Here is a 57671-nt window from a genome sequence, read left to right as displayed (position 1 = left end):
TTCAAAATTTGCTTGATCTTGGATATCAGCTAATTCATCTTCAGGCTCTGATTGTACAGCTTCTTCACGACGGCGCAGTTCCGCTTCACGTTGTGAAGGAATATGAATACCATAAAGCTCACGACGAGTAGGCAAACGTACTGGGTTTGGTCGTGGTAGTTCAGGTCCTAAACCTTGTTTAACTTGTGCTCCGTGACTCACTAGGGCACTTGCTACTCCGGCAGTCACCGCTGCGGCTTGTGTTGAGGCATCATCGCTATCTGGCGCCAGTGAAAATGTAGGTTCAGCTCGCCCAACAGGCATAAAGCTATCTAAGTCATCTGTAGGTTGTGCAATAGGATTATTTTCAACTAATGGCATCGCAAAAGATGTGTTCTCTTCTGGTCTTGAACAAACAGAATGTTGAGGAGCGCTGACTTCTGGTTGAATGTCTTTTTTAAGGAAAGCTTCAGGAATATCAAAACGGTAATGTTCAGATACTTCTTCTGTTATTTGGGACGTTTGTTCTACAACAGACTCCGCTATAATAGACGCAACTGGCGTTAATGATTGAACATGATCGTCTGTATCATTTGTTGCACTGAAAGAAGGTAAATCATCTTCTCTTTCCGTTTTAGGCGGTTGTGATGAATCAATATCTTGCTGACGAGCAAGTTCAAGCGCTGAAGGCGCAGAAAATAAAATATCATCACTCTCTTCTGTTGTTAGTTCTGATGATTGTTTTTCTGTTTGATTTGAATGCTCAGTAACATCACCAACAAAATATTGAGTGCTATCATCTTCTTCGTCTTCGTATTCAGCGTCGTGTTGACCTCGATTAGTAATAAAACCCACCGTACCGAGGATAACCGCACCAATTTTTTCTGTGATAGTTAGCCACGACCAGCCTGTAAATAATGTAAAACCAACAGCCCAGACAGATAACAGTGCAAGCGTTGCACCTAATACATTAAACCAAGGTAATAGTGCTTTACTAAATAAACTGCCAATGACACCACCTGAGCTAAAATTGTAGATATCATCAAAATTAAGATCAGCTAATGCACAAGAGGTAAAAACCAGAGCCAAGGCACCAATCGTGCGAAGTGCAAGGGAGAAAAAATCAGTATACTCGCGATTTTTTTGGTAGCGTAGTGAATTCCAACAACCAAAAACAACCACAACAGGAATTGCATAGGCAAGTAAGCCAAATGCTGAAAATAGGATATCCGCTAACCATGCTCCGATACTGCCACCTAAGTTTTGAATAGGTTCATTCCATGTAGTTTGCGACCAACTAGGATCAGAGGGATGAAAGCTAAATAAAGAAACCATCAAAAAGACAGCACCAATCCCGATTAAAATGAGAATAGCTTCCCAAACACGACGACGGTTACTTATCTTTGTTAAACGAACATTTTTGTCTTCTGTATATTCCTGGCTCAAAGAGGGCTCTCCAGGTTTAACTTAGGGTTAAATTAAAACGGAACAACGCTGAGATATCTCAGCGTTGAAACTGTATGCATAAACAGGAGTGTACCTAATTTTTTCCTGTTTTGCACCAACCTATTAAGTTGGCTTAGCGAGTTTTGATTACAAGGCGGTTGCTTTGTTTAACTTCTTCCATAACCACGTAAGTACGTGTGTCATTAACACCCGGAAGACGTAACAGAGTTTCACCCAGTAATTTACGGTAAGCAGACATATCAGGCACACGAGTTTTCAACAGATAGTCAAAATCACCAGAAACTAAATGACATTCTTGGATTTCTTCAAGTTTTTGAACAGCCATATTAAATTGTTCAAAAACATCTGGTGCGCCACGGTTTAGTGTAATTTCCACAAATACCAGTAATGATGCATCGAGGTAATGAGGGTTTAACAGCGCAGTATAACCAGAAATGAATCCTTGGCGCTCTAAACGACGTACACGCTCTAAACAAGGCGTTGGTGATAAACCAACACGTTTAGATAACTCAACGTTTGAAATACGACCATCTTTTTGAAGCTCATTTAGAATATTCCGGTCTATTCTATCAAGATCTTTACCCGGACGTTTTTTATTATCAATCATCTCTATACTCTCTTTCTCTTTTTCTCTTACTTTATTTTCCTATACCCATACCTGTACACCTTCAGCATCAATGTCGAAACTTTGGTATCAAACGGTCAGAGCAAACTACCAATCTATTTTCTTTTAATGCCAGATAAAACATCTGTTTTATCTAAATACTCATTAGCAAATATCGCAAAGTAATTATCTTACACCCTGTCTGTCGAAAAATTGTACCTATAACATCCAAAGATAATTATCTTTAACAATCATGTTTTCGCAAATGTACAGCGGATTGTCAAAGCAAATGAGTAAAAATCAGAACAAGGCGCTATGTTATTCTCTATATACGCAAGATAGTCATCAATTGTAAAGCAAAATGTTTCGTGTTGATTCGATGATGTTAGCCCAATATAACTCTATAATTATTAAACTATATTAGTATTAACTATTGCTAAAATAGCTAAAATATTATGTCTATTTCTCGTCATTGGCTTTTTTTAACGTCTTATTTCTCCTACAATCCCCCAATTCGCATCACGCCTAATCAGAGATGAGGTACACATGAGCACCATCAAACATAGCAAACTTATTATTTTAGGTTCAGGCCCTGCGGGTTATACCGCTGCCGTTTATGCTGCAAGAGCAAACTTAGAACCAGTACTGATTACGGGTGTTGAAAAAGGCGGTCAGCTGACAACAACAACAGAAGTCGAAAACTGGCCCGGTGACCCTGAAGGGTTAACCGGTCCAGGCTTAATGGATCGCATGTTTCAGCACGCTGAAAAATTTAATACAGAGATTATCTCTGACCATATTAATAAAGTCGATCTGAAAAACCGCCCTTTCCGCCTATTTGGTGATGAACAAGAGTACACCTGTGATGCATTAATTATTGCTACAGGTGCTTCCGCACGTTATATCGGCTTACCTTCAGAAGAATCTTTTAAAGGCCGTGGTGTCTCTGCTTGTGCAACCTGTGACGGCTTCTTCTATCGTAACCAAAAAGTTGCGGTCGTTGGTGGCGGTAATACCGCAGTAGAAGAAGCACTGTATTTAGCCAATATTGCATCCGAAGTTCACCTGATCCACCGCCGTGATTCATTCCGTTCTGAAAAAATCTTAATTAATCGTTTAATGGACAAAGTAAACAGTGGCAATATTATTTTGCATACTGATCGTACTTTAGATGAAGTTCTTGGCGACGATATGGGTGTAACCAAAGTTCGTTTAAAAGATACTAAGAGTGATAAAACCGAAGAATTGGATGTAATGGGTGTATTTATTGCCATTGGACATAGCCCTAATACGGCTATTTTTGATGGACAATTAGAATTAGACAACGGTTACATCAAAGTACAATCAGGAACACAGGGTAATGCAACTCAAACCTCAATTGAGGGCGTTTTTGCAGCTGGTGACGTAATGGATCACATTTATCGTCAAGCAATTACCTCTGCAGGAACAGGTTGTATGGCTGCTTTAGATGCAGAACGTTACTTAGACGCACAAAAATCCAACTAAAATCATCACTTCCTTTCAAGGCGCTATTTCAGTAGCGCCTTTTACCATGTAACATACTAGCCTGGTTGCCAAAGCGTATAACTACTTACCTTGGCCTTTCTGATACTTTGTATCTCACCTGCAGATTTGAATCTTTTCTTATGGATAAAACTAAACAAAATGAATTGGTTCGATGGCTGAAACAGCAAAGCGCTCCAGCCCGTCGATGGCTACGGCTATCAATGATTTTAGGTGTTGTAAGCGGTTTATTAATTATTGCTCAAGCATGGTTATTAGCCGTTTTACTTCAAGCATTTATCATGGACAGTATTAACCGTGATACGCATATACCTACCTTTCTCACTCTTATTGGTATTTTTATCTTACGTGCAGCAGTAATGGCAATACGAGAGCGTGTTGGTTATCGCTGTGGTATGGCAGTTAGGCAACAAATTCGTAAAATTGTCCTTGATAGACTTGAAGAATTAGGCCCTGTTTGGGTTAAAGGCAAACCAGCGGGAAGTTGGGCTACGATTATTTTAGAACAAATTGAAGATATGCAAGATTATTATGCACGTTATCTTCCACAGATGTATCTTTCCGCTATTGTGCCTATTCTTATCCTTATCACCTTATTTCCTGTTAACTGGGTTGCGGGGTTAATTTTATTCTTTACTGCCCCACTGATCCCGCTATTTATGGCATTAGTTGGCTTAGGTGCAGCAGATGCTAACCGTAGAAATTTTCTCGCTTTAGGTCGTTTAAGTGGTAACTTCCTCGATAGATTAAGAGGATTAGATACATTACGACTATTTAACCGTGGTAATGCCGAAATAAAACAAATTACTGAAGCTACCGAAGACTTCCGTAAACGCACGATGGAAGTGCTAAGAATGGCGTTCCTGTCTTCTGGCGTATTGGAATTTTTTACCGCTGTTTCTATTGCTGTTGTTGCTGTTTATTTCGGGTTTTCTTATTTAGGTGAACTTAATTTTGGTAGTTATGGTTTGGGTGTTACCCTCTTTTCAGGTTTCTTAGCGCTGATCCTTGCTCCTGAATTTTTTCAACCTTTACGAGATTTAGGTACTTATTATCATGCAAAAGCGCAAGCAGTGGGCGCAGCAGAGTCTCTGGTTGAGTTTTTAGAAGCTGATGGCGAAAAACCACAATTAGCAGGTAATGAGCGTATCAATGCAAACGAACGTATTGAAATAACAGCACATGAACTAGAGATTTTATCGCATCAAGGCGTAAAATTAGCAGGCCCATTAAGTTTTACAATTAATCCTCAGCAACGTATTGCGATTGTAGGCCAAAGTGGTGCAGGAAAAAGCTCATTATTAAACGCCCTTTTAGGTTTTTTACCTTATCGCGGTTCATTAAAAGTTAATGGTATTGAATTAACTCAGCTTTCACCTGAAGCATGGCGTCAATGTTTAAGTTGGGTGGGACAAAATCCAAATTTACCTGAACAAACTTTACTTGATAATGTACGTTTAAGCGCTCCAAATGCCAGTTCAGAACAAATTAATCTGGCTATTGAAAAGGCCTATGTCAGCGATTTTATTAACGATTTACCTGATGGGTTAAATACAGTAATTGGTGATAGTGCTGCACGTCTTTCTGTTGGCCAAGCACAGCGAATTGCCGTAGCCCGTGCTCTATTATCCCCTTGCCAATTATTATTACTAGATGAACCAGCAGCAAGCCTTGATTCTCATAGCGAACAACGTGTGATGCATGCACTCAATAATGCATCATTAAATCAAACTACGTTGCTTGTTACTCATTTATTGGAAGAAACATTAGGTTACGATCAGATTTGGGTAATGGAAAAAGGTCAAATTATTGAAACGGGCACTTATGCATCATTAAGCCAGAAACAAGGGGCTTTTGCTCGTCTTCTTGCTCATCGTAAAGAGGAACTTTAATTATGAAAGTATTGCTTCCTTTTCTCGCACTCTATCGTCGCCACTGGTTTATGTTATTGCTAGGTATTATTCTTGCTATCTTAACTTTACTGGCGAGCATTGGTCTTTTAACACTATCAGGTTGGTTTTTAGCGGGTACTTCTCTAGCCGGTTTTGCGGGGATTTATAGCTTTAACTATATGCTACCTGCTGCAGGTGTTCGTGGTGCGGCGATATTTCGTACTGCGGGCCGTTATTTTGAAAGACTCGTTAGTCATGATGCAACGTTTCGCGTATTATCACATTTACGAGTATTCACCTTTGAAAAGATCTTGCCTCTTTCTCCCGGTGGAATTGCACGTTTTCGTCAAGGTGAGTTACTTAACCGCTTAGTGGCTGATGTTGAAACATTAGATCACCTTTATATTCGTGTTATCTCACCTATTATTGCCGCTTTTGTCGTCATTATGATGATTATGTTTGGCCTTGGCTTAATTGATGCTCGCTTAGCCAATACATTAGGTGGTATTATGCTCACCTTGCTGATTGTTTTACCTTTTGTGTTCTATTATGCAGGTAAACCTATCGGCCGAGACCTGACTGATTTACGTGGACAATACCGCACTGTGCTAACTAGCATGTTACAAGGGCAAGCAGAACTGACTGTTTTTGGTGCGTTACCTCGTTTTAGAGCGAATTTAGCGCAACTTGAAGCCAAATGGTTACACCGACAAGCACAACAAGCAAACTTAACAGGGTTATCGCAATCATTGATGATCCTCGCCTCAGGACTAACTGCAACTCTAATTCTATGGTTGGCAGCAGATGGAATAGACCATAGCTTTATGCCTGAAGCCTTAATTGCATTATTCACGTTCTGTGCATTGGCAGCATTTGAATCTTTAGCCCCTGTTACTGTTGCTTTCCAGCATTTAGGACAAGTAATGACGTCTGCAACACGTATTTCTCATTTAATTGAGCAAAAACCAGATGTCACTTTCCCTAGAAAAGGGGAAGAAAGAAGAAAAAGTGCTTCACTTACCCTGCATAATGTGTGCTTTACTTACCCAGCTCAGCCGATGCAAGTTATTAATCATGTGGATTTAACCATTGAAGCAGGACAACACATTGCATTGCTAGGAAAAACAGGCTGTGGTAAATCAACACTATTGCAATTGATCAACCGCGCTTTTGATCCAACTCACGGCACGATCCGCTTAAATAATTCATCTATTGCCGATTATGATGAAGCGACTTTGCGTTCAATGATGTCTGTTGTTCCTCAACGTGTTCATGTCTTTAGTCATACCCTAAGAGAAAACTTAATTATGGCAAAAGAAGAGGCTACGGATGAAGAGCTAGTCTATGCACTTCAACAAGTTGGCCTTGGACACCTTCTGGAAAATGATGAAGGCTTAAACGCATGGATGGGCGATGGTGGTAGACAGCTCTCAGGCGGCGAACAGCGACGTTTAGGACTGGCAAGAGCCCTACTCCACAATGCACCTCTTGTATTGCTTGATGAGCCAACAGAGGGCCTTGACGCCGATACAGAACAGCAGATCCTTGCTCTCTTACATCAGCATTGTCAGGGTAAAGCAGTATTAATGATCACTCACCGACTCCACGGTTTAGATAAAATGGATAAAATCTGCGTTATGGATAACGGAAAAATCGTTGAAACAGGCACTCATGCTTCATTATTACAACAACAAGGACATTATGCTAAATTTCATCAAAGACAGGCACTATTAACTCCGACGCACGAGGCATAATATGCCATTGTTTCAATTAGACAATAGTGATTTGGATTTCCCAGAGCCTCATTTAGCATTAAAAGAGCCTAATGGATTATTAGCAATAGGGGGAGAAATCTCCCCTTCTCGGTTACGTGTTGCATATCAATCAGGGATCTTTCCTTGGTACTTCCCTTACGAAGAACCATTATGGTGGTCACCTGATCCAAGAGCTGTATTGCCTGCCGGTGATTTACATATTGGGCGTAGTTTGCGTAAATTTATTCGTCATCAACCATATAAAATAACGTTAAATCACGCCTTTGCTTCAGTAATAGAGGCCTGTTCTATACGTGATGAAGGTACATGGATAGGCCCTGATATAAAAGAAGGTTATGAAGCACTGTATCATCAAGGTGAAGCACACTCTGTTGAAGTCTGGGAAGGTGATGAACTCGTGGGTGGATTATATGGGATCAATATCGGTGCGGTTTTTTGTGGTGAATCGATGTTTAGTCGCAGAGATAACGCCTCTAAATGTGCCTTTATTGCTTTTTATAACCATTTTCTTCGTTATGGGGGTCAACTATTTGATTGTCAGGTGCTAAACTCTCATACTGCCTCGTTAGGTGCCAGTGAGATCTCGCGTGACCATTATTTAGATGCATTATCTCGCTGGAAAAAAGTGATTATTGATAAAAAGTGTTGGTATCAGCAATCGTTGGAATTATAATCACTGCTTGTTTTTGTAAAGCCCTTCTTATTTAAAACAGAATTAATAATGTCATTCTGTTATTTATGCAAAAAGGTTTATACAAAAATTTTATCTTACACACCCATTATGTGGTTAGGGTGTGTTGCTATTTTATTGTTATAAATACCACAAAATAAAGAATTACGACTTCTGTTATTACTTTTGCTTTAGCTTAGTAAAACGCAAGTCACGGTAAGGATGTTAAGTGTAATAGCAAGGTGAACACCATTGCTATCCGATAACATTCCTTTACATAGGACAATATTTTCGGCATTATCTTGCCGTTTAAAAAATATGGTTATTAAAACTTAGAGGATTAGATGGCCAAAGAAGACAACATTGAAATGCAAGGCACTGTACTGGATACTCTGCCAAACACGATGTTCCGCGTAGAATTAGAAAACGGACACGTCGTTACCGCTCATATCTCAGGAAAAATGCGTAAAAACTATATTCGTATCCTGACAGGCGACAAGGTTACCGTTGAGCTGACCCCATATGACCTGAGCAAAGGCCGTATCATCTTCCGTAGCCGTTGATCCCAATCTGTTCTCTCCCGTTATTGTCATATAACGGGTGAAAAAAAACACCACAGGCAAGGCATTTATTAATGCTCACCTGTGGTGTATGCGTTTATGGCTTAATAAGTTAACCGCGACCCCTTAGATAACGGTATCTTCATTCTTAGCCAGCTTTTCTTGACTGATAAACTCGTAGTTTAACTTACCTGCTAGTTTATCCAATGTAACAGAAACCGAACCGCCATTAACAAGAGATCCAAATAAAATCTCGTTAGCTAATGGTTTTTTCAGATTTTCTTGGATAACACGTGCCATTGGTCTTGCGCCCATCGCTTTATCATAGCCTTTATCACACAACCATTGGCGTGCTTCTTGACTCACTTCTAACGATACCCCTTTATCATCTAACTGTACTTGTAGCTCGACAATAAATTTATCCACTACCATAGAGATAATTTCAGGTGATAATGCATTAAACCAAATAATATTATCTAAACGGTTACGGAATTCAGGTGAGAATGCCTTTTTAATTTCCGCCATAGCATCTGTGCTATTGTCTTGCTCTGTAAATCCAATCGACTTACGTTGCGTTTCACGCACACCCGCATTGGTAGTCATTACTAAAATAACATTACGGAAATCCGCTTTGCGACCATTGTTATCTGTTAATGTACCGTTATCCATGACTTGTAGCAGAATATTGAACACATCTGGATGTGCTTTTTCAATTTCATCAAGTAACACAACGGAATAAGGGTTTTTGATTACTGCATCAGTTAATAATCCACCTTGGTCAAAACCAACATAACCTGGAGGCGCACCAATTAAACGACTAACAGTATGTCGCTCCATATATTCAGACATGTCAAAGCGTAATAATTTAACATTCAACGCTTTCGCTAATTGCACAGTAACTTCTGTTTTACCTACCCCAGTTGGGCCAGCAAATAAGAATGAACCTACTGGTTTGTTATCTTGGCCTAAGCCTGCTCGACTCATTTTAATGGCCTCAGATAGTGCATGAATTGCAGGATCTTGACCAAATACCAACATTTTTAATTGGTTATCGAGGTTTTTCAGTATCGATTTATCGCTACTAGAAACTGTTTTTTCAGGAATACGCGCAATTTTAGCAACTACTGACTCAATATCAGAAACATTGATCGTCTTTTTGCGTTTACTTGGCGCAATTAAACGTGTTTTTGCACCCGCTTCATCAATAACATCAATAGCTTTATCCGGTAGATGTCTATCTGTAATGTATTTAACTGATAAATCCACCGCAGCCTGAATCGCTTTATTGGTATAACGTACCTCGTGGTGCGCTTCATATTTCTGACGTAACCCTTTGATGATTAAAACAGTTTCATCAGGTGAAGGTTCTGTTACATCAATTTTTTGGAAACGACGTGCAAGCGCTCTGTCTTTTTCAAAAATATTACTAAATTCTTGATAAGTCGTAGAGCCTATAACTCGAATTCGTCCACCTGATAACAGAGGTTTGATTAAGTTCGCTGCGTCTACCTGTCCACCTGATGCAGCTCCAGCACCAATAATGGTATGGATCTCATCAATAAATAAGATGCTTTTCTCATCTTTTTCAAGGGTTTTTAGTAACGCTTTAAACCGTTTTTCGAAATCACCACGATATTTAGTTCCCGCTAATAGCGAACCAATGTCTAGTGAATAAATAGTGTAGCCTTTCATAACGTCAGGAACATCATCTTGTTCAATGCGCCATGCTAGCCCTTCTGCAATTGCCGTTTTACCGACGCCTGATTCACCCACTAATAGCGGATTATTTTTACGGCGACGACATAATACTTGAATAGTTCGTTCTAATTCAGCTTGACGCCCAATCAGGGGGTCTATTTTACCTTGGCGCGCTAACTGATTAAGATTAGTCGTAAAATTATCCATATGATCGTCACCTTGAGGCATCTCTTGTTGAGATTGTGCGTTCATATCATTCATGTCAGAAAGATTTTCGTTTTGCTGATCTTCTTTTGAAATACCATGAGAAATAAAATTTACGACATCAAGGCGACTAACGTCATGTTTACGTAATAAGTAAGCTGCGTGAGATTCTTGTTCACTAAAAATAGCCACCAGCACATTAGCGCCAGAGACTTCATTTTTACCTGATGATTGAACATGAAAAACAGCACGTTGTAATACACGCTGAAAACTCAGCGTTGGCTGTGTTTCTCTGTCTACATTTTCAGGCAAAATAGGGGTTGTTTTACGAATAAAGACTTCAAGTTCTTCGCGTAAGACTGCCAGATCGACTTTACAAGCTTCCAATGCTTCGCGTGCCGATTTATTACTTAATAGCGCCAACAACAGGTGCTCTACAGTCATAAATTCGTGTCTGTTATCACGGGCTTTCGCGAATGCAACATTAAGACTCAGCTCTAATTCGTGATTAAGCATAAGCACCTCCTCCTTAAAAGACTAACCGGATCATGCTTGTTCAAGAGTACATAAAAGTGGGTATTCGTTTTCTCTTGCATACAGATTAACTTGTGCCACTTTTGTTTCAGCAATATCCGCACTATAAACCCCACAAACTCCTTTCCCTTTATGATGAACGTCCAGCATAATTTGTGTTGCTTTTTCTTCACTGAGAAAAAAATACATCGTAAGCACTTCTACAACAAAATCCATGGGGGTGTAATCATCATTATTCAAGATCACCTTATACATTGCTGGTGGCTCGTTTACCTGATGAACATCATCCCTTAGCGTGGTTTCTGTTAAAAAATCAAACTGACCCATTGTTTTGCATTACTCATAGTTTTGTTAAACGTCACTTTCAATTATGACATTTAGTTTACCATCTCACAGGAAAGTCTGCCTATCAACGCTTTTTTATTCCCTCTTTTTACATCCAAAAAAATAACAAAGCGTTAGCTACATCAAAATTTCACCTTATCGAAACACTTTCTATCCCTTCCACCTCTTGACGACTGAAACAATAAAATAGAGTATGTTTTATGAACAGCTCAGTAAATATACTGAAAGTGATGTTAAACAAATAAATATAAGTATATGAGAGAAGCTAAGTATGGAGACAGGTACAGTAAAGTGGTTCAATAATGCTAAGGGCTTTGGTTTCATTACCCCAGCAGAAGGTGGCGAAGATATTTTTGCCCACTACTCAACAATTAGAATGGAAGGCTACCGCACACTTAAAGCGGGGCAGAAAGTTAATTATAGCACGATAAAAGGGCCTAAAGGTGACCATGCTGACCTTATCATTCCTATCATTGAATAGAAGATATGCACAGTATAAATAAACCTGATAATACCTTTTGCCCAATGAGGTTAGGTTTTTTCAGTCAAGAATGATACCTAATTCATTCAAATAAAAGCCCTTTATATACTTAAGGGCTTTTATCTTATTATTTGAATTATTCTCGAGCTAATGCATCAATTGGATTCATTTTTGCCGCACTTCTTGCAGGTAAGAATCCGAAAATAACCCCAATAGCAGTTGAACAAATAAAAGCACTGATTAATGCAATAGGTTGGAATACAAAATGCCAATCCGGTAACATCACACTTGCAATCATTGCGATACTAAACGAAAGAGCAATTCCTAACACGCCCCCAACTAAACAAACTAATACAGACTCAATGAGAAACTGTTGCATCACATCACTCGCTCTCGCACCAACTGCCATTCTAATACCGATCTCTCTCGTTCTTTCAGTCACAGAAACCAGCATAATATTCATAACACCAATGCCACCAACGACTAATGAAATAACCGCAACAAGTGTAAGAAATAATTGCATTGTTTGTGTGGTGCTCTCGGCCGCTTTAATAAAACTATCAAGGTTATAAGTGAAAATATCTTTTTTACCATGTCGGATCGTGAGCAAACGGATCATTTGTTGTTCTGCTACGCTGGCATCATAGCCTTCTATTGCTCTTACCGTAATGCTATCAAGATATGAACGATTTAAAATACGACTATTTAACGTACTATAAGGTACCCAAACACGTAATGACTGCCCATTCCCAAAAGCTGATTTTTTGTCTGCTATAACGCCGACAATCGTAGATGGAATATTGCGAATAATAATTTGCTCACCAATCACATCTTTCTTAGTTGGAAAAAATCGATGGCGAGTATTTTCGTCAATCACAACAACCTGAGCTTGTCGCTGGATCATATCTTGGGTAAATGAGCGCCCTTGCGAAAACTTCATAGCATACACAGTAAAATAATCTTCACTCACCCCCGCAACCGAGGCCGGAGAGTCTTGATTTCCACGACGTAATCGCGTACTAAATTGCACTTGCGGTGTTACAGCTTGCACATAAGACTGCTGTTTTAAGGCGAAAACATCTTGTAGCGTTAATGATTGTCTGTCTTCAGGGGAGTCACTACCAAAATCTTTTCCAGGATAAATATCGATGGTATTTGAACCAATGGCTTTTATATCAGAAAGCACCATACTTTTTGCAGCATCACCAATGACAATAATAGTCACGACAGAAGCGATCCCTATAATAATGCCAAGCATTGTCAATAATGTGCGTACTTTATTGACAACCATGGCACGCCAAGCCATTTCTAGTGCTTGAGTAAAACGCCCTACAACTTGTCCAAAATAAGAGGAAGTTAAAACAGTTGTCGTTTCTTTTTTAACTTTATGTGTTGTTGTTTGATGACGATTATCACTAATAATTTTACCGTCTTTTATTTCGATAATTCGTTCAGCTTGTTCTGCAATTAAAGGATCATGCGTTACGATAATAACTGTATGTCCTTGTTCATTTAATTGCTTCAAAATAGCCATTACTTCTTTACCAGAATGACTATCTAATGCACCAGTAGGCTCATCAGCAAGAATGACTTCGCCTCCATTCATTAACGCTCTCGCAATACTTACACGTTGTTGCTGACCGCCAGAAAGCTGATTAGGTCGATAATCAACACGCTCGCCTAATCCTAAACGAGTTAATAATTCACGCGCTCTTTCTTTACGTTGAGTAGCATTTTTATCTGCATAAATAGCGGGAATTTCGACATTCTGCTCTGCACTTAAGTGCGCCATTAAATGATAGCGTTGAAAAATAAACCCAAAGTGTTCACGACGTAATGCCGCAAGTTGATCACCTTCCATTTGTGCGACACTTTGACCCGCAACTTTATATTCACCGCTACTTGGCTTATCCAAACATCCTAGGATATTCATTAAGGTCGATTTACCAGAGCCGGACGCGCCCATAATAGCGACCATTTCACCCGCATTAATCGTTAATGAGACTTTATTGAGAACAATCGTTTCTTCCTCACCATTGCTATATGCGCGACTAACCTCATTGAGTTCTAATAATGCTGGCATTATGCATCTCCTGAAGTTTCACCCAGAATCACCTCATCGTTCTCTTTTAATCCGCTGAGGACTTCAGCATAAACATCAGTACGCATACCTATTTTTACCGTGCGTTTTTCTGGCTGACCATTAACTAAAACATCAACATAATATTCATTAATACCTGCATCCTCACCTAATACTGAAAGCGGTACCAGGAGCACATCTTTCTTATTTTCGATAAGAATTTTAACTTGTGCAGTCATTTGTAAGCGTAGTAAATGTTGCTCATTAGGCACTTCAAAACGGGCATAGTAGAAAATAGCATCATTAATTTTTTCAGGCGTTGGCAGAATATCTTTTAACTTACCGCTAAAGGCTTTATCAGGCGCGCCTAACACTGTAAAAGAGGCATTAAGATCAGGTTTTAAATAAATAACATCTGCTTCAGATACTTCCGCTTTTACCAGCATCGTATCTAAATCTGCTAAAGTTAAAATCGTTGGTGCTTCTTGCGCCGCAATAACGGTTTGGCCTTCTAGGGTTTTAATAAACGTCACTATGCCATCCATAGGCGCAGTGATACGCGTATATTGAAGGTTAGTCTTGGCTGTATCTAAAGTTGCTTGATTCTTTTTAATTTGCGCTTCATAGGTGATAATGCGCGCTTTTTTAACATCAACATCGGTTTTAGTACGATCAAGTTCATCTTGTGCAATTGCATGCGTACCAATCAGCTTTAACTGACGTTGATATGTAAGTTGCGCTAAACGTAATTCGGCCTGTGCCTGCTGAAGATTTGCTCTAAGCTCATTGTTGGTTTCTTGCGATTCAGTGACTTCATTTTGCGCTTTTTTAGGATCAATAATTGCTAACAAATCGCCCTTTTTAACCGCATCGCCCTCTTTCACAAATAAAGTTTGTAATTGGCCACTGACTTGCGCACCCACATCAACTTTACGCACAGCATCAAGCTTACCTGTTGCTGTCACTTCTTTTGACAGCTCACCTCGCGTAATGATTTGTGTTTGATATGACGGTACATTTTCTTTCGGCCAAAAAAAATAGGCGATAATAGCAACCGCAATTAAAATCAGGGTGAGCACTTTCCCGCGCTTTTTTAAAGATAAAAAAGCCATACAATATCCTTCCTAAACATAACAATTTAATAAACCATAAGAAACTTTAGCGATGATATTAACCTTCATCGCTAAATAGAATTTACATTGATCTCGTGCGTTTATCTTTCTTGCTATAACGGCCTAATTTGCTTTGCCTCTAGCAAGCCATGCAACACGAGAAAACATACTTTTCAGTATGGAGGGGATGGAGTCTACTCCTCGTTGAGCAGCATTGTTAGCTACCGTTAGTGCGAGATCAGGTTTCGATGAACGTTGGATAGCTTTAATAATCACACGTCGAGTTGGCCATTTTTCATTATCAGGTACACCTGCAACATCATGATACACATTACGAAAGCCTTCTTTGTATAAGAAATGTTCCATATCTAAGGCTGGGAGCTTTGTTAATCTATCACGTTCAGCATCATTACTTTTTGATGCAAAATCTTTAACGGTTGCGGCATATTTCTTACCTGCTTCATCACCATCCACTAAAGTATGCCATTCTATTCCCATATACGTTGCATACTTTAATAATGGCTTAAGTCCACATTGTGCAAATTCGATAACTTTTATTCCTTCGGCTTCAAAGAAATAATTACATTGTCTTGCCAACTCGTTCATTAGCCAAATTTCCGTTTCGCCTTCAACCAATAACCAGCAACGAGCAAAAAGTGCAGATGGCCTGTTATAACGAATATGAAATGAGATACGCCGCTCTTCATCCGAATGTAATTGCTGATTACCAACGCGATAAGCAGCTACTTTGTCGGTATCACGCACTAAACGACACACACTTTCTAATGGTGCTAATGAAAGTAACTCACCTGAATTAGTCGTTGTTATGCGTTGTAGTGAAAAAAGGTTAAGCAACCCCCAAGCCACCGAAAGCATAATAGGATGTAAACGTGTTTCAGGGTTTTCGACAATGACGATAGGCCTTGCATAAGGATCTAATGCAACACTACCTCGAGACTGTAATATAGAGGAGAACATTCCTAAGATAATTAATCGAATACTTCGTTGATTCGGCTTTGCTAATACCTTATTAATATTTTCTAACGCATGCCAGCCACGCACATGAGGCTCATTGACTTTGCGATGACGAGCATGTGATTTAAACAACAACGAACCATGATCAGCAAAATAGTGCCCTAATAGCTGTTGCATGGCATCTAGTCCTTCACGTAAATCCTCATCTGATAACTCGTCCGGATTTTTGACTAATGCCTTGGTTAACTCACTCATTTTATTATTAAACGCTTCTCGATGAGGATTATTATGAGGATCGATAACGTCTGAAGTAAGATCACGAACAAAACGTGCATCTTGTAAGCGAAGGACAGGATAAAGCCTAACAATTTCTGCAATAATTTCTTGTGTTTGCCCATTAGGTAAACGGATCTGTTTTCCTTCTTTATCAAGAAAATAGCGAAAAGTTTTTACATTTTTCTGCTCATCGAGTTCTGCACTGATGCGATAATAAATATGTTTTAGTTCATCACCATTTGCAACCCATACTGGTGTAAGCTTATGGAAACGATAAGAATGATGTCGTCCAGGGCGTGATTCAGTAAATGTCAGAATTATTTGTAGGCTTTTTTTACTATTTTCTTCCGACTCATTTGGCAGACGATGGAAATCATCAGATGTAAAGGCATATTGATAGGTTTCAATACCCAAGCTAAGTGTTAACGCATCAAGTAATGAGCTTTTACCCCACGCATTTTCCCCCACTAAGACTGTATTCATATCAAGAGGTAATGAAAGGCGATTAAGTCCACGGAATCCAACTATTTCCACTCTTTCTAAATACATAAATTCCCTCGTTAGTTACGACTAAGCTATATTTTTTTATTCTTCCTATCTTAATTTTATGCTTAATCTGCCAATAATTTTACTTAATGAATATTTTCATTAAATCACAGTTAAAAGGTGTCGTAATAAAATTTACTCAACTATTCGATATATATCCAAATCGTTCGCTTTTCAAACAATTAAAGCCACTTATCCGTAAACATGTTAGGCTCATGGCTTCAATAAAAATTTTAGATTTATCTTAGCTTCTGTATCCACAACAACATAAGTAAATGTTATAATGCAGGCTACGTTATTAGTTTATTTTATAATTTGAGTGTGCTCAGTAAGGAATAGAAATGTTATCAGGGTTATTGATTATCCTACTTCCGCTTTTTGTAGGGTATTTGATTAAGTTAAACAATCGCCCATTACTTCATCTGGCAAACCGCCTACTTAGTGCGATGGTTTACGTTATCCTATTTCTAATGGGTGTCAGTTTAGCCATGTTAGATAATATTGGTGAAAATTTAGTCTCTATTCTTGCTTATGCCAGTGTTTTCTTTTTATGCACCTTTGGTGCGAATTTACTATTCTTATGGCTATTAGATAAAAAAGATCCTTGGCATGTCCCTGCACATAAGCAATCTAAACCACCATCACGCATAAAAATGGTACTTGAATCGCTACAATTATGCGGTGTCGTTGTTGTCGGTTTTTTTGTTGGCTTAACCGGTTGGTCTATTTTTCATTATGCATCCCATGCTAGCCAAGGTGCACTTATCTTCTTGCTGTGGTTAGTGGGATTACAATTGCGTAATAGCGGAATGAGCCCAAAACAAATTTTAATTAACCGCCGAGGAACAACCGTTGCCATCGTCATGGGTGTGAGTGCACTTGCTGGTGGTGCTTTAGCCGCTTATTTACTAGGATTACCGATGAAAATGGGATTAGCCATTGCATCTGGATATGGTTGGTACTCTTTATCTGGAATTGTACTTACCGATGCATTTGGCCCTGTTATTGGTAGTACTGCTTTTTTCAATGACTTAATGCGTGAATTAGCGGCTATTATGCTTATTCCTATCATTGTTAATCGTTATAGAAATACGGCATTAGGAATTTGTGGTTCAACCTCCATGGACTTTACGTTACCTGTTTTGCAAAGAAGTGGCGGTGTTGCCATTGTACCTGCGGCTATTGTGCATGGATTCGTGTTAAGCTTAATCACTCCAATATTAATGGCTTTCTTTACTTCATAGAAAAATCAGTAACAATAGAACAATAATGTTCTCTTTTTACAGTGGATTTACAATGAATCAACAGCGTGTATTAGTACTTGGTGCAAGTGGTCATATTGGTCAAAATCTTATTCCAGCTCTGATAAAACAAGGTCATCAAGTCACAGCAGGGGCGCGCAGAGTTGACTGGATGATGTCTCAAGGTTGGGAAAATACACGCTGTATTTTTGTGGATTTACATAATCCAGAAACCTTAAACAAAGTCATGCATGATACTGATATCGTGTACTACCTTGTTCATAGCATGGGTGATGCACATAATTTAGTTGAGCAAGAGCGTAAAGCGGCAATTAATGTTGTGGAAGCATTAGAAGGCACTGAAGTTAAACAAATAATCTTTTTAAGTGCCTTACAACATGAAGATCAACAATATTCCCCCCATCTCATCGCCCGAAAACTCACTGGTGAGGTATTAAGAACAAGCACTATTCCTGTGACTGAAATCCGAACCTCAATGATTGTCGGCCCTGGCTCTGCCGCCTTTGAGATTATGCGTGATATGGTTTATAACCTTCCTATTCTTACGCCTCCACGCTGGGTTCGTTCAAAATCTTCGCCGATTGCCTTAAAAAACTTAATTTATTATTTAACAGAAATTATCCATTATCCCGCACATCAACATCGTATTTTTGATGCCGGTGGCCCCGAATATATTAGTTATCAAACTCTTTTTGAGCGCTTTATTAAAATTTCAGGTAAAAAGCGTGTATTGATCCCATTACCTATGCCGGGCAGTCTTATTTCAGCTGGTTTTATCAGTATGATAACGTCCGTGCCAACTTCCATTGCTAAAGAGCTTATTCAAGGGCTCAAACATGATCTTCCTGCCAACGATGCTCCTTTACGCGAACTTATTCCTCAATCGCTAATTAAATTTGATGATGCCGTAAAAGAAACATTAGCTGATGAAGAAGCGGCTTTAGATAATCAGGATTGGGGATATTCTCCAGCGGTTCGTAATCGCTGGAAACCGGGTTACGGTTATTACCCTAAAAATGCAGGTTGTACGGTCTCAACACCCGCTAGTGCTGCATCTCTTTGGCATACAGTACAACAAATTGGCGGTGAGCAAGGTTACTTTTATGGTAATGCGCTATGGAAAACACGCGCTATTATGGATGATATGGTCGGAAATAAAGTTACTTATGGCCGACCGTCCAGGGACACATTAAAGCTTGGTGATATGATTGATGGCTGGCGAGTGATCAAACTAGAGCCAGAAAAACAACTTACCTTATTATTTGGGATGAAAGCCCCCGGTTTAGGTCGACTTTCTTTTACTATCCATGATAGTGGCAATCTTCGTTCAATAGATGTTCGTGCTTGGTGGCATCCTGCCGGTTTTAGTGGATTACTTTATTGGTTTGCGATGATGCCTGCGCACTTATTTATTTTCAAAGGTATGGCTAAAACTATAAGTACTAACGCTTACAATCTGGATAAAAATTCACCTAACAATGAAAAAAAATAGCTAAATTACCCATTTTTACGTAAAAAAACCACTTTATTATGCAGTTTTAGTTGCATAATTATTCTTACCGTTTTATTATTTGAACCAGTTAATGACTATTCAGAAAAAACGCATGAGTATTCAATTAAAAAACATAAATTGTTTCTACGGTTCGCACCAAGCACTCTATGATATTAATCTGGAATGCTCTGCTGGTGAAACAATGGTTCTATTAGGACCAAGTGGTGCAGGTAAGAGCTCACTAATGAGAGTTCTTAATTTATTAGAAATGCCACGTTCAGGCGAATTAGAAATTGCGGGTCTACATTTTGACTTTAGTCAACAGCCTAACGCAAAGGCAATTCGCTCATTACGCCAAAATGTGGGTATGGTATTTCAACAATATAATTTATGGCCACATTTGACGGTTCTTGATAATTTAATTGAAGCACCTTGTCGTGTATTAGGTTTATCAAAACCGCAGGCTAAAGAAAAAGCAATGAAGTTACTTGAGCGTTTACGTTTAAGTGATTATGCAGGACGATTTCCACTACATTTATCAGGTGGACAGCAACAACGTGTTGCCATTGCAAGAGCATTAATGATGGAGCCTCAAGTTCTCTTATTTGATGAACCGACAGCAGCATTAGATCCTGAAATTACAGCTCAAGTTGTTGATATTATTAAAGAGCTTTCTGAAACGGGTATTACACAAGTGATTGTGACCCATGAAGTTGAAATTGCACGCAAAGCCGCGAGCAAAGTTGTATATATGGAAAACGGCCGTATTATAGAGCAAGGTGATAACTATCGTTTCACAGCTCCACAAACGGAAGCTTTTGCTAATTACTTGTCACACTAAATCAGGATCAGACAATGAAAAAAATATTATTTGCAGCACTTCTGACCAGTATTACACTTTCTGCAACTGCGGCTGAGAAAGAGACAATCCGTTTTGCCACTGAAGCAACATATCCTCCATTTGAAATGATTGATGCGAATAACCAAATTGTAGGATTTGATGTTGATCTCGCTAATGCAATGTGTGCAAAAATTAATGCGGATTGTACCTTTACCAATCAGTCTTTTGATAGCTTAATTCCTAGTCTAAAATTCCGTCGTTTTGAAGCATTAATGGCGGGTATTGATATTACGCCTGAGCGTCAAAAACAAGTTGATTTCACAGATTCTTACTATGATAACTCCGCGGTATTTATTACAGTCACGGGTAAAATCTCTGATGTTGCTAGCTTAAAAGGCAAACAAATTGGTGTTCAGAATGGGACAACCCATCAGAAATTTATCAATGAGCAACACAAAGAAATGAAAACTGTTCCTTATGACAGTTACCAAAATGCAGTATTAGATCTTAAGAATGGTCGTATTGAAGCTATTTTTGGTGACACTGCAGTTGTAAATGAATGGCTGAAAAAGAATCCTGAATTAGGTATTGTAGGCGATAAAGTTGCAGATCCTAACTATTTTGGTACAGGCCTTGCGATCTCAGTAAGAAAAGGCAATGCTGATTTACAAGATAAATTGAACAAAGCATTAGCTGAAGTAAAAGCTGATGGCACTTATGATGTCATTTATAAAAAATGGTTTGAATAACAATAATAGCTTAATAAATGAATGAAATAACAACTCTAGCAGGTGCGGCCGTTACCACGGTCTCACTTGCTATTTCTGCTCTTATCATCGGATTAGTTCTCGCCATGTTGTTTACAGCATGGGAATCCGCGAGATGGAAAGCCTTTGCTTTCTTAGGAACATGCTGGGTAACACTAATCAGAGGACTACCAGAAATGCTGGTGGTTCTTTTTGTCTATTATGGCACCTTACAAGGTGTCATGATCTTAATGGATGGCATTGAATTAGGTTCTTTCACCCTGCAAATAGATTTTGGTAATACAGAATCTCTACCTTTCTATTGTGGTGTTATCGCCCTTTCACTTCTTTATGCTTCTTATGCTTCACAAACATTACGTGGCGCCTTAAAAGCAGTACCGACAGGGCAATGGGAAGCCGGCCAAGCATTAGGCATGGGTCGTATTACTATTTTCTTCCGCTTTATTATGCCTCAAATGTGGCGTCATGCTTTACCCGGTTTAGGTAATCAATGGTTAGTTTTATTAAAAGATACTGCTTTAGTCTCATTAATCAGTGTTAATGATTTAATGTTACAAACACAAAGTATAGCCAATAGAACTCAAGAGCCTTTTACTTGGTATAGCATTGTTGCACTGATTTATTTAGCCATTACGCTGGTCAGTCAATATATCCTGAAATGGTTAGAAATGAGAACAACTCGATTTGAACGGAGTGCCTCATAATGTGGGATTATATTGTTGATATTTTACCGGGATTACCAACCAGCTTGTCATTAACATTAGTGGCTTTATTGGTGGCATTTACACTTTCGGTTTTAATGACCTTTATTTTGGCATTAAAAACCCCTGTAATTACTCAAATTGTAAAAGCGTATATCACCTTATTTACCGGTACGCCTTTATTAGTGCAGTTTTTCTTAATCTATTATGGCCCAGGACAATTTCCTGCGTTGCAAAAATTCCCTATGATTTGGGAGTTATTATCAACACCTTGGTTTTGTGCCATGGTCACATTAGCATTAAATAGTGCCGCTTATTCAACCTTACTTTTCTATGGTGCAGTAAGAGCTATTCCGTCAGGACAATGGCAATCTTGCCAAGCATTAGGCATGTCACCAGTGCAAACAGCAAGGGTAATATTGCCTTATGCATTTAAACGTGCACTTTCATCCTATTCAAACGAAGTTGTATTGATATTTAAAAGTACCTCACTCGCCAGTACGATCACTTTGCTTGAATTAACGGGTTACAGCCGACAAGTATTTGGTCAAAGTTATGATGTGATGGTCTTTGTTGCCGCAGGCATTATTTATTTAGGCATCAACGGAATACTGACACTTCTAATGAGGTTGATTGAGAAAAAAGCCTTAGAATTTGAACATCGTAATTAAAAACACGTAAACCAAGCTATCAATAAAAAATATCCCAGAAGTTTTTACTCTGGGGTATTTTTTTTATCGCTGAATAAACAGTAGCAAATAATGGTTCTATTCTTGTGTAGCCTGTTTTTCTATTAACGCTTCTTTATGGCTTACTCGATAAGCATTCCACGCCAACAAGCTCCCGATTAACATGACAACGGCTAACGCTAATTTAGGTTGTACGGGTGATGCTAGTGCGGTTAAACCAAAAACAGCACCGCCTGCCATTTGGATAAAACCAACTAAAGCCGAGGCTATACCTGCCGTTTGCGAATACGGCTCAAGTGCATAACTTGTCGCAGGCCCCATAATAAAGGCTAATCCAGCACAAGCACTTGCTACAGGGAGCATATAAATCAGCCAATGGCTTTGTATTCCAGTAGGAATAAATAACAAGCTTAAGAATAAGCTCACACAGCCTAATCCCATTAGCCCGCCCCCTAAAATCAAACAAATAGGTCTACCAACACGGTGAATGACACGGTTTGCATAAAAGCTAACAAACATTATCCAAAAACCATTTACACCAAAAACGATGGAAAAAATCAGTGGTGATAGTTTCGCATCATTCATCAACACAATAGGAGCAAATGAAACGTAAGTTAACGCCATTCCCATTGTGCCCGCATTCACTAAAGCAAAAGTTAAAAAACGTTTACTGCACAATATCTCAAGGTATGTTTTACCTAATTTCTGTTTTGATTGGGCTGTATTATCGGGCTTAGTCTCTGGTAAAAAGCGAGTGATCAAAACTAGCACAAATACTGAGTAAAAAATTAAAAATCCGAAAGGCGCGCGCCATCCCCAATACTCAGCCAATAATCCACCTAATAAGGGTGCGAGAGCAGGAATAATATTTAAGGTGCCATTTAAAAAGCCGAAAACACGAGCAGCATCATTACCATTAAAACAGTCACGAACACAGGTAAAAGCCACAACGGAAGTACAACACACAGCAGACGCTTGTAATAATCGCGAAATAATAAAAAGCGTTGAGTCTGTTGAGATCGTTGCAATGATAGAACCCGCAATATAGATAAGGATCCCAATGATAGCGATAGGTTTACGACCAAACTTATCCACCAAAGGCCCTGATATAAGTTGCCCTACCCCCAACACTAAAATAAATAAAGCGATAGTTGATTGAATAAGGGATCCACTGCTTCCTAAATCTTGAGCAATAGCAGGTATGGTCGGTAAATAGAGATCGATCCCTAATGGTCCTAATAGCACCATTACTAATAACAACGCTTTTAAGTTCTGCATAAAATAGAATGCCTATCTAATCAAAAAAGAAAACGCCCGATGTAATCCATCGAGCGTTAAATACTTATTTATACTAACACCCATTACCTATTTTGTAATGAATATCTTAACTGTCTTGTAATACCAATAAGGTAAGCACTTCATAGTGAGCAGTATGAGGAAACATATCAAACAACTGCACTCTATCAATACGATAATGAGAAAGTTGCTGAATATCTTTTGCCATGGTTTGAGCATTACAACTAGAGTACAGAATAAAGTGAGGTTTCATTTTATTTAAATAGCCACACAATGCCTCACCGATCCCCCGTCTTGGCGGATTAACAAGCACTAATTCAGGTACTGACTCTTTAGCTAATGCATATCCTGTTGAATCTAAGGCTTGAAATTCAACATGCTCTAACCCTAATTCATGGGCTGATAAACGCGCACATTCTATTGCTTCAGGACTAATTTCAATTCCTGTCAATTGGGTTAATTTATCTGCACAATGCAACCCAAAGCCTCCTGAGCCACAAAACATATCCCACAAATGTGTGATATTTAATTCTCTTACCCAACGACCTGCAGTAGCATAAAGTGCTGAAGCAACCTCTGGATTAGTTTGAAAAAAGCCTCGAGGACGAATATATAATGGAATTTGATTAAAAGATTCATCCAAAAATGTTTTTTCAGTCAGAATAATTTCTTTTTCACCTTCAAGAATAGCCATATGAACAGGTTGAATATTCACAGAGATAACAGCTAATTGAGGCAGTTGTTCTTGTAACCACGGAAGTGTTTTGTGAAGTTGTTCTAATTTTTTTTCTGAGCGCAAAACAAAACGCAACATCATCGTGCCATTGCTTCTGCTTTCGGTTAATAAAATAAATTTAAGCTCACCACGACGACGTTCAATATCGTAAGGTACTAATCCTGCTCTCGCTATAAATATTTTTAAAATCGGAAATATCAGTGCAAAAGAGTCAGGATAAAGAGGACATTCGCATAAATCGACAGCCATACCCTCTCGTGTTTTTAGGCCTAATACTGGTTTTTCAACACTGCCACTGACTACCATTTTAGCTTTATTACGAAATTGCGCTTGCTGGCTTTCAACAGGCGCTAATTTATCAAAAGCATAATCTTCAGGTAGCAATGCTAATAAGCTGTGCTGTTTTTTCTTGATTTGTTCAGAATAAGCAAGAGAAAGCCATTCACAAGAATGACAATCACCCGCACTAAATCGTGCGCATTGCATAAGATTTTGTGACCGTTATGGAGATTAATATTAATGTACAGTATAGGAGGAGTCAGTTGATGAACTATTTATTTCAACTTCTTCTTCATCTTCTTCATTTTCGCTTTCTTGTTTTTCACCATACAAGAAACCATTATTAAAAATTTCACTGACAACTTCAGCCGATTGTTCTTCTGCTTTTTGTAAGAATAGATCAAACTGATTCAATGAGATCCCCGCTGCAACAGGGAATGATTGGCAGAATACTAATTTAGGTAAGTTTTCATCACTAATTTCTAAAAATGTTTTAATAAACAAAGAGCTTGCATTAATTTGGCTAAGATTAGCCATTAAAGGCACTATTGCTGAGGGTTTTAATTCAGCGATAGCGGTAAATACAAGCACATCTTCAAGAATATCAATTTTAGCGTCAAATATGCCGCTGATATATTGAAGATGTGGCAAATGTAACGCCTGACAAGAGTCACATTCATAATAAGCAATCTGTAGTTCATCAAGCCAAGATTTTAGCTGATCCAGATCGGGGGTAACAACAGCGTTCATTCAAATAACCTTTACGCGCTAAAGAAAAGAGTGCCTTTTGGCATTGAGGCTATTTTGCCACTTTTTCTATCTTGAAGGCACTAATAAATAGAAAAACTAAGAAAATTAAGCCAATTTACAAATTGGTTTTTCTTAGTTTTTCATGCTTTGTTGAGAGAAAACAGCACGCTATTCTTTGTTATTCTCTTTTTTCTTTTTATTATTCGCGGGGTTGTTATCAATACCTAAAAACGTTAAGCGATAAATCGCCCGCCATACAATATGAATAGAGGGTGGGATCATACAGATAACCCCCAAAACAACTAGTGTTAATTGCCCCGTGTAAGTCCCTAACCACAGCGGAGAAGTGATATATTGATTGATATACAAGTAAGCAACCACTAATAAAATAATCCCCACGATCTCTATGATTATGATGGGTTTTGGCATATCTGACAGTGATTTCATATCCCGTTTAGAAGGCTTTTCCATATTTTCTCCGCTAAATGCTGTATTGCAGTCCTATCTCATTATTCGGCAAATTGGTATAATTTATCACACTAAAAGGCAATAACTGTTTTTGTTTAGCCTAATAAAAGGGCATAGTATCAACCAATAAAGACTATTATGCCTGAATTTTATTTCCTCAATAAGGAGTGTCGTATGTTTGTTGTTATTTTTGGTCGTCCGGGTTGCCCATATTGTGTACGTGCTAAACAACTGGCTGAAACTCTGTCTGAAAAACGTGACGATTTTGATTTCCGCTATGTAGATATTCAAGCTGAAGGAATTACAAAAGCTGATTTATCTAAAACCGTCGGTAAAGAAGTTGAAACTGTGCCACAAATTTTCATTGATGAGAAACACATTGGTGGTTGCACAGATTTTGAAGCTTATGCTAAAGAAAATTTAGGCATCTACAACTAATTAAAAAAGCGCTAAAACAGCTTAATTTTCAATATGTTTTAGCGCTTTCCCTTTTTTATTTTACTCATTATCTCTTTATATTCCTTTCTTTCTAAAAAATAATTCTATTTTTTTTCATTAGTCAGCGAACTTTCTTTCTAACCCGGAGTCTGAATTAGTGCCACTGCTTTTCTTTGATGTCCCCAAATATTGAGGAGCCCGATAGTTTCAACCCCTTTGGTGAAATAACTGTCGGGTTTTTTATTGCCTGCAATCTAATAACAGTCACCTTGCAATGTCACAATAATATGACGACGGCCTCCACGGTTACGGTGCTCCCCAAGGTAAATCCCCTGCCAAGTTCCTAAATTAAGTTCACCTTGGCTAATAGGAATAGTGACGCTTTGCCCAAGTAAGCTACTTTTTATATGAGCTGGCATATCATCACTGCCTTCATAAGTATGAAGATAGTAATTTTCATTCTCTTTAACACTTTGATTAAAGAAGCTTTCAAAGTCACTTCGTACTGTCGGATCAGCATTTTCATTAATCGTTAATGAAGCCGATGTATGTTGAATAAAAAAATGAGCAATTCCGATTTTATATTGTCTTAGTTCGGGTAATTCTTGAATCAATGCCTGTGTAATTAAGTGGAACCCTCTCGGCCTTGCGTTGAGTATGATGTTTTTTTGGAGCCACATTTTTATACCTCGTTGAAAATAAGAAAAAAGAACAATGTGAGAGCAATACCATAAGCAAAATACTCTTTTTAAGAGTGCTTTAGCTCAGTTAAATCTAAAACTGACAATTCTTTTAAAAAAGCACAATTAAATAAGAAAAAAACACTTTACCCTTATTACTCCCTCATTTACCCTTAAAAACTTGCGTATTATGTATCACAAACATCGCTTATCAGCACGACATGTATGGAGCCTACTTTGCTGGAACAATTTAATTTAGCCGTATTTTCAATGATGAATGCAACACCTGCGGCATCTCCTTTCGAAATCGGTATGGCGATAATTATTGCTAAGTACCTTGTCTATCTTTTTCCTTTATCTTTAGTGTTCTATTGGTTATGGGGTAATGAAAAACATCTTAGCCAGCAAAGAACATTAGCCTGCAAAGCTGCGGTCTCTTTAGCTATTGCATTGTCTATCTCTTGGGTAATTGGTGCAATTGCTCCACATGAGCGTCCTTTCGCTGCTAATATTGGTCATAATTTCCTTGATCATGATGCAACGCCTTCATTCCCTAGCAACCACGGTACGTTTGTTTTTACCATTGCATTAGCTTATCTGTTTTGGCATAACAGTAAACGTATTGGTTATATCATGCTAGTTTTAGGCCTGGCGATTGCTTGGGCTCGTATTTACCTTGGCGTGCATTGGCCAATCGATATGATAGGTGCCTTTATTGTGGCTCTGCTTTCTTGTGGCTTAAGTCAGATGTTCTGGTCTAAGGGTGGCAATATACTCCAAAAATGGGTACAACAGCTTTATCAACTCTGTTTTGCTTATCCTATTCGTAAAGGTTGGACAAAAGCCTAATCTTTCTTGCATTGAAAAAGACTACATTTATTGTGGTCTTTTTTATATTTAACTTAAGTAAACTCCCTTTTTGATATATTAATATATAAATAAAAATATCCTCTATAATTATATTATTTGTCCAAAAAATAAATATGTTGTTATTTTAATCAAAATGAATTTTTTATATTCGTTATATAGCAATGTATCAAACTCATTTATTAACAAATTTATTGTTGTAATAATAAACAATATTCTACTTATGATTGAATTATTGCTATATTTATTTCATAGAATAAATGAAATTCATTAATAAATAATCGTATTCCCTTATTTTCATATTCTTTTGCCTAGTTTTACACAAAAATAAAATAAAATATTTAATAGTTATATATCAACAAGATATAAAGTTAATATAATGTTTTAATTGTGAATAAAAATAACCAAATTGATTTAAATCATTTATCTTATAAGAAATAAAAAAGCCTGAATTTAATCATTAACATATGAACATTTTGCTATTTGGCTTTATTTTCGCTCCCAATTAAAAATGGAAAAGTATTTCAAAATGTTTTAAAAACCTCCTCTAAAAACACAAAATATAAAAAATGTTACATTTTTAGGTTTTTCAGTTATATTTAGCATTTGAGATGGTGATCACGGTAGTTTATCCTGAAAAACACTATATTCTGCACCTCTTAAGTCTGGATATAAACTTATCGAATATTTTTTCAAATTTTAGAAGAGTCTAATTCTTTTGAAATTTAAAGATTTTAGTATGTGGTAATTGAAGATATTGAGATAACACCAGGTACTCAATGCACTCATTTATTCATAATTAAATTTATGTCGTGATTGTTTCTGAAAAGAAATAAAATCGCGCTCTTATTTTTATTCATTATTTTTTTACCGCGTTATTTCGGAGAGTATTATGGATACAACCAAAGCTGGTTCTATCGCATCGGGTAACACCCAAGGTGATTACAAAACATGGCGTAAGTCAGATACTGTATGGATGTTAGGTTTATATGGTACGGCTATCGGTGCTGGCGTTCTATTTTTACCTATCAACGCAGGGATCGGTGGTTTAATTCCTTTGTTGATCATGTTAGTGCTTGCATTTCCAATGACCTTCTTTGCACACCGTGGTATGTGCCGCTTTGTGTTATCAGGTAAAAACCCAGGGGAAGACATCACTGAAGTTGTTGAAGAACATTTTGGTAAAACAGCAGGTAAACTGATTACTCTGCTCTATTTCTTTGCTATTTATCCTATTTTATTGGTTTATAGTGTTGCTATCACCAATACAGTAGAAAGCTTTATTGTGAACCAAATGCACATGTCTGCACCACCTCGTGCAATTTTATCACTGATACTGATCGTCGGTATCATGTCGATTATTCGCTTTGGTGAACAAGCTATCGTTAAAGCAATGAGCGTGTTAGTGTTCCCATTTGTTGCAGTCTTGATGGTTTTAGCACTGTATCTTATTCCTGAATGGAATGGCGCAGTACTTGATACTCTCTCTTTTGATCACGCAACAACATCAGGCATGGGTCAAGGTCTATTAGTCACACTGTGGTTAGCTATCCCTGTAATGGTGTTCTCTTTCAACCACTCACCAATCATCTCTGCTTTTGCAGTTGCAAAACGAGAAGAATACGGTGAAAACGCTGAGAAAAAATGTTCACGCATTTTAGCTTATGCACACATCATGATGGTTATCACTGTTATGTTCTTTGTGTTTAGCTGTGTATTTAGCTTAACACCAGAAAACTTAGCAGAAGCAAAAGCACAGAATATCAGTATCCTGTCTTACCTTGCTAACCATTTTGAAGCGCCAGTTATCGCTTATATTGCTCCATTTATTGCTTTCGTTGCGATTACTAAATCTTTCTTAGGCCACTACTTAGGTGCTCGTGAAGGTTTCAACGGTTTAATTATCAAATCACTGCGTGAGAAAGGTAAAACAATCGAAAAAGATCGTTTAAACAAAATCACTGCACTGTTTATGCTGGTTACAACGTGGATCGTTGCAACGTTAAACCCAAGCATCTTAGGTATGATTGAAACATTAGGTGGTCCAATTATCGCAATGTTACTGTTCCTGATGCCTATGTATGCAATCCGTAAAGTACCAGCGATGAAGAAATACGAAGGCCATATCAGCAACGTATTCGTTGTAATCATGGGTCTTATCGCAATCTCAGCAGTTTTCTATAGCTTAATTAACTCTTTCGTGGGCTAATAAGGCATCTAATGGCTACTTTCGTAAAAGAAAGTAGCCATTACAAATTTAGACTTCAAAACTGACACTTATCACTCTAATAATCACACAGTTGCGCCTTTAAATTAATTAGGGAGGCGAATATTATGGTTAGCGTCTTTGATATTTTTAAAATCGGTATCGGTCCTTCAAGTTCACACACTGTAGGCCCAATGAAAGCAGGTAAAGAATTCGTTGATATCCTTGCTGACAAAAATCTTCTCTCCTCTGTTTCCCGCGTTATCGTTGATGTTTATGGCTCTTTATCTTTAACAGGTAAAGGTCACGCAACTGATATTGCTATTATTATGGGATTAGCAGGAAATTTACCAGATACCGTCGATATAGATTCTATTACCCCATTTATAAAACAAGTAGAAACAACCGGTCGCTTAATGCTAGCAAATGGCATTAAAGAAGTGGATTTTCCTGTTGATGGTGGTATGAACTTTCACAAAAGCAATTTACCCCTCCATGAAAATGGCATGACCATTACCGCTTATAATGGTGAACAGGTTCTGTTGAAAAAAACCTATTATTCTATTGGTGGTGGTTTTATTGTTGATGAAGAACATTTTGGCCAACCTGAAGAAAATACGGTTCAAGTCCCTTATCCTTATCAATATGCGGCTGATTTACGTCGCCATTGTAAAGAAACAGGTCTCTCTTTATCTGCATTAGTGATGCAAAACGAATTAGCATTGCGTAGCAAAGAAGAAATTTCGGCTCATTTATCTGCGGTTTGGGAAGTGATGAAGTCCGGTATTGAGCGCGGTGTAAATACCGAAGGCTTATTACCAGGGCCATTACGGGTACCGCGCCGTGCTTCTGCATTACGTCGTATGTTGGTAACAGAAGATAAAACTACAACCGATCCTATGACTGTTGTTGACTGGATCAATATGTTTGCCCTTGCCGTCAATGAAGAAAATGCGGCTGGTGGACGTGTTGTAACAGCCCCAACAAACGGAGCATGTGGCATTATCCCTGCGGTACTTTCTTACTACGATAAATTCATTCGTCCTGTAAATGAAAATTCTTATACTCGCTTTTTCTTAGTCGCGGGTGTTATTGGTTCTCTTTACAAAATGAATGCCTCAATTTCAGGTGCTGAAGTCGGCTGTCAAGGTGAAGTCGGTGTCGCTTGTTCAATGGCTGCTGGCGCATTAACAGAACTTTTAGGTGGCAGCCCAGAGCAAGTTTGTATCGCTGCTGAAATTGCAATGGAACATAACTTAGGTCTTACCTGCGATCCAGTTGCAGGACAAGTACAAGTTCCTTGCATTGAACGTAATGCCATTGCAGCTGTACAAGCTGTAAACTCATCTCGTATGGCGTTACGTCGTGTCAGCGATCCTCGTATTTGTTTAGATAAAGTCATCGAAACCATGTACGAAACAGGTAAAGATATTAATGCTAAATATCGTGAAACCTCTCAAGGTGGATTAGCAATTAAAATTTCTTGTGACTAATTTAAGGTTCTCAAATACAGAGAGTCATTATCGATAAGGCGCTGATCTCAGCGCCTTTTTTATTATCAGAAATCAAGAATGATGCTCTTCTCTTTGAATATCTTTTTTTGGATGAGATTAAATTATCATCCTTAGTTAAAATACGTGTAGAAGAAAAAAACTCGATATTGAAAACAGAAATATCACTCAATATAAGTAGCAAAATGTCAAAAATAGGAGTCTGTTACAAAAATTATTTAAAGGGTGTGACGATAAACACGTTATCGAATAGAAAATAATTACAACTTAATCAATCTATTGGCCTTATTTAGATCCTTGGCTACAGTTGATAAGTAAAGATCACTAGAGACATCAAAAGCGGGATAAAAAGAGAACTAAAATGAAATCAGATATTCAAATCTCCCAAGAAGCACACCTCTTACCAATTCAAGACATTGCTAAAAATTTAAATATTGATCAAGACGATATCGAGTTTTATGGCAAATATAAAGCCAAATTTAGCCATAGTATTTGGTCTAAAGTTGCTACAAAAAAAACAGGAAAACTCGTTTTAGTTACCGCAATTAATCCCACTCCTGCTGGCGAAGGCAAAACAACAGTCACCGTTGGGTTAGGACAAGCTCTTAACCATATTGGGAAAAACGCCATTATTGCATTACGAGAACCCTCATTAGGCCCTTGCTTTGGGATCAAAGGTGGGGCTGCCGGGGGCGGTTATTCTCAAGTTGTGCCAATGGAAGATCTTAATCTTCATTTTACTGGCGATTTTCATGCGATTACATCAGCAAACAATTTACTGGCAGCCATGCTTGATAACTCCATTTATCAAGGTAATCCTTTAAATATCGATCCTAAGAAAATCATATTTAAACGTTGTATGGATATGAACGATCGCGCTTTACGAAATATTGTTGTGGGATTGGGTGGCGAAAAAGACGGTATTACAAGAGAAGACAACTTTGTTATTACTGTTGCTTCTGAAATTATGTCAATCCTATGTTTAGCTGAGGATATTCAAGATTTAAAACAAAGACTTTCTCGGATCATTGTTGCCTATTCTTACAATGACGACCCTATTACTGCCAACGATTTACAAGCCGTTGGTGCAATGGCTAGTTTATTAAAAGATGCTATTAACCCTAATCTAGTGCAAACACTCGAAAATACACCTGCGATTATTCATGGAGGCCCATTCGCCAATATTGCCCATGGTTGCAATAGTGTAAGAGCAACAAAATTAGCACTTCAACTTGCTGATATCACAATTACAGAAGCCGGCTTTGGCGCTGATTTAGGGGCTGAAAAATTCTTTGATATAAAATGCCGAATGAGTGGATTACACCCTGATTGCGCAGTGATTGTTGTGACTACAAAAGCACTAAAATACAATGGTGGCTTAGGTAAAGGCGAATGGAATAATGAAGATTTAGCCGCGCTTGAAAAAGGAATTGTTAATCTAGAAAAGCATATTGAAAACCTTAAAAAATATGGCTTACCTGTAATTATTTCGCTTAATGCCTATATTACCGATAGTGTTACAGAACATCAGTTTATCGAGCAATTTTGTCTAGATAGAGATTGTCGATTTGCAATTACTAAAGTGTGGGAAAAAGGAGGCGCAGGCGGTATTGAATTAGCCAATCAAGTCATTGACACACTTAAAAATGAACATAGCCAATTTAAATTAATTTATCCTGATAATGCCTCGCTTAGTGAAAAAATTGATACTGTCGCAAAAGAAATCTATGGGGCAAATAATGTGACTTATAGCCAACATGCTCGCAAAATGTTGGAAAAAATAGAAAGTATGGGGTTCGGCCATTTCCCAGTATGTATGGCAAAAACACAGTATTCACTCTCAGATAATCCCGCTTTATTAGGTCGCCCTACTGACTTTACGATAAATGTACGTGAAGTATACGTATCTGCTGGCGCTGGCTTTGTTGTCGCATTAACAGGCTCTATTACAACCATGCCTGGATTACCAAAAATCCCAGCCGCCATTGCCGTTAATGTTGATAATCAAGGCAAAATTGATGGGCTGATTTAAGCGCTAAAGTGTGCAATCTTTTTATTTCATTAAATATGAAAAAACACCCCAAAGTTGGGGTCCAACTTTTGGGGTGCAGTTCATTATTTCAATTACGGATTTTTTGTACAAAAACAACAGCTAATCTTTCTTTATGGGTGAAAATCTCAGTAACGCATTGATAAAACTATGATTGATAAATTAACCAAAAATAGCGTTAAACCAGCCAGATACTGTTTTAACCACAAAATCCCAGATACGACTAAAGAAACCACCTTCTTCAACCGCTTCTTTTACAACTAAAGGACGTTGTTCAATCACTTCATCATTTAATAAAAAGTTAACTGTACCCACTACCTGATTTTGTGTTAATGGTGCTTCTAATACTGGATTGGTTAAAGTAAACGAGGCTTTTAAATTTTTCAGTTCACCTTTAGGAATAGTGATTGATGCATCATTAGCTACACCTAAAGCCACTTCTCCTTTATCGCCATACCATACTTTTTGTGTTGTTAGTGGTGTATTTCCCTTAACCGGAGTTACTGTTTCAAAAAAACGGAAACCCCAGCCTAATAATTTTTCACTTTCAGCAAAACGGACTTTATCTGATGGTGTTCCTAAAACAACTGCAATTAGGCGCATATCACCTTCAGTTGCCGAAGATACAAGGTTATATCCAGCACCACTCGTATGACCTGTTTTCACACCATCAACATTCATATTTTTATTCCACAATAAACGGTTGCGGTTTGGCTGGCGAATATTGTTGAATGTGAATTCTTTTTCTTTATGTATTTCGTATTCTGATGGAACATCACGGATCATAGCCGCTGTTAACAGTGCCATATCTTGCGCTGTTGTATATTGCCCGTCAGAATCTAATCCATGGACTGTTTTAAAGTGCGTATTTTTTAAACCTAGGTTGTTAGCATAGGAGTTCATTAAATCAACAAAGGTTTCCTGACTACCCGCAACATGTTCAGCTAATGCGATACTAGCATCATTACCCGATTGAATGACCATACCCCGATTTAAATCAATGACTTTGACCTGATCACCCGGTTTCAAGAACATCAATGATGAACCTTTTAATACCGGATTACCTGTTGCCCATGCATTACGCCCTACTATCACCATATCATCTGGCGACATCCGCCCTTCTTTGATGGCTTGTCCAACCACATAGCTACTCATGATTTTTGTCAAACTTGCGGGATCTAAACGCTCATCGGGCTTTTCCGATGCCAGAATTTTTCCGCTGTTGTAATCCATTAATACATAAGATTTTGCCTCTATTTGAGGAGGTACAGGATTATTTACCGCAAATGAAGGACTAGAAATAATTAGCAGTAAACCCATTCCCGCGGTAACCTTACCCAGAACAGATGGAATATTTTTTTTCATTACCGATCACCCTTTTATATCAATTTGTTAAAGCTTTCCTACTATATGGCTTTCTGGAATAAGACGCCAACATTGATATATAGAGATTTATCTTATATTCATATTTAGCGCCCTATAGAGGGAAATTTTATTACTTATCGTGGTTTAGGAGACCTTTATGTTAAAAGTCTGGGGTAGAAAAAACTCATCTAACGTTAAAAAAGTTCTTTGGTGCTTAAAGGAGTTAAACGTTCCTTATGAGCAAATTGACGTTGGTGGCCCATTTGGTGGACTCAATGAAGCAAATTATTTAGCGATGAATCCCAACGCTTCTATTCCAACATTACAAGATGATGACTTTGTTTTATGGGAGTCTAATACCATTATTCGTTATTTATGCGCAAAATATGAAAATAACACGTTCTATTCAATTGATCCTAAACAACGAGCAAATATAGAAAAATGGATGGATTGGTCAAATGGTAGCCTATTTTCACCCATTCAACAAATGATGATAATGATTGTTCGTACACCTAAAGAGCAACAGAACCCCGAGCTCGTTGAAGCATTAAAAGAAAGGCTTAACAAACTGATCAAAATTGCAGATAACCAACTGGCAAAAACAACTTATTTTGCTGGAGATGAAATCTCACTTGCCGATATGGTTATCGCACCATTGGTTTATCCATGGCTCGAGGTTTGTAAAGATAGACCTCACTTCCCACATATTGAGCGCTGGTTCGCACAATTAAGTGAAAGATCTATTTTCCGTGATGTCGTGCTACTACCTGTAAGTTAATTCATTGGCATTTTGTCGGGATCTGGATAATGGTAATGGAATCCAAGATCTCGACAGATCTCCTGACCGTCAATCTCCCGTATTAACGGCTTCTCTTCATCTGCAAATTCAGGAGGAATTAGATCAAGTAGAGAGGATACTCTTGGGTAAAAATCTTTCTTCTTAGGATGGATTGGGGCACATAAATTATATAAATGACCACCTTCATTTTGTGCAAGCAGTTGCTCAATCGCAAAAATTACATCATCTAAATGGACTAAATTGACACACTGATGTGCACCTTTGACCTGTTTTTTACCCGATAAAAAACGTCCTGCATGACGGCCGGGGCCAACTAACCCAGCCAATCGAAGAATATCCACCGTGGTTAACGGTAAACGATGTAACCAGTTTTCAACTTCAGCTAACATTTTTGCGGATTGTGTTTCAGGCCGAATATCCATTTCTTCCGTGATATTACCTGTTTGGTTGCCATATACAGAAGTAGAACTTATGTAAATTACTCTTGTAACATGGCGAGACATTGCACTATCCACTAATGTTTGAATAGCTTCAACATAATCATAACCACCACCAGCGGCACTTGGTGGCAAAGTGATGATCAATACGTCAGTTTCCATTAAGTAATCAAAATCATCTCTATCACATTCAATTGCGGGTGTTAAATTCACTAAACAGCAATCAACGCCACTCATTCTTGCTGCTTCTACGCCATCTTCGGTGGTTTTAGTCCCTTTAACTTGATAACCTGCATCACGCAACGCAACAGCAAGTGGTAAACCTAACCAACCTAATCCAACGATGGTTATTCGTTTCATTTTGCTCCCCTACTTAAATGGCTTAGTTAAAGTATGCTATAAAATTTTCATTTCGCCATTACATATAAATACTACTTATATTTCGTTAATTTTTAGCATACCCCTATATACTCGCTCACTTATCGCATTAAGTAAATAAGAGAAATATTAAAATAGCATTAAAAACAAAAGGTTACAAAATAATTAAATTATTATTAAAAAATAGGTTGCTTTTCACTTTGCAAATCATGTAGGTTGAAAGGCAGACAAATTCTAAATGTTGGTTACTAAATACAAATTAATAGTAACGAGCATATCAAATAACAATTAGTGTAATTAGCTAGGAAAATAATTATGTATAGCATTCAACTAAACCACCATCATCACCATCATCCTGACTAGTCTTTCAGGCGATGAGTGCTGGAAGACGTTTAAGAAACGCTTCCGGTGGTCTGAATGCAGACAAACAATAAAAACCCCGGAAGGCAACTTCCGGGGTTTTTTTATAGCTAATTTTCAAACAAAAAATTGAGACAAGGACAGGGTAATATTATGTTAGACAAAACAAGATTAAGAATTGCAATGCAAAAATCAGGTCGTTTAAGTGATGAGTCTCGCGCCCTTTTAGCACGCTGTGGCATCAAAATTAACTTAAACCAACAGCGTCTGATCGCTTATGCGGAAAATATGCCAATCGATATTTTACGTGTAAGAGATGACGATATTCCTGGCCTGGTGATGGACGGCGTGGTTGACTTAGGAATTATTGGTGAAAACGTATTAGAAGAAGAGTTATTAAAACGTCGCGCACAAGGCGAAAAACCAAGCTATCTCACTCTACGGCGTCTTGATTTTGGTGGTTGCCGTTTATCTCTTGCGACCCCTGTTGATTTCGACTATCAAGGTGCTGAATGCCTAGATAATACACGTATAGCCACCTCTTACCCCAATCTGCTAAAACGTTATCTAGACCAAAAAGGTATCAAATTTAAATCATGTCTATTAAATGGCTCTGTTGAAGTTGCTCCTCGTGCTGGTCTTGCTGACTCTATCTGTGACTTAGTTTCTACTGGTGCAACATTAGAAGCTAACGGTTTAAAAGAAGTTGAAGTTATTTATCGCTCAAAAGCGTGCTTGATCCAACGCGACGGGGAAATGGAGGCCGACAAACAAGCTCTTATCGACCGTTTACTAACGCGCATTCAAGGCGTTATCCAAGCTCGAGAATCAAAATACATTATGTTACACGCACCAAGTGATTGCCTCGAAGATGTCATTGCGTTACTTCCTGGTGCAGAAAGACCAACTATTCTGCCTCTTGCAGGTGACCAAAATCGCGTTGCAATGCACATGGTCAGTAGCGAAACCCTATTCTGGGAAACAATGGAAAAACTAAAAGCATTAGGTGCAAGTTCAATTCTTGTTTTACCAATTGAAAAAATGATGGAATAAGGTGAAATGATGAAAACGGGTTTTAATACATTAACTTACTGGAATGAATGCACGCAAGAACAACAACAAGTGCTATTAACTCGCCCTGCTATTTCAGCATCCGGTTCAATTACAGAACAAGTAGCTAGCATCATTTCACAGGTACGCAATGATGGGGATAAAGCGCTTAAAGCACTTAGCCAAAAATTCGATAAGGCAGCGCCGGAAAGTGTATTGGTGCCAAAAGCACAAATTAATGAAGCCACAGCAAGACTGAATAACGAAATAAAACAAGCAATAGCACAGGCGATGAATAATATTCGCCGTTTTCATGAAGCTCAAATTCCTAACACTATTGAAGTGGAGACTCAATCTGGCGTATTTTGCCAACAAGTAAGTAGACCCATTGATGCAGTAGGGCTTTATATTCCTGGTGGTTCAGCACCATTACTTTCAACCGTAATGATGTTAGGTATCCCAGCGCGTATTGCGGGTTGTCGCAAAGTTATTCTTTGCTCGCCTCCTCCTATTGCTGATGAAATTTTATATATTGCTCAACAAATTGGTATTGAGGAAATTTTCCAAGTAGGTGGTGCGCAGGCGATTGCGGCAATGGCGTTTGGTACAGAGTCTATCCCTAAAGTAGATAAAATCTTTGGCCCTGGAAATGCTTATGTTACAGAAGCCAAACGTCAAGTTAGCCAATCACTACAAGGGGCAGCTATTGATATGCCAGCAGGCCCTTCAGAAGTTTTGGTGATTGCTGATGCAGATGCAAACCCTGCATTTATTGCAGCTGACTTACTGTCGCAAGCAGAGCACGGCCCTGATTCACAAGTCGTGTTATTAACCCCAGATGAAACATTAGCCAAAGCAGTTATTGCTGAAACTGAAGCACAACTTACTCAATTAAGCCGAGCTGAAATTGCCAAACAAGCTTTAGCTGAAAGCCGAGTCATTATTACTCGTGATCTCAATCAGTGTATTGAAATCAGCAATAGCTATGGTCCTGAGCATTTGATTATTCAAACTAATGATGCTGATACACGTGTTGATAGTATTACCAGTGCCGGTTCTGTTTTTCTTGGTGCTTGGTCTCCTGAATCTGCGGGAGATTATGCTTCAGGCACTAATCATGTTCTACCGACTTATGGTTATACCTCAACCTACTCAAGTTTAGGTTTGGCTGACTTTATGAAGCGAATGACCGTACAAAAACTCACGGCAAAAGGTTTATCTGATTTAGCACAAACTATTGAAATATTGGCGCAAGCTGAACAATTAACAGCTCACAAAAATGCGGTCACACTTCGTGTTAATGCTTTGGCTCAGGGGAGAAATAACGATGAAAAATGAATTTGATATCACCTCACTTGCTCGAAAAAATGTACGTGAGTTAACGCCTTATCAGTCTGCAAGACGTTTAGGAGGAAATGGTTCAGTTTGGTTAAATGCAAATGAATACCCTATTGCACCCGAATTCACTTTTAATGAAAAAAATTTAAACCGCTACCCTGAATGTCAGCCTGTTAATGTTATTAATCGTTATGCCACATACGCAGACGTTAATCCAAATCAAGTCTTAGTCAGCCGTGGGGCAGATGAAGCCATTGAACTACTTATTCGAGCTTTTTGTGAACCAGGTAAAGATGCTGTGCTTTATTGTCCTCCTACTTATGGCATGTATAGCGTAAGTGCAGAAACGTTTGGCATAGAACAACGTGTTATTCCTACACTCGCGGATTGGAGCCCTGATGTTAAAACAATGGCATTACAGCTTGATAATGTAAAACTGATCTATCTTTGTAGCCCTAATAACCCAACAGGGAACATTGTTAACCCTTCACTTATTCGTGATGTATTAGAGCTCGCTAAAGGCAAAGCTATAGTTGCAGTTGATGAAGCTTATATAGAATTCTGTCCACAAGCATCCATTGTTTCATGGCTTAAAGATTATCCGAATTTAGTTATTTTGCGCACATTATCGAAAGCATTTGCATTAGCTGGATTACGCTGTGGGTTTACGCTTGCCAATCCCCCCGTTATTGAATTATTACTAAAAGTGATTGCACCATATCCACTATCAACACCTGTTGCCGACATTGCAGCACAAGCATTAACTGAGGCAGGTATTGAGGTGATGAAAAATCGTGTTGCTGAAATATCTCGTAACAGAACGATTTTATCTAATGCGTTAAAAAAATTACCGAACGTCGAGCAGGTTTATAACAGTGAAACCAACTATATTTTAGTGAAATTCACTGATGCTAATCTAGTTTTCCGTACTTTATGGGAGCAAGGGATCATTTTACGCGATCAACAACGTCAATATGGGCTTAATGGTTGCTTGCGTATTTCTATCGGTACAGCCGAAGAATGTGATAGCGTGATTAATGCCATAAAAAATATTCAAACTGCAAACGTATAAAATATTAAAACGATAACAACAAAAATCACAATTGAGGGAGCTTACCATGAGCCAAAAAATTCTTTTTATTGACCGTGATGGCACTTTAATCACCGAGCCACCTACAGATTATCAAGTTGATAGACTCGATAAACTCGCCTTTGAAAATGGGGTGATCCCTGCACTGATCGCCCTACAGAAGGCCGGTTACAAGCTTATTATGATCACAAATCAAGATGGATTAGGCACAGAAAGTTTTCCTCAGGCGGATTTCGATCCTCCACATAATTTGATGATGCAAATTTTGTCATCACAAGGAATAACCTTTGATGATATTTTAATTTGTCCTCATAAACCTGAAGATAACTGCCCTTGTCGCAAACCTGAAACAGGGCTTGTAACACAATACTTAGTTGATGGCGCACTCGATAAAGATAACAGCTATGTTATTGGTGATAGACAAACAGATATTCAGTTAGCTAAAAATATGGGTATCAAAGGCTTACTTTATAATACCAATGAGCTCAATTGGGCTGTTATCACAGAACAACTCACAAAAAAAGATCGCTACGCTCACGTTGAACGTAAAACAAAAGAGACACAAATTGCTATTGGTATCTGGCTTGATCGTGAAGGTGACAGCCAAATCAGTACGGGTGTCGGTTTCTTTGATCATATGCTTGATCAAATTGCCACTCACGGTGGTTTTCGCATGAACATCGATGTACAAGGCGACTTAGTGATTGATGATCACCACACCGTTGAAGACACTGGCCTAGCTTTAGGTGAAGCCCTTCGCGAAGCATTGGGTGATAAACGTGGTATTGCTCGCTTTGGTTTTACATTACCGATGGATGAATGCCTTGCAAGCTGTGCATTAGATATTTCAGGCCGTCCACACCTTGAATACAAAGCAGAATTTAAATATCAGCGTGTTGGCGATCTAAGTACAGAAATGATAGAACACTTTTTCCGTTCACTCTCTTACAGCATGGGTTGCACATTACATCTGAAATCAAAAGGCAAAAACGATCACCACAAAGCTGAAAGCTTATTTAAAGTCTTTGGTCGTACATTACGCCAAGCTATTCGTGTTGAAGGTAATACTTTACCAAGCTCAAAAGGTGTTCTGTGATGAAAGTAGTTATTCTCGATACAGGTTGTGCCAATTTAGCCTCTGTCGCTTATGCCGTTAAGCGACTTGGTTATGATCCCATTATTTCCTATGAAAAAAACGTTGTGCTATCTGCGGATAAACTCTTTTTACCCGGAGTAGGAACGGCTCGCGCAGCAATGGAACAACTGGAGGCTCGCGAATTAATTCCTTTAATTAAAGCGTTAACACAGCCTGTTTTAGGGATTTGTTTAGGTATGCAAATATTGGCTTCACTGAGTGAGGAAGGCAAAGGTGTCCCTTTATTAGGGCTAGTTGATGGCACAATTGATAAATTAGATACAGCAGGTTTACCATTACCTCATATGGGTTGGAATCAAGTATTAGCGAAACCTGCTCATCCCCTTTTTCGTTCTCTTGATAACGATGCTTGGTTCTATTTTGTTCACAGTTATGGTTTAGCATTAAATGAATCAACCATTGCCGAAACTGAATACGGCTCTCGTTTTAGTAGCGCAATTCAAAAAGATAACTTTTATGGTGTGCAATTTCACCCAGAACGCTCTGGAAAAGCGGGAGCTCAACTTATCAAGAATTTTTTGGAGATGTAACGCGTTATGATCATTCCAGCATTAGATTTAATTGACGGGAAAGTCGTTCGCCTTCATCAAGGTGATTACGCAAAACAACGCGATTACGATGATAATCCGCTGACACGCTATCAACAATATGAAAAAGATGGTGCAAAACTCCTTCATTTAGTGGATCTAACGGGTGCAAAAGATCCTTCTGCTCGTCAAATTTCACTGTTAAAAGAACTTGTTGCTTGTGTGAATGTACCAGTACAAGTGGGTGGTGGCATTCGTACAGAAGATGATGTGAAATCATTACTCGATGCAGGAGCAAGTAGAGTTGTTATTGGCTCTACTGCAGTCAGTCAACCACTAATGGTTAAGACTTGGTTTGAGCGCTATGGTGCAGATGCCATTGTATTAGCCCTGGATGTTCGTATTGATAAACAAGGCAAAAAATGGGTCGCGGTGAGTGGCTGGCAAGAGAATTCTCCTTACACCCTCGAAGAGATCATCGAACTTTATCAAAGTGTCGGATTAAAACATGTGTTGTGTACCGATATTTCTCGTGACGGCACATTGGCAGGCTCTAACGTTGAATTGTATACAGAAATTAGCCAACGTTTCCCTGACATTTTATTTCAAGCTTCTGGTGGTATTGGTAATTTACAAGATATCGCAGCACTTCCGGCATCTGGCGTCGCGGGTATTATTGTTGGTAGAGCATTATTAGAAGGCAAATTTACATTAAAAGAGGCGATATCATGTTGGCAAAACGCATAATTCCTTGTCTTGATGTTCGTGATGGACAAGTCGTTAAAGGTGTTCAATTTCGTAATCATGAAATCATTGGAGATATTGTCCCTCTTGCTGAACGCTATGCCAAAGAAGGCGCTGACGAGCTGGTATTTTATGATATTACCGCTTCTTCTGATGGTCGAGTTGTTGATAAAAGCTGGGTATCACGAGTAGCTGAAGTCATTGATATACCATTTTGTGTTGCTGGTGGCATTCGTTCCGTTGAAGATGCAGGAAAAATTCTCTCTTTTGGGGCAGATAAGATTTCGATCAACTCCCCTGCACTTTCTGATCCAACATTGATTTCACGCTTGGCAGAACGCTACGGTGTTCAATGTGTTGTCGTAGGTATCGATACTTGGTTTGATGAAAAAACAGGCGAATACCTAGTTTATCAATTCACTGGTGATGAAAAACGCACACAACAAACACACTGGAAAACACTTGATTGGGTACGTGAAGTTCAGAAGCTAGGCGCAGGTGAAATTGTTTTAAATATGATGAATCAAGATGGTGTCAGACAAGGCTATGACTTGAAACAATTAGCGCAAGTGCGCCAAGTTGCAAATGTACCTCTTATTGCCTCTGGTGGTGCTGGCGAAATGTCACACTTTCTTGATGCCTTTAAATTAGCCAATGTTGATGGCGCACTTGCAGCGTCTGTTTTTCACAAACAAATTATTAATATTAACGAACTAAAACAATATCTTGCAAAAAATGACGTTAAGGTAAGAATATAATGAATAGTGAAACATTAGCGCAATTAGATTGGGAAAAAGTGGATAATCTCATGCCAGTTATTATCCAAAATGCCATTTCAGGTGATGTATTAATGCTAGGCTACATGAATAAAGAGGCGCTAGATGTGACACTAAAAAGTAGAAATGTCACTTTCTATTCTCGCACTAAGCAGCGTTTATGGACAAAAGGCGAAACTTCGGGCAACTTTCTCAAGTTAGTCAATATTTATCCTGACTGTGATAATGATACTTTACTTATTTTAGCTAACCCGATTGGGCCAACTTGCCATAATGGTACTGAAAGTTGCTTTGCTCCTGCACAAAGCCAATGGGGATTTCTCTATGAGCTGGAGAATATATTACGTGAACGTAAAAATGCCTCACCCGATAGCTCTTACACTGCTCGTCTTTACGCCAGCGGTACAAAACGTATAGCTCAAAAAGTAGGAGAAGAAGGCGTAGAAACCGCATTAGCCGCCACAGTTAATGACAGAGAAGAGCTAAGAAACGAAGCCTCAGATTTGCTCTATCATTTAATGGTATTGTTACAAGACCAATCACTATCACTCTCTGATGTCATTGCTTGTCTACAAGAGCGCCATAAAAAAGCAGAATAATTTCTAACTAACCAACACACCTTAGAGTCACCAGACGAGAAAGCGATACATAAACAAAAAAGCACCTCAATTAGAAAATTTGAAGTGCTTTTATTGCTCAGTTAAGACATAAATAACAAGTCTCAGTTGTTATTTATTTCTTGAGCATTACATAGCTTGGCGGAATAACTCAATAACATCACTTTCAGTGCCTTGAACTGGGTTAGTGATTGCACAAGCATCTTTCAGCGCATTTTCAGCTAATGTTTTAAAGTCTTCTTCTTTCACACCTAATTCTTTCAGACCAGCAGGAATACCAACATCTTTAGCCATTTTACGAATTTCTTCGATACATGCTTTAGCACCTTGCTCATCGCTCATTGCAGAAACATCAACACCCATTGCTTGTGTGATATCTTTTAAACGACCTGCTGCTGCTTGGATATTATAAGCTTGAACATGTGGCAGTAAAACAGCATTACATACACCATGAGGTAAGTTATAAAAACCACCTAATTGGTGAGCCATAGCGTGTACATAACCTAAAGAAGCATTATTAAATGCCATGCCTGCTAAGAATTGGGCATAAGCCATATTCTCACGAGCTTGTGCATCACCACCATTATCAACAACTTTACGTAAAGACTCGCTGATCATAGTGACCGCTTTTAATGCACATGCATCAGTGATTGGGTTTGCAGCGATTGAAACATAAGCTTCAACTGCATGAGTTAATGCATCCATACCTGTTGCAGCGGTTAAGCCTTTTGGCATACCAATCATTAATTCTGAGTCATTTACAGATAAGATTGGGGTAACGTTTTTATCAACGATAGCCATTTTGATATGACGCGCAGTATCTGTGATGATACAAAAACGTGTCATTTCTGATGCAGTACCGGCAGTGGTATTGATTGAAATCAGTGGTAATTGAGGTTTAGCTGAACGATCAACACCTTCGTAATCTGCAATTTTTCCACCATTAGAAGCTACTAACGCAATACCTTTAGCGCAATCATGTGGAGAACCACCGCCTAAAGAAATCACACAGTCACATTGATTTTCTTTCAGTAGAGCTAAACCCGCTTCTACGTTTTCAACAGTAGGGTTTGGTGCTGTACCGTCATAAGTTATGCTAGAAATACCGGCTTCTGTCAGTAACTTACTGACTTTATCAACAACACCCAGTTGATTTAAAATGCTATCAGTGACGATCAATGCTTTATGAAAACCGAAGTCTTTCATTGAACTTACCGCGTCAGCAAGGCAACCAGCACCAATTTTATTTACAGAAGGGATATAGAATGTTGAAACAGCCATTATTGACTTCCTTTTTAGTAATTAAATCTATGTTTTAATATGTTCTATTCTTTTTATTCTTAAATTGATCATCATCAAAATAATGAATAAATATCAATTTGTTTATCATTTTATTACAGGTAATTAAATAAAGAAGCCCAATTACCCTATTAATTCAATAGGATAATACTATTAACATGTTATCATTTGTAACAAAATAATTTGAAAAGCTTATCAAAATAATCAAAACCAGCCATGAACATCACAGCAGAATATTTTTTTTAAAGTCGTATAATGACCTTAAAGAAATAACTTATTAAATCAGGAGTCATTGATGTCTTTGACTATTTTTGAGCAACTTACTACTTTATTAGATAAAAACCATGCTATTTATCGTGTAATGGAACACCCTACCGCAGGTCGTTCTGAAGAAGTTGCAAAAATCAGAGGAACACAATTAGGACAGGGAGCAAAAGGACTTGTTTGCCATATAAAAGGTAACGGTATTAAACAACATGTTCTTGCAATATTACCCGCTGATAAACAAGCCGATCTATCGAAACTCGCTCACCAAATTGGTGGAACAAGGGCATCGCTGGCAAGCCCCAAAGAAGTTGATGATCTTACCCAATGCGTATTTGGTGCTATTCCTCCCTTTAGTTTTCACCCAGCATTAAAGCTTGTGGCTGATCCTCTACTTTTTGAACGTTTTGATGAACTTGCTTTTAATGCGGGTACATTAGAGCGCTCAATTATTCTTAATACGCAAGATTACAAACGTATTGCACAACCTGAATTAATCTCTTTTATTCGCGAAGAAGAAAGCGAGTAATATAAAAGCTAATTATTTTTAACAATTACCCTAGTCATTATTCAACTAAGGGTAATTGTTATCATAATATCGATTCTTATTGTATATATAGATTTACACACCAAAAAGTAATATTAGATTATCTAACCAAAAACATCTGCAATATTTAACACTAAGAATTATAAAAAAATAAGAATAAACCCCATTAATTTCATATCATTTTATCTATAACGCTAAAAAATATACAAAACAGACTTTTTTTACTATTTTTCTCGATTCAGCACTCAATAATTAACTAAATAGATTTTATGTTATTGACCTGATTTACTCGTACATTTAAGTTAGCATCAATAAAAACACAATAATGTAAAACTTTATTTACATCTCGGCTATTTTCTAACATACAAATAAATATATAAATAATGTACCAATAGGTGCAGGGAAATCTTCATGCAAACTTCAACTAAAAAACAACCGCTTTATAAAGTATTATACGTACAGGTTATTGTTGCCATATTACTCGGTATCTTACTTGGACATTTTTATCCTGATGTTGGTGAATCATTTAAACCTCTTGGTGATGCTTTTATCAAAATTGTAAAAATGATCATCGCACCTGTGATTTTCTTAACCGTAGTGACGGGCATTGCAGGTATGAACAACATGAAAGCAGTAGGTACAGTCGCAGGTAAATCCATGGCTTACTTTCTCACTTTCTCAACCATTGCATTAATTATTGGTTTGATTGTTGCTAACATTATTCGCCCGGGTGATGGTTTAAATATTTCTCCTGCCTCATTAGATGCGAGCAAAGTAGAAAGTTATGTAGCAAAAGCACATGATTCTTCTATTGTTGGTTTCTTAATGAACATCATTCCTGACACCGTTGTTAGTCCATTAGTTAATGGCAACATCTTACAAGTACTGTTTGTGTCCGTAGTTTTTGGTATCGCTTTAGCCTCTACAGGTGCTCGTGGTGAACCTGTTCTTAAGTTTTTACAAAACTTCTCTGATCCTGTATTCAAAATGGTCGGTATGCTAATGAAATTAGCCCCTATCGGCGCTTTTGGTGCAATGGCATTTACCATTGGCAAATATGGGATTTCATCAATCAGTAACTTGGTATTGCTTGTTCTGACTTTCTACATCACCTCACTCCTGTTTGTTCTTGTAGTATTAGGTGCTGTCGCAAAATATAACGGGTTCTCTATTCTCTCGTTAATTAAATATATTAAAGATGAGCTTTGGCTAGTATTAGGAACGTCATCTTCAGAAGCCGCATTACCTAGCTTAATGCGTAAAATGGAAAATGTAGGCTGTAAAAAATCAGTGGTAGGCTTAGTTATTCCAACGGGTTACTCCTTTAATTTAGATGGCACCAACATCTATATGACCATGGCAGCCCTATTTATTGCACAAGCTACAGGTATTGAACTTTCACTAACAGAACAAATCACACTACTCTTAGTTGCGATGATCAGTTCAAAAGGTGCTGCTGGTGTCACTGGCGCTGGTTTTATTACTTTGGCAGCAACGTTATCCGTTGTACCTAGTGTTCCTGTCGCGGGTATGGCATTAATCTTAGGTATCGACCGCTTTATGTCAGAATGCCGTGCATTAACCAATCTTGTGGGTAATGCTTGTGCCTGTATTGTGGTAGCTCGTTGGGAAAATGCCTTAGATAAAGAAAGAATGAATGATGTATTTAGCGGTAGAGCATCAAATGAATTTATTGAAGATGCTCCATTAGCTCCTATTGAAATTGAATCTGATAATGCAATTAAAATCCCAGTGAAATAAAGATCATTTTTTATGATCCATAAAAGAGCGCCTATGCGCTCTTTTAGTTTTCATATCTCTTACCGCCACGAATAAACGCTTTTCTTTTTTATAATTTACTTATTATTGTATCTTTATCTCATAGCTTATTTTTTGCTTACCTTTATAATTTCTTTAGTTTATAAATAAGAGACAAAATTGTGAATAAATTAAAAGCTCTGATCACAAAACAATATTCTCTAAAATTTTTATTTTTTAAATATTGGCTAGGTAGTTCTGCCATAATAATTCTTAGTAGCATAGTCCTTTTTTATTTTATTATTGTGCCACTCATTCAAATCGAAGTGTTTTCTTTATATATTGCTATTTATTTTGTTACACTTGCTTTGGCAATAAAAATCATACTCTCTGCAATCATAATACCTCGCTTATTTATTTTAGTACGGGATACCTCAGAATTCCCTTCAATACTCGCATTTATTATTGTTCTTTCAGAATGCTTATTTGTTTGTTGGTTAGAATTTATTTTTATTACTGGTTTTGTGAATGGTACATTTTTTCCGTAATAAATCTAAGGATAAAAATAACCTACTTACTAACCGCTTAACCCCACTTATCACCGTCCATTTTCATTTACATTCTAGTTTTTTTATTCACTTTAAAACCCATTTATATATACATATCACCAAATAAGCCCCACAAAATTAAACAAAAAATAATTTTATTAACTCGACATTTAAATTAAATAAATTTCAAAAAAAACACAAAAATGGGAATTAAAATCTAATTTTTTAGATGAAGAGCACAATATTTGATAAAATCAACTTTATTTTATTGACCTGATTTACTCATACCTTTAAGTTACTTGTCACAACAAAATAAATGTAAATAATAATTTACATCATGATTTCTTTTTTATTTAGTCAATATCTTTCAGTTACAGGGAATTTTTATGCAGACATCATCCCGCAAGCTCCCCTTTTATCGTGTGTTATATATCCAAGTCATTATTGCTATCATTTTAGGTATTCTATTAGGCCATTTTTACCCTGATATTGGCGAATCTTTCAAACCTTTAGGTGATGGATTTATCAAAATAGTAAAAATGATCATTGCCCCTGTTATCTTTCTAACCGTAGTGACCGGCATTGCAGGTATGAACAACATGAAAGCCGTTGGAAAAGTAGCGGGTAAATCGATGATTTACTTTCTCACATTTTCTACAATTGCACTTGTTATTGGATTAATCACTGCCAATATTATTCGTCCTGGTGATGGTTTAAATATCTCTCCAGGATCATTAGACAGTAGCCGAGTAGAAATGTATGTCACTCAGGCACACAGCTCTTCTCTTGTTGATTTTTTTATGAATATCATCCCAGATACTATCGTTAGCCCATTAGTTAACGGCAATATCTTACAAGTACTGTTTGTTTCTGTCGTTTTTGGTTTGGCATTAGCATCAACAGGATCACGAGGTGAACCTGTATTAAAATTCTTACAGCATCTTTGCGATCCGGTTTTTAAGATGGTTGGTATGCTAATGAAGTTAGCGCCTATTGGTGCCTTTGGTGCAATGGCTTTTACAATAGGTAAATACGGCATTTCTTCCATTGGCAATTTAATGTTGTTGGTGATTACTTTTTATCTAACTGCATTACTTTTTGTGTTGGTAGTTTTAGGTGCTGTTGCTAAATATAACGGTTTTTCTATCCTCTCTTTAATTAAATACATAAAAGATGAACTTTGGTTGGTATTAGGCACTTCTTCATCTGAAGCTGCATTACCCACATTAATGAGTAAAATGGAACAGCTTGGCTGTAAAAAATCAGTCGTTGGTTTAGTTATTCCTACAGGTTATTCCTTTAATTTAGATGGCACTAATATCTATATGACCATGGCGGCTTTATTTATCGCTCAAGCAACAGGCGTTGATTTGTCGTTAACAGAGCAGATTACGTTACTGTTTGTTGCCATGATCAGCTCAAAAGGTGCTGCGGGTGTTACAGGCGCCGGTTTCATTACTCTTGCCGCAACATTATCGGTTGTTCCTAGTGTTCCCGTTGCGGGTATGGCTTTGATCCTAGGTATTGATCGTTTTATGTCAGAATGTCGCGCATTAACTAATCTAGTGGGTAATGCCTGCGCTTGTATTGTTGTCGCTCGTTGGGAAAGTGCGTTGGACAAAGAGAGAATGAATGCTGTTTTTAGTGGGAAAATATCAATAGAAACCAAGTTAGATACTGATTTAGTATCAAATAATGAAAACAAAGAATCTTGTTATATAAAAGTATCAGAATAATAAATTGGATCTATTCTTAAATAAATAATGATAAAAGAGAGTGTTTATTTAAATGCTCTCTTTTTTATTGAGTTTTTACTATATTAAAAATCAAGTCCAAGTTGTTGCTCATCATTATTTATAAAATCATCACTCTTCTTATCTTCATTGAAATGATATACATTATTATTTCTTAAAAATAAAACAGGATCACTAAGAAACTCATCTATTGATTTATTCACATACAAAGAAACAAATAATGCCAATAAGAGTCCTCTATTAATTTAATAAGAGCAATAATTAACCTTTTTTAAATCCTGCTTTGCCATTTTTAGCCCGCCATTCTTTAACTTATTTAATAACAGTAGTCGCACTTCCATCATTATTACCTTCTGGATAATAAATCAGATCCGAACCTTCAGGATGCTCAGTGATTTTAATAAAATATTCTAAATTATCATCTTGTATTTTTTCGCCACCTTCACATTTAATTATAGCTTTAATAAATTGTTTAAATTCAGTTTTTGTATAATCATTAAAGCTATTTTTTAGTTTCATCTTTATTTTTCTTTGTGAATATTAATGTAACATTTCGAAGTAGAGACTCGAATATTATCTATATCATACCTTAACTAATCGGTTTAAGCCTTGATCTCTGATTTTAACTTATCTAACTTAGTTGTGTCTAATGAGGCTTTTGATTGAATAATATTATCTGACATACCTATCTCCAATAAAAAAACACTAGTGATTAGCTGATAGCTATTAATATTTAGCTTATGTATATTAATATCAATTCAAGTTACCAATACTCTAAAGGATAAAAATGAACTCACTTTTTGGACTATATTTTATTCAACTTATACTGGTCATTTCAGTATTTTTTTGCTTTTGGAAGATAGGTGCATCCAATACATTCTGGACGTTCTTTAGGGTCATTTTATCTTTAGGTATTATTGCAATAATCGCATTCCTTGCATTTATAATATCGTACGTATCACATTAACCCTATGCTATCTAGAGTTCACTCTTGTTCAATTTCTCATATTACTCTAAACCGCTTATTACCTTTATTACTTGTTGTAATTAAAGGGTTAATCCCAAAAAAACCTAGCAATAAGTTATCTTACGGGAAGTAGTGGCACTATTATAGACTGAGTTAACACCTCTGGTATCAGTGTGCATTGCGCTGTAACGTAAATTTTCTCTGTAGTTGTACAGCCTGTTAGCAATATTATCAGAAATATATAAATCACAAGTAAACTCTTTCTGAAGTATCTTTCTATACTCAATGATCCTTTCTTCTGAGTTAGCATCAGCGGTAATCCCATAACGAGAAGCGCTAGTGCCTATTTCGTTGAAGCGATTAAATCCAAATATTTACTTCGTAATTGTTGCTGTTATGTCGAGTCTTATCTTCATGACTTAAATTTTAGATAGTTTATCCGTGACGGGGGTATAAGCCCCGCCCTAGCCCTAAGCAAGTCAATAAATCCAAATTAACATCGAGTATTAAAAAGAAATAGCGCCAAAATATCTAAAAATAAGTTTAACTACGGCAGAAAGAAAAGCTAATACGGGTGAACTACCAATACCAACATATCGCTTAAATGATAGCCAAAAGCCACTTAGAATGCTCCATGTAAATGACTTAGCATCCTATATAGATCAGCAAAGAGATGAGGCTGTAATTGAATTTAATCGCTCAAAATGAAAAAGGTGCTGTATTACCAGCACCCCTAAATATTATAACTCATTGTTCTAAGGTTTTATTCCATCCACTCTGTGTGGAAGATGCCATCTTTATCAGTACGTTTATATGTATGCGCACCAAAGTAGTCACGTTGAGCTTGGATTAAGTTTGCTGGCAACACTTCTGCACGATAGCTATCATAGTAAGAAATAGCAGCAGAGAATGTTGGTGTAGGAATACCTGCTTGCACGCCATAACACACAACATCACGTAGAGCTTGTTGGTAATCATCAGCGATTTGTTTGAAATATGGTGCTAACAGTAGATTTGCAATACTTGCATCTTCGTTATAAGCATCTGTAATTTTTTGCAGGAATTGCGCACGAATAATACAACCCGCACGGAAAATCTTCGCGATTTCACCGTAGTTTAAATCCCAGTTATATTCGTCTGATGCGGCTTTCAGTTGTTGGAAACCTTGAGCATAAGAGACAATTTTACCTAAATACAATGCACGACGAACATTTTCAATAAAGGCTTTTTTATCGCCAGAGAATGCTTTAGGTGTTGGGCCGGATAATACTTTAGATGCCGCAACGCGTTGATCTTTTAATGAAGAGATATAACGAGCAAACACAGATTCAGTGATAAGAGTAACTGGTACACCTAAGTCTAAAGAGCTTTGGCTAGTCCATTTACCTGTCCCTTTGTTTGCCGCTTCATCAAGGATAACGTCTACAAGGTATTTACCTTCATCATCTTTTTTGCGGAAAATGTCAGCAGTAATTTCAATCAGGTAGCTACTTAATTCACCTTTATTCCACTCGGTAAAGGTTTCTGCTAGTTCTTCGTTAGTTAGACCTAAAGAGTGTTTTAATACTGAATAGGCTTCTGCTATCAACTGCATATCACCGTATTCGATACCGTTGTGAACCATTTTCACATAGTGACCCGCGCCATCAGCGCCGATATAAGTCACACAAGGTTCGCCTTCAGCAACAGCCGCAATTTTTTCAAGGATTGGCGCGACTAATTCGTAAGCTTCTTTTTGTCCACCAGGCATAATTGAAGGGCCTTTTAATGCGCCCTCTTCACCACCTGAAACACCGGTACCAATGAAATTAAAGCCTTGCGCTGATAATTCACGGTTACGACGAATGGTATCTTTAAAGAAAGTATTTCCGCCATCGATAAGGATATCGCCTTTATCTAAATGCGGTGTCAATGCAGCAATTGTTTTATCCGTTGCTTCACCCGCTTTTACCATTAATAAGATACGGCGCGGTTTTTCTAACGAATCAACAAACTCTTCAATAGAATAATTCGGAACCAGTTTTTTACCTGGATTTTCAGCGATAACTTCGTTGGTTTTATCGCTTGAGCGGTTGTAGATGGATACAGAATAACCACGGCTTTCAATGTTTAGCGCAAGGTTACGTCCCATTACTGCCATACCAACCACGCCGATTTGCTGTTTTGACATGAAAATAACTCCCGTCTGAAAATAAACCTGCCAGTATCAATGTACTGACAATTTGTTAACCTGATCACATAGTAACTCACTCTCTCACTTGGTGGTAGTTATTGATGTAATTGGTATCACAATCTTTTAGACAAAATGAAATAATTCCCCTAATACTGATAATAAATTATTGAAAAATTCCTGCAAATTGCTCATTATTCCCAAGTCGGCATAAGCCGTCTTTATAGAAGGTAAAACAAACTGTATGGAATGGATCTTGGATCCGACGATCTGGGTAGGACTCTCCACCCTAATTGTTCTCGAAATCGTACTTGGTATTGATAACCTTGTTTTTATTGCTATTCTGGCAGATAAACTCCCAGCAAAACTAAGAGATAAAGCACGTATAACAGGGCTATTATGTGCCTTAGTAATGCGTGTCGTGTTGTTATTTAGTCTCTCTTGGCTTATCACTCTGACAAAACCTCTTATTACACTGTTTGATCATCCTTTCAGTGCAAGAGACTTAATTATGCTTCTCGGAGGGATATTCTTGCTGTTCAAGGCCACCATGGAGCTTAATGAACGGCTAGAAGGTAAAGACCATAATGAGGGAAAACAACGTAAAACAACCAGTTTTTGGTCTGTTGTTGCTCAAATTATCGTGCTGGATGCGGTATTCTCGCTTGACTCAGTAATAACTGCTGTGGGTATGGTTGATCATTTAGGCGTTATGATTGCAGCTGTTACTATCGCAATGTTCTTGATGATCCTGGCAAGTAAGCCTTTAACAAACTTCGTCAATAACCACCCAACTATTGTTATTTTGTGTTTAAGTTTCTTACTAATGATTGGTTTTGCATTAGTTGCCGAAGGCTTTGGTTACGCCATTCCAAAAGGTTATCTATATGCAGCGATTGGCTTCTCTATCATGATAGAAGTCTTTAATCAGTTAGCACAATTTAATCGCCGCCGTTTCTTATCAGCCTCTCGTTCTTTACGTGAACGAACAGCAGAAGCGGTGTTACGCATTATTAATGGTAAGCCTGAATCATCTGAATTAGATCATCACACATCTGATTTGGTCTCTAATGCTGAAGAGGTGTTTGATCCCCAAGAACGCCAAATGATTGTGCGTGTACTTGGTTTAAGTCAACGTAACGTTAACAGTATCATGACTTCTCGCCATGATGTTGAATATGTAGACTTAAATGCAACACAAGATGATATCCGCCAATTATTGGAAAAAGATCCTCACTCTCGCTTAGTGATCACTGATGAACAATACAGTGATGAACCTGTTGGGGTTGTTAATGTTATTCAGCTGTTGAATCAACAATTACGTAATGAGCCGTTAAACTTACGATTATTAGTAACACAACCGCTGATCTTCCCTGAAGGTTTATCTTTACTGCAAGCATTAGAACAATTCCGAAGTGCACATACACACTTCGCGTTTGTCGTAGATGAATTTGGTTCAGTAGAGGGCATCGTCACGTTAACTGACGTTATGGAAACCATTGCAGGTAACTTACCTGTCAGCTCTGAAGAAAACGATTCACGTCACGACTTGGTTCAAAATGAAGATGGTTCATGGACGGTTAATGGCTTTACACCACTTGAAGACTTAGTGCTTTATATTCCAATCAAATTGGATGAAAAACGTGAGTATGAAACCTTAGCAGGCTTATTAATGGAGCATTTACAACGTGTTCCAACTGTTGGTGAGAAGATCCTTATTGATGGCATTGAATTTGAGCCGTTAGAAGTGAACAACCATCGAATTAATAAAGTTCGAATTGTAGAACCGACACCTGAAGACGAAGAAAACGTGGACGAAGCGTAATCCCTGTCAAATAGCAAAATATCCGCCTTAAAGGCGGATATTTTTTATCTGAAGATAGTACCTACTGGAAAATAATATGCATACCAATGTCTGCGTTAAAATCATCTGGTTAGCCTTTGTTGAAGGGGGAAGACAATCGCCACCTCCCTTAACTGGTTTTTATTATCCAACGACTCAACTGCCCTATGAGCCAAATAGCTGGAGTCTTGCCATTGAAATCACTCATACACAACAAGAGTCTGAACATTGGATAAGTGAGGGCAATATGCGGTTTTTAGTTGAACATGCCCCTCATTATTTATTAAAAGAATTAGAAAAAATTGAAATTTATGAAGGCTCTAAAAAAGTCGCAGATGCTTTTATTCAATTTATACAGTAATTCTTCCCTAATTAATAAGTTGCCTAAATACCATAGATAATAAAACGGATTCTATTAAGAGATTGAACTATTATTTTTTATCATTCAATGGTCGGCTAAGTTTAAACTTAGGGTGTAATCCGTAATAATCCATTTTAGTCTTGCCCTAGTGCTTGTTTAAATTCATACATCTCCATTTCCATGGTGGGATAAATAGGAGGTAATTGATATATGGGGTATCGTTAAGTATTTTTTATGATAAATATAGTTTAGACCGTTTACGAATTATATCATATTTTTCAATAAAATATGAATAAGTGCCTATAACAACAATAAAACAACTGTCATAACAATGAGAGATTAAATAATTTAAAATGGCTTTTAATAAAATGCTTTCCAGAGATCTTTAGGATTCGTTTTTTCATTTAAGATATAAGGATCATTAGGGTCTATTTTGCATTGTTCTTCTATCTCTTTTGGCCAAACAGGACGGCGACTGGTTAAGATTGCAATATAGCGAGGAATACTAATAATAAAAATAATTGGAGACATCAATGGCATTAAAATTTTCAACATACCTTTAAATAACGTGCTGATATAAAAGAACGTGAATCCATAACTTTCTTTTTTATTGGCTATCGGTAAACAAAATTCAACTTGTTGAATAATATTTTCAGGCCCTTCTTCCATATAACGTCGAATAAACTCCCAATGATATTTCAGTAATTCAAAATTACCGGTGGAGGCAGGAAGGCAAAAGGTATCAACAATGGTTTTATTATCATCAGCAAGAACATGCCCACTAATATAATAGTCGTTTTTCATGCTTTTAGCGTAATCAAGTCCCGTGGTGAAAAATACCTTCTTCCAAGGTACTGAAATAATAGAACCATCAGTGCGAAAGGCGTAAACCATTTGATTTTTACGATCAAAACGTAATGGGTAGTGTGTCCATGCAAACCACTCTGTTTTCAGTAAAGAGAACATAAAAAGTCCCATTGCAAGAAATAGAGAGACCATGATAAAAGTAAATATAATATCTTCTTTAGTGAATTGATTAGAAAAAATGAGATCTATAATAAATAATAATGTACAACTTAAAAATGTAACAGTACCTAAAGACGAAAAAAGACTCACAAATCCTTTTGAAAAATAATATTTATCCACCATTTCTAGATAATGAGAATTTATTGCAATCACTTTTATATCAGGAATTAACTCTTCATTGGTTATATCAGTACGGTCATTTTGATCAAGTCTACCAGCTATTTCTTCGTTATTTAATGGGCGATTAAGTTTAAACTTTTGTAGTAATCCGTAACTATCCATTTTAGTCTTGTCCATCAATCGTGATATAATTATTCAAAACTACGATATAACAACTAGCTCTGTTATAAATCTAACATCACTCATTAATCAAAAATTTTAATCCAAAAAGATCTTTTCAGGTAAAACGAAATTACGTAGTTGTAAAAGCGCGATTGGGCCCTCGCCCATTTCGGTTCTTAAGGTGTAGTTTAAGGATTGCCCATTTAAGGTTTTCCAACTGACAGAATAACTGCTGGTACTCCCGGCATAAGGGGCGATATTGGCATCTTCCAGTAAACGAATAATGCCCCAGACGCCACGATAATCACCATAAATACGTGTACCTGTATTGGTGGTGATCCAACTCAGCGATGCACCAGAGGCAACGGTATCCGCTGGCCAAACAAAGCGTTGCCATTGCGGTTGCTGGTTATCGTAGATCAGTGATTGTCTATCAATTATTAAATGGGTTTGCATAATG

The 57671-nt window shown here is 37.7% G+C and carries 53 protein-coding genes and 1 other annotated feature (1 of these 54 running past the window's edge); of the genes, 33 read left to right on the top strand and 20 right to left on the bottom strand.

What is annotated here, in order from left to right:
- Nucleotides 1-1425: the 5' portion of a DNA translocase FtsK 4TM domain-containing protein gene (locus JEP40_RS12520; protein ID WP_198623824.1), read on the bottom strand. Its footprint begins 2301 nt before the window's first position; 1425 of the gene's 3726 nt are visible here — the first part of the coding sequence; it begins with the start codon at nucleotides 1423-1425; the stop codon falls past the left edge of the window.
- Nucleotides 1426-1558: 133 nt separating this feature from the next.
- Nucleotides 1559-2053, bottom strand: a complete 495-nt coding sequence (gene lrp / locus JEP40_RS12515) for a leucine-responsive transcriptional regulator Lrp (RefSeq protein ID WP_004244566.1) — start codon at nucleotides 2051-2053, stop codon at nucleotides 1559-1561.
- Between the two features lie 543 nt (nucleotides 2054-2596).
- On the opposite strand from lrp, the gene trxB reads away from it, so the two are divergent.
- The 5 genes from trxB to infA all read left to right on the top strand — a co-directional run bounded on the left by trxB (nucleotide 2597) and on the right by infA (nucleotide 8474).
- Nucleotides 2597-3556 carry a thioredoxin-disulfide reductase gene (gene trxB / locus JEP40_RS12510; RefSeq protein WP_036938142.1) on the top strand — a complete coding sequence of 320 codons (960 nt, stop codon included), beginning with the start codon at nucleotides 2597-2599 and terminating at the stop codon, nucleotides 3554-3556.
- A gap of 140 nt (nucleotides 3557-3696) precedes the next feature.
- Nucleotides 3697-5466, top strand: coding sequence for a heme ABC transporter permease/ATP-binding protein CydD (cydD, locus tag JEP40_RS12505; RefSeq protein ID WP_198623823.1), 1770 nt, complete (start codon nucleotides 3697-3699; stop codon nucleotides 5464-5466).
- Between the two features lie 2 nt (nucleotides 5467-5468).
- Entirely contained in the window at nucleotides 5469-7220 is a 1752-nt protein-coding gene (gene cydC, locus JEP40_RS12500; protein WP_198623822.1) for a heme ABC transporter ATP-binding protein/permease CydC, read from the top strand.
- Nucleotide 7221: 1 nt separating this feature from the next.
- On the top strand, nucleotides 7222-7914 hold the full coding sequence (gene aat / locus JEP40_RS12495; protein ID WP_198623821.1) for a leucyl/phenylalanyl-tRNA--protein transferase: 693 nt from the start codon (nucleotides 7222-7224) through the stop codon (nucleotides 7912-7914).
- Between the two features lie 341 nt (nucleotides 7915-8255).
- Nucleotides 8256-8474: a translation initiation factor IF-1 gene (gene infA / locus JEP40_RS12490; protein ID WP_004244560.1), complete on the top strand. Its 219-nt coding sequence runs from the start codon at nucleotides 8256-8258 to the stop codon at nucleotides 8472-8474.
- Between the two features lie 123 nt (nucleotides 8475-8597).
- On the opposite strand, the gene clpA is transcribed toward infA, so the two are convergent.
- Complete coding sequence (clpA, locus tag JEP40_RS12485) at nucleotides 8598-10889, bottom strand: ATP-dependent Clp protease ATP-binding subunit ClpA (RefSeq protein WP_198623820.1); 2292 nt, start codon at nucleotides 10887-10889, stop codon at nucleotides 8598-8600.
- A gap of 30 nt (nucleotides 10890-10919) precedes the next feature.
- Complete coding sequence (clpS, locus tag JEP40_RS12480) at nucleotides 10920-11234, bottom strand: ATP-dependent Clp protease adapter ClpS (RefSeq protein ID WP_036938154.1); 315 nt, start codon at nucleotides 11232-11234, stop codon at nucleotides 10920-10922.
- A 289-nt stretch (nucleotides 11235-11523) separates the two neighbouring features.
- Between clpS and cspD the strand changes: the two genes are divergently transcribed.
- Complete coding sequence (gene cspD, locus JEP40_RS12475; RefSeq protein ID WP_198623819.1) at nucleotides 11524-11733, top strand: cold shock domain-containing protein CspD; 210 nt, start codon at nucleotides 11524-11526, stop codon at nucleotides 11731-11733.
- 136 nt (nucleotides 11734-11869) lie between these two features.
- Here cspD and macB read toward each other — a convergent pair whose 3' ends face one another.
- From macB to JEP40_RS12460, 3 genes are all read right to left on the bottom strand, one after another.
- Nucleotides 11870-13816, bottom strand: coding sequence for a macrolide ABC transporter ATP-binding protein/permease MacB (gene macB / locus JEP40_RS12470; RefSeq protein WP_198623818.1), 1947 nt, complete (start codon nucleotides 13814-13816; stop codon nucleotides 11870-11872).
- Nucleotides 13816-14925 (bottom strand): macrolide transporter subunit MacA, encoded by a 1110-nt coding sequence (macA, locus tag JEP40_RS12465; protein ID WP_198623817.1) that lies wholly within the window; start codon nucleotides 14923-14925, stop codon nucleotides 13816-13818. Before macA ends, macB begins: the two co-directional genes overlap by 1 nt.
- A gap of 123 nt (nucleotides 14926-15048) precedes the next feature.
- Nucleotides 15049-16725 carry a DUF2813 domain-containing protein gene (locus JEP40_RS12460; protein ID WP_198623816.1) on the bottom strand — a complete coding sequence of 559 codons (1677 nt, stop codon included), beginning with the start codon at nucleotides 16723-16725 and terminating at the stop codon, nucleotides 15049-15051.
- 338 nt (nucleotides 16726-17063) lie between these two features.
- Between JEP40_RS12460 and JEP40_RS12455 the strand changes: the two genes are divergently transcribed.
- The 6 genes from JEP40_RS12455 (at nucleotide 17064) to artM (ending at nucleotide 22456) form a co-directional block, all read left to right on the top strand.
- Nucleotides 17064-17966: a lysine exporter LysO family protein gene (locus tag JEP40_RS12455; protein WP_198623815.1), complete on the top strand. Its 903-nt coding sequence runs from the start codon at nucleotides 17064-17066 to the stop codon at nucleotides 17964-17966.
- Between the two features lie 52 nt (nucleotides 17967-18018).
- A complete protein-coding gene (locus JEP40_RS12450) occupies nucleotides 18019-19476 on the top strand; it encodes a DUF2867 domain-containing protein (protein WP_198623814.1) in 1458 nt (485 codons plus the stop codon).
- 112 nt (nucleotides 19477-19588) lie between these two features.
- The gene (artP, locus tag JEP40_RS12445) at nucleotides 19589-20317 is read left to right on the top strand and encodes an arginine ABC transporter ATP-binding protein ArtP (protein ID WP_069368163.1); all 729 of its coding nucleotides are present in this window, start codon (nucleotides 19589-19591) and stop codon (nucleotides 20315-20317) included.
- 14 nt (nucleotides 20318-20331) lie between these two features.
- Entirely contained in the window at nucleotides 20332-21066 is a 735-nt protein-coding gene (gene artJ / locus JEP40_RS12440) for an arginine ABC transporter substrate-binding protein (RefSeq protein ID WP_198623813.1), read from the top strand.
- Between the two features lie 17 nt (nucleotides 21067-21083).
- A complete protein-coding gene (artQ, locus tag JEP40_RS12435) occupies nucleotides 21084-21788 on the top strand; it encodes an arginine ABC transporter permease ArtQ (protein WP_198623812.1) in 705 nt (234 codons plus the stop codon).
- Complete coding sequence (gene artM, locus JEP40_RS12430) at nucleotides 21788-22456, top strand: arginine ABC transporter permease ArtM (protein WP_198623811.1); 669 nt, start codon at nucleotides 21788-21790, stop codon at nucleotides 22454-22456. Before artQ ends, artM begins: the two co-directional genes overlap by 1 nt.
- A 96-nt stretch (nucleotides 22457-22552) precedes the next feature.
- Here the strand turns inward: artM and JEP40_RS12425 are convergent, their stop codons facing one another.
- From JEP40_RS12425 to JEP40_RS12410, 4 genes are all read right to left on the bottom strand, one after another.
- A complete protein-coding gene (locus JEP40_RS12425; protein WP_198623810.1) occupies nucleotides 22553-23752 on the bottom strand; it encodes a multidrug effflux MFS transporter in 1200 nt (399 codons plus the stop codon).
- A 106-nt stretch (nucleotides 23753-23858) separates the two neighbouring features.
- Nucleotides 23859-24992 carry a 23S rRNA (uracil(747)-C(5))-methyltransferase RlmC gene (rlmC, locus tag JEP40_RS12420; RefSeq protein ID WP_198623809.1) on the bottom strand — a complete coding sequence of 378 codons (1134 nt, stop codon included), beginning with the start codon at nucleotides 24990-24992 and terminating at the stop codon, nucleotides 23859-23861.
- Nucleotides 24993-25022: 30 nt separating this feature from the next.
- The gene (locus JEP40_RS12415; protein WP_198623808.1) at nucleotides 25023-25535 is read right to left on the bottom strand and encodes a YbjN domain-containing protein; all 513 of its coding nucleotides are present in this window, start codon (nucleotides 25533-25535) and stop codon (nucleotides 25023-25025) included.
- 168 nt (nucleotides 25536-25703) lie between these two features.
- Entirely contained in the window at nucleotides 25704-26006 is a 303-nt protein-coding gene (locus JEP40_RS12410) for a YbjC family protein (RefSeq protein ID WP_198623807.1), read from the bottom strand.
- Nucleotides 26007-26177: 171 nt separating this feature from the next.
- Here JEP40_RS12410 and JEP40_RS12405 point away from each other — a divergent pair, with 171 nt between their 5' ends.
- The gene (locus tag JEP40_RS12405; protein WP_088493321.1) at nucleotides 26178-26441 is read left to right on the top strand and encodes a GrxA family glutaredoxin; all 264 of its coding nucleotides are present in this window, start codon (nucleotides 26178-26180) and stop codon (nucleotides 26439-26441) included.
- A 254-nt stretch (nucleotides 26442-26695) separates the two neighbouring features.
- Here the strand turns inward: JEP40_RS12405 and JEP40_RS12400 are convergent, their stop codons facing one another.
- A complete protein-coding gene (locus JEP40_RS12400; RefSeq protein WP_198623806.1) occupies nucleotides 26696-27121 on the bottom strand; it encodes a secondary thiamine-phosphate synthase enzyme YjbQ in 426 nt (141 codons plus the stop codon).
- Nucleotides 27122-27358: 237 nt separating this feature from the next.
- Here JEP40_RS12400 and ybjG point away from each other — a divergent pair, with 237 nt between their 5' ends.
- From ybjG to JEP40_RS12380, 4 genes are all read left to right on the top strand, one after another.
- On the top strand, nucleotides 27359-27970 hold the full coding sequence (ybjG, locus tag JEP40_RS12395) for an undecaprenyl-diphosphate phosphatase (RefSeq protein WP_198623805.1): 612 nt from the start codon (nucleotides 27359-27361) through the stop codon (nucleotides 27968-27970).
- Nucleotides 27971-28880: 910 nt separating this feature from the next.
- Nucleotides 28881-30197, top strand: a complete 1317-nt coding sequence (locus JEP40_RS12390; protein WP_198623804.1) for an HAAAP family serine/threonine permease — start codon at nucleotides 28881-28883, stop codon at nucleotides 30195-30197.
- A gap of 125 nt (nucleotides 30198-30322) precedes the next feature.
- The gene (locus JEP40_RS12385) at nucleotides 30323-31687 is read left to right on the top strand and encodes an L-serine ammonia-lyase (protein WP_198623803.1); all 1365 of its coding nucleotides are present in this window, start codon (nucleotides 30323-30325) and stop codon (nucleotides 31685-31687) included.
- A gap of 379 nt (nucleotides 31688-32066) precedes the next feature.
- Nucleotides 32067-33737 (top strand): formate--tetrahydrofolate ligase, encoded by a 1671-nt coding sequence (locus JEP40_RS12380; RefSeq protein ID WP_198623802.1) that lies wholly within the window; start codon nucleotides 32067-32069, stop codon nucleotides 33735-33737.
- A 180-nt stretch (nucleotides 33738-33917) separates the two neighbouring features.
- Here JEP40_RS12380 and JEP40_RS12375 read toward each other — a convergent pair whose 3' ends face one another.
- Nucleotides 33918-35120: a serine hydrolase gene (locus tag JEP40_RS12375; RefSeq protein ID WP_198623801.1), complete on the bottom strand. Its 1203-nt coding sequence runs from the start codon at nucleotides 35118-35120 to the stop codon at nucleotides 33918-33920.
- 157 nt (nucleotides 35121-35277) lie between these two features.
- Between JEP40_RS12375 and JEP40_RS12370 the strand changes: the two genes are divergently transcribed.
- On the top strand, nucleotides 35278-35898 hold the full coding sequence (locus JEP40_RS12370) for a glutathione S-transferase family protein (protein ID WP_198623800.1): 621 nt from the start codon (nucleotides 35278-35280) through the stop codon (nucleotides 35896-35898).
- Here the strand turns inward: JEP40_RS12370 and JEP40_RS12365 are convergent.
- Nucleotides 35895-36716 (bottom strand): SDR family oxidoreductase, encoded by an 822-nt coding sequence (locus JEP40_RS12365; RefSeq protein ID WP_198623799.1) that lies wholly within the window; start codon nucleotides 36714-36716, stop codon nucleotides 35895-35897. The two genes, JEP40_RS12370 and JEP40_RS12365, sit on opposite strands and share 4 nt — an antisense overlap.
- A 356-nt stretch (nucleotides 36717-37072) precedes the next feature.
- Nucleotides 37073-37203: a sequence feature (His leader region), on the top strand.
- A gap of 44 nt (nucleotides 37204-37247) precedes the next feature.
- Between JEP40_RS12365 and hisG the strand changes: the two genes are divergently transcribed.
- The 8 genes from hisG to hisIE are packed head-to-tail and all read left to right on the top strand — an operon-like array spanning nucleotide 37248 to nucleotide 44374.
- A complete protein-coding gene (gene hisG / locus JEP40_RS12360; RefSeq protein ID WP_198623798.1) occupies nucleotides 37248-38147 on the top strand; it encodes an ATP phosphoribosyltransferase in 900 nt (299 codons plus the stop codon).
- A gap of 6 nt (nucleotides 38148-38153) precedes the next feature.
- A complete protein-coding gene (gene hisD, locus JEP40_RS12355) occupies nucleotides 38154-39482 on the top strand; it encodes a histidinol dehydrogenase (RefSeq protein WP_198623797.1) in 1329 nt (442 codons plus the stop codon).
- Nucleotides 39472-40554, top strand: coding sequence for a histidinol-phosphate transaminase (gene hisC, locus JEP40_RS12350; protein ID WP_198623796.1), 1083 nt, complete (start codon nucleotides 39472-39474; stop codon nucleotides 40552-40554). The genes hisD and hisC overlap by 11 nt, the downstream gene beginning before the upstream one ends.
- A 46-nt stretch (nucleotides 40555-40600) precedes the next feature.
- The gene (gene hisB, locus JEP40_RS12345) at nucleotides 40601-41668 is read left to right on the top strand and encodes a bifunctional histidinol-phosphatase/imidazoleglycerol-phosphate dehydratase HisB (protein WP_198623795.1); all 1068 of its coding nucleotides are present in this window, start codon (nucleotides 40601-40603) and stop codon (nucleotides 41666-41668) included.
- On the top strand, nucleotides 41668-42258 hold the full coding sequence (gene hisH, locus JEP40_RS12340; protein WP_109410081.1) for an imidazole glycerol phosphate synthase subunit HisH: 591 nt from the start codon (nucleotides 41668-41670) through the stop codon (nucleotides 42256-42258). The genes hisB and hisH overlap by 1 nt, the downstream gene beginning before the upstream one ends.
- A 6-nt stretch (nucleotides 42259-42264) precedes the next feature.
- A complete protein-coding gene (gene hisA, locus JEP40_RS12335; protein ID WP_198623794.1) occupies nucleotides 42265-43002 on the top strand; it encodes a 1-(5-phosphoribosyl)-5-[(5-phosphoribosylamino)methylideneamino]imidazole-4-carboxamide isomerase in 738 nt (245 codons plus the stop codon).
- Nucleotides 42984-43757: an imidazole glycerol phosphate synthase subunit HisF gene (gene hisF, locus JEP40_RS12330; protein ID WP_198623793.1), complete on the top strand. Its 774-nt coding sequence runs from the start codon at nucleotides 42984-42986 to the stop codon at nucleotides 43755-43757. The genes hisA and hisF overlap by 19 nt, the downstream gene beginning before the upstream one ends.
- Nucleotides 43757-44374, top strand: a complete 618-nt coding sequence (gene hisIE, locus JEP40_RS12325; protein ID WP_232799274.1) for a bifunctional phosphoribosyl-AMP cyclohydrolase/phosphoribosyl-ATP diphosphatase HisIE — start codon at nucleotides 43757-43759, stop codon at nucleotides 44372-44374. Before hisF ends, hisIE begins: the two co-directional genes overlap by 1 nt.
- Before the next feature lie 147 nt (nucleotides 44375-44521).
- On the opposite strand, the gene yiaY is transcribed toward hisIE, so the two are convergent.
- Nucleotides 44522-45673, bottom strand: a complete 1152-nt coding sequence (yiaY, locus tag JEP40_RS12320; protein WP_198623792.1) for an L-threonine dehydrogenase — start codon at nucleotides 45671-45673, stop codon at nucleotides 44522-44524.
- A gap of 313 nt (nucleotides 45674-45986) precedes the next feature.
- Here yiaY and JEP40_RS12315 point away from each other — a divergent pair, with 313 nt between their 5' ends.
- The 4 genes from JEP40_RS12315 to JEP40_RS12300 all read left to right on the top strand — a co-directional run bounded on the left by JEP40_RS12315 (nucleotide 45987) and on the right by JEP40_RS12300 (nucleotide 50544).
- Nucleotides 45987-46484: a YbaK/prolyl-tRNA synthetase associated domain-containing protein gene (locus tag JEP40_RS12315; protein WP_198623791.1), complete on the top strand. Its 498-nt coding sequence runs from the start codon at nucleotides 45987-45989 to the stop codon at nucleotides 46482-46484.
- A 429-nt stretch (nucleotides 46485-46913) separates the two neighbouring features.
- On the top strand, nucleotides 46914-48263 hold the full coding sequence (locus JEP40_RS12310; RefSeq protein ID WP_198623790.1) for a dicarboxylate/amino acid:cation symporter: 1350 nt from the start codon (nucleotides 46914-46916) through the stop codon (nucleotides 48261-48263).
- Nucleotides 48264-48442: 179 nt separating this feature from the next.
- The gene (locus JEP40_RS12305; RefSeq protein WP_198623789.1) at nucleotides 48443-48808 is read left to right on the top strand and encodes a hypothetical protein; all 366 of its coding nucleotides are present in this window, start codon (nucleotides 48443-48445) and stop codon (nucleotides 48806-48808) included.
- A gap of 386 nt (nucleotides 48809-49194) precedes the next feature.
- Nucleotides 49195-50544 carry a dicarboxylate/amino acid:cation symporter gene (locus JEP40_RS12300; protein WP_198623788.1) on the top strand — a complete coding sequence of 450 codons (1350 nt, stop codon included), beginning with the start codon at nucleotides 49195-49197 and terminating at the stop codon, nucleotides 50542-50544.
- Nucleotides 50545-50627: 83 nt separating this feature from the next.
- On the opposite strand, the gene JEP40_RS12295 is transcribed toward JEP40_RS12300, so the two are convergent.
- Together JEP40_RS12295 and JEP40_RS12290 are read right to left on the bottom strand one after the other, a co-directional pair.
- Complete coding sequence (locus JEP40_RS12295) at nucleotides 50628-50789, bottom strand: hypothetical protein (RefSeq protein WP_198623787.1); 162 nt, start codon at nucleotides 50787-50789, stop codon at nucleotides 50628-50630.
- 85 nt (nucleotides 50790-50874) lie between these two features.
- Complete coding sequence (locus JEP40_RS12290; RefSeq protein WP_198623786.1) at nucleotides 50875-51081, bottom strand: bacteriocin immunity protein; 207 nt, start codon at nucleotides 51079-51081, stop codon at nucleotides 50875-50877.
- 964 nt (nucleotides 51082-52045) lie between these two features.
- Here JEP40_RS12290 and JEP40_RS12285 point away from each other — a divergent pair.
- On the top strand, nucleotides 52046-52237 hold the full coding sequence (locus JEP40_RS12285) for a pyocin activator PrtN family protein (protein ID WP_198623851.1): 192 nt from the start codon (nucleotides 52046-52048) through the stop codon (nucleotides 52235-52237).
- 55 nt (nucleotides 52238-52292) lie between these two features.
- Here the strand turns inward: JEP40_RS12285 and gndA are convergent, their stop codons facing one another.
- A complete protein-coding gene (gene gndA, locus JEP40_RS12280; RefSeq protein ID WP_198623785.1) occupies nucleotides 52293-53699 on the bottom strand; it encodes an NADP-dependent phosphogluconate dehydrogenase in 1407 nt (468 codons plus the stop codon).
- Nucleotides 53700-53943: 244 nt separating this feature from the next.
- Between gndA and JEP40_RS12275 the strand changes: the two genes are divergently transcribed.
- Nucleotides 53944-55524, top strand: coding sequence for a TerC family protein (locus JEP40_RS12275; RefSeq protein WP_198623784.1), 1581 nt, complete (start codon nucleotides 53944-53946; stop codon nucleotides 55522-55524).
- A 76-nt stretch (nucleotides 55525-55600) separates the two neighbouring features.
- The gene (locus JEP40_RS12270; protein ID WP_198623783.1) at nucleotides 55601-55903 is read left to right on the top strand and encodes a hypothetical protein; all 303 of its coding nucleotides are present in this window, start codon (nucleotides 55601-55603) and stop codon (nucleotides 55901-55903) included.
- Between the two features lie 360 nt (nucleotides 55904-56263).
- Here the strand turns inward: JEP40_RS12270 and JEP40_RS12265 are convergent, their stop codons facing one another.
- Complete coding sequence (locus JEP40_RS12265; protein WP_198623782.1) at nucleotides 56264-57211, bottom strand: DUF6708 domain-containing protein; 948 nt, start codon at nucleotides 57209-57211, stop codon at nucleotides 56264-56266.
- A gap of 96 nt (nucleotides 57212-57307) precedes the next feature.
- On the bottom strand, nucleotides 57308-57671 hold a 364-nt coding region (locus JEP40_RS12260; RefSeq protein WP_332873098.1), incomplete at its 5' end, for a type VI secretion IcmF C-terminal domain-containing protein.

The sequence above is a fragment of the Proteus vulgaris genome (assembly GCF_016239305.1).
Classification (GTDB): domain Bacteria; phylum Pseudomonadota; class Gammaproteobacteria; order Enterobacterales; family Enterobacteriaceae; genus Proteus; species Proteus vulgaris_C.
Note: the sequence above shows the minus strand (reverse complement) of the source record. Positions and strands in the feature narration are given on the sequence as shown.

Coding starts and splice junctions, on each gene's coding strand:
- lrp (WP_004244566.1), bottom strand. CDS start 2,053: ATGATTGATAATAAAAAACGTCCGGGTAAAGATCTTGATAGAATAGAC.
- trxB (WP_036938142.1), top strand. CDS start 2,597: ATGAGCACCATCAAACATAGCAAACTTATTATTTTAGGTTCAGGCCCT.
- cydD (WP_198623823.1), top strand. CDS start 3,697: ATGGATAAAACTAAACAAAATGAATTGGTTCGATGGCTGAAACAGCAA.
- cydC (WP_198623822.1), top strand. CDS start 5,469: ATGAAAGTATTGCTTCCTTTTCTCGCACTCTATCGTCGCCACTGGTTT.
- aat (WP_198623821.1), top strand. CDS start 7,222: ATGCCATTGTTTCAATTAGACAATAGTGATTTGGATTTCCCAGAGCCT.
- infA (WP_004244560.1), top strand. CDS start 8,256: ATGGCCAAAGAAGACAACATTGAAATGCAAGGCACTGTACTGGATACT.
- clpA (WP_198623820.1), bottom strand. CDS start 10,889: ATGCTTAATCACGAATTAGAGCTGAGTCTTAATGTTGCATTCGCGAAA.
- clpS (WP_036938154.1), bottom strand. CDS start 11,234: ATGGGTCAGTTTGATTTTTTAACAGAAACCACGCTAAGGGATGATGTT.
- cspD (WP_198623819.1), top strand. CDS start 11,524: ATGGAGACAGGTACAGTAAAGTGGTTCAATAATGCTAAGGGCTTTGGT.
- macB (WP_198623818.1), bottom strand. CDS start 13,816: ATGCCAGCATTATTAGAACTCAATGAGGTTAGTCGCGCATATAGCAAT.
- macA (WP_198623817.1), bottom strand. CDS start 14,925: ATGGCTTTTTTATCTTTAAAAAAGCGCGGGAAAGTGCTCACCCTGATT.
- JEP40_RS12460 (WP_198623816.1), bottom strand. CDS start 16,725: ATGTATTTAGAAAGAGTGGAAATAGTTGGATTCCGTGGACTTAATCGC.
- JEP40_RS12455 (WP_198623815.1), top strand. CDS start 17,064: ATGTTATCAGGGTTATTGATTATCCTACTTCCGCTTTTTGTAGGGTAT.
- JEP40_RS12450 (WP_198623814.1), top strand. CDS start 18,019: ATGAATCAACAGCGTGTATTAGTACTTGGTGCAAGTGGTCATATTGGT.
- artP (WP_069368163.1), top strand. CDS start 19,589: ATGAGTATTCAATTAAAAAACATAAATTGTTTCTACGGTTCGCACCAA.
- artJ (WP_198623813.1), top strand. CDS start 20,332: ATGAAAAAAATATTATTTGCAGCACTTCTGACCAGTATTACACTTTCT.
- artQ (WP_198623812.1), top strand. CDS start 21,084: ATGAATGAAATAACAACTCTAGCAGGTGCGGCCGTTACCACGGTCTCA.
- artM (WP_198623811.1), top strand. CDS start 21,788: ATGTGGGATTATATTGTTGATATTTTACCGGGATTACCAACCAGCTTG.
- JEP40_RS12425 (WP_198623810.1), bottom strand. CDS start 23,752: ATGCAGAACTTAAAAGCGTTGTTATTAGTAATGGTGCTATTAGGACCA.
- rlmC (WP_198623809.1), bottom strand. CDS start 24,992: ATGCAATGCGCACGATTTAGTGCGGGTGATTGTCATTCTTGTGAATGG.
- JEP40_RS12415 (WP_198623808.1), bottom strand. CDS start 25,535: ATGAACGCTGTTGTTACCCCCGATCTGGATCAGCTAAAATCTTGGCTT.
- JEP40_RS12410 (WP_198623807.1), bottom strand. CDS start 26,006: ATGGAAAAGCCTTCTAAACGGGATATGAAATCACTGTCAGATATGCCA.
- JEP40_RS12405 (WP_088493321.1), top strand. CDS start 26,178: ATGTTTGTTGTTATTTTTGGTCGTCCGGGTTGCCCATATTGTGTACGT.
- JEP40_RS12400 (WP_198623806.1), bottom strand. CDS start 27,121: ATGTGGCTCCAAAAAAACATCATACTCAACGCAAGGCCGAGAGGGTTC.
- JEP40_RS12390 (WP_198623804.1), top strand. CDS start 28,881: ATGGATACAACCAAAGCTGGTTCTATCGCATCGGGTAACACCCAAGGT.
- JEP40_RS12385 (WP_198623803.1), top strand. CDS start 30,323: ATGGTTAGCGTCTTTGATATTTTTAAAATCGGTATCGGTCCTTCAAGT.
- JEP40_RS12380 (WP_198623802.1), top strand. CDS start 32,067: ATGAAATCAGATATTCAAATCTCCCAAGAAGCACACCTCTTACCAATT.
- JEP40_RS12375 (WP_198623801.1), bottom strand. CDS start 35,120: ATGAAAAAAAATATTCCATCTGTTCTGGGTAAGGTTACCGCGGGAATG.
- JEP40_RS12370 (WP_198623800.1), top strand. CDS start 35,278: ATGTTAAAAGTCTGGGGTAGAAAAAACTCATCTAACGTTAAAAAAGTT.
- JEP40_RS12365 (WP_198623799.1), bottom strand. CDS start 36,716: ATGAAACGAATAACCATCGTTGGATTAGGTTGGTTAGGTTTACCACTT.
- hisG (WP_198623798.1), top strand. CDS start 37,248: ATGTTAGACAAAACAAGATTAAGAATTGCAATGCAAAAATCAGGTCGT.
- hisD (WP_198623797.1), top strand. CDS start 38,154: ATGATGAAAACGGGTTTTAATACATTAACTTACTGGAATGAATGCACG.
- hisC (WP_198623796.1), top strand. CDS start 39,472: ATGAAAAATGAATTTGATATCACCTCACTTGCTCGAAAAAATGTACGT.
- hisB (WP_198623795.1), top strand. CDS start 40,601: ATGAGCCAAAAAATTCTTTTTATTGACCGTGATGGCACTTTAATCACC.
- hisH (WP_109410081.1), top strand. CDS start 41,668: ATGAAAGTAGTTATTCTCGATACAGGTTGTGCCAATTTAGCCTCTGTC.
- hisA (WP_198623794.1), top strand. CDS start 42,265: ATGATCATTCCAGCATTAGATTTAATTGACGGGAAAGTCGTTCGCCTT.
- hisF (WP_198623793.1), top strand. CDS start 42,984: ATGTTGGCAAAACGCATAATTCCTTGTCTTGATGTTCGTGATGGACAA.
- hisIE (WP_232799274.1), top strand. CDS start 43,757: ATGAATAGTGAAACATTAGCGCAATTAGATTGGGAAAAAGTGGATAAT.
- yiaY (WP_198623792.1), bottom strand. CDS start 45,673: ATGGCTGTTTCAACATTCTATATCCCTTCTGTAAATAAAATTGGTGCT.
- JEP40_RS12315 (WP_198623791.1), top strand. CDS start 45,987: ATGTCTTTGACTATTTTTGAGCAACTTACTACTTTATTAGATAAAAAC.
- JEP40_RS12310 (WP_198623790.1), top strand. CDS start 46,914: ATGCAAACTTCAACTAAAAAACAACCGCTTTATAAAGTATTATACGTA.
- JEP40_RS12300 (WP_198623788.1), top strand. CDS start 49,195: ATGCAGACATCATCCCGCAAGCTCCCCTTTTATCGTGTGTTATATATC.
- JEP40_RS12290 (WP_198623786.1), bottom strand. CDS start 51,081: ATGAAACTAAAAAATAGCTTTAATGATTATACAAAAACTGAATTTAAA.
- gndA (WP_198623785.1), bottom strand. CDS start 53,699: ATGTCAAAACAGCAAATCGGCGTGGTTGGTATGGCAGTAATGGGACGT.
- JEP40_RS12275 (WP_198623784.1), top strand. CDS start 53,944: ATGGAATGGATCTTGGATCCGACGATCTGGGTAGGACTCTCCACCCTA.
- JEP40_RS12270 (WP_198623783.1), top strand. CDS start 55,601: ATGCATACCAATGTCTGCGTTAAAATCATCTGGTTAGCCTTTGTTGAA.
- JEP40_RS12265 (WP_198623782.1), bottom strand. CDS start 57,211: ATGGATAGTTACGGATTACTACAAAAGTTTAAACTTAATCGCCCATTA.